The following is a 57,671-nucleotide window of genomic DNA, read 5'->3' on the forward strand; positions in this document are numbered from 1 at the left end:
TGAATTGTTGCTGCCTCATAGCGATTTTGCAAAATAGTCAAAATCCGATCGCCACGCTTCAGACCCTGCTCATTAAAAAATTGCTGAATAGCGCCAATATGTAGTGCCCACTCCTTGTAGGTATATCGTCTACTCCCATCAACGATTGCTAACTTTTCAGGCTCACGCTCAACAGCCTGTAAAAAAGTTCGACCTAGGTCAAGCATGCTCTCCTCCGTCTTTGTGCGCTCTGGCTGAAGCAACTTCTAATACAGCTTCGACAATCCCAACGTATCCAGTGCAACGACATAAATTACCGGACAAGCCCTCGCGCACTTCTTTCTCAGTTGGATCGGGATTCTTTTTGAGTAAATCCTCTGCAGATAGTAAAAATCCTGACGTACAAAATCCACATTGCAGCGCATGGTGTTTTTTAAAGGCATTTTGTAAGTCAGACATTTCCCCTGACTTTACAAGCCCCTCTACAGTATTCACTTTAGCGCCATCGACCTGGTATGCAAACATGAGACAAGAGCGAATAATTTGTCCATCAAGTTCTACCGTGCATGCCCCGCATACGCCATGCTCACAACCTACATGTGTGCCAGTTGCCCCTAAATCATGGCGAATAAAGTCTAGTAATGTAGTGCGTGATTCACAACTTTCTTCACGCTCTACACCGTTTAAAATGAGCCTTACCAAGTGGTTCTTCATCTTATTTCATCGCTTTTAAAATCTATCGCCTGTTGACATGCGCGCTTGCCAAGCGAACGCATCAAATGTCGACGCAATCCTGAAGTGGCAGTGGGATCTTCTCTTACCTCAGTTTCAGTAGCTAAATTATCAATAAACTGATTGGCCTCATCTAGAGAATTGGCAACACATTTATATACCTTCACAACATCATCAATCCCACCAAATCCTATAGTCCAGTGATCGCCCTCCTTAATAACTGCAACAGCTACAACCGCATAATCGCCATGACGATATCCGTATTCAGTAAATCCAAATCCAGCATTAGGTCTACGAATAGGGAAATCGACTGCTTCGATAAATTCATTTGACTGACGATCAGTCTGAAGAGCGCCCAAGAAAAAATCTCTGGCTTGTACTACCCGCCTCTTTTTCTTGCTGACTAGAGTTACGGAACCCCCTAATACAGCCAACCCAAGAACCAATTCAGAGCTAGGGTCGCCATGTGCTATCGATCCACATACTGTTCCACGATTTCGAATAGGCGCGTGGGCTATCCACGGAAACATCATACTTAACAGCGGTTGAACCGTTTGTAGTTCACTCCAATGCTCCAACTCAGATTGTCTTACACCAGCCCCAACCCGAAGCATGTCGCCTGAAACACCAAATTTTTTAAGCTCTTCGACCTTGTTAATATCAATTAAATGGTCAGGGCTAGCCACCCTCATGGCCAATACAGGGACAAGGGTTTGCCCACCAGCAATAATGCGAGCATCCTCTCCATATTTATCGAGCAAATCCAAAATATTCGATTGAGAGTGGGCTTGGTGCATCACGAACGGAGCAGATTTCATTTGCTTACTCCCAATAAGGCAAAGAGCCTGCCAATGAGGGATTTAAATAAACCCTCCTGCTTTGCTCCGGCCTCTTTTGCAAGCGCTCTAAATAGCTGATCCAAAACCAATCGAATAGCACCCTCTAGTAACCTGCTGCCAATCGCTGCTAGCTTCCCCGATACCTGCGCCTGGTAGTCATAGCTTAGAACAGTTACTCCATTGTCTTTTTTAAGACTAACTTGGCCCATTCCGAGTGCCATTCCTAATGGGCCCCTACCTTCTCCACCCAAGGTAAAGCTATCGGGACTTTGAACATTCGTTAAAACAACCTTAGCTTCAAATCGGGCTTTAGCAATACCAATGCGTACAACTGCTACGCAGTCAAACTGAATACCATCAGTTATAGTTTTTTTATGAATGGATTCGCAGCCCGGTATGACATTCTTTAATCTTTCTGGATCAAGCAAAACAGCAAAGATCTCTTCTTGCAGAACATGCAATCTAACCTCGCCTTGAGCTTTCAAAGGATAGTCAGTATTTGCTGTCATCGACGACACTTGGCTCGAGGATTTATCAAGTTTTAAAGAGCCTTTTTCGACAAGCAGTGCATGAATTCGACTCGGAGTCGCAGGCAAAATAATATTCTCAATATCTAACGCATCTGCAATGGCGTTTGCAATACAAACGGGGGTACTCATACTATTTCCCTCTCCAATTCCTTTGGCACCCAAAGGTGTAAATGGGCTTGGAGATTCTTGATGATAAATTTTTGGGACACCAATATCGCTAGCAGTTGGCAAACGGTAATCTGCAAAAGTCCCTGAGAGAAAATTACCATCGCTGCTATAGACAAACTCTTCAAAAAGAGCTGCCCCTACAGCCTGTGCATATGCCCCATAAATCTGACCATTTGCTAAGGCAGGGTTTAATATTTTTCCCGCATCATGAACGGTAATGTACTGATCGATTTTGGCAGAACAGGTTTCAGGATCTATTTCAATGCCGCAAGCATCAAGAGCAAAACCATATGCAGCAGAAGTATTGATTCGATCACCCTCATCAGGCGCCTCTAGAACAGCAGCACTCCAAAACTGCGTTTCCTGAAGCGCCAGAATCGCTTCGCTCCCAAGAGCCTCTTGAATTAATCCAGGAGACCAGTGAAAATTTCCACATACTCTGGAGAAAGGAATTCCTCTCTCATCACCCCCAACTACAGATATATTTCCGTTTGCAAAAATTAACTGATCTGGCTTCACCTTAAGCACATGAGCGGCATAATCCGCAATCCTAGCCTTGAGCTTTTCAGCTGCCAGAAATACTGTTCCTGCGACAGCACCCGCAAATCGACTTGAGTAATTTCCAGCAGCAATTGACCATGCATCTTTTGCAGTGTCAAAATCTACATTCACCTGGATTTGGGATGGCAAGACACCAAAAACATCTGCCAATAATTGACTAATAACTGTTTGATGCCCTTGTCCAGCTGGAGCTGATGCAATATTGGCGGCAATATTTCCGGAAGGGTCCACGCTAACAGTCGCAGAAGTAATGGCGCCATTTTTAGGGCCAGCTTTTGCTCTTTGTTCTTTTGTCAGAACGGTAGTGATGTAACCCATATTAGAAACCGAAGGCTCAACAATCGACGCAATACCAATACCGTAATAACGACCTTCTTTCTTTGCCTGCTCTCTACGATCTAGTATTTTTTTAAACTCTGGTGAACCCTCAAGAGTTTTTAAGGCTTTCTGGTAATCCCCCGAGTCCAGTAATGCCCCAGCGGCTGCTCGGTAAGGGAATTGCTCTTTTTGAACATAATTTAATGCAGCTATTTCTTGATGCGTTTTTCCTAATGATTTTGCGATTTTATGAATCAAGCGTTCAAGTGCGTAATAAACCTGAGGGCCGCCAAATCCCCTCACTAATCCGGTAGGAGTTTTATTAATAAGCACAACACGATTACGAATTTTTAAATTCTGAATTTGGTAAGGACCAGTCACACATCCATGCATACGATAGAGTGTTGCTGGCTCAGGTGCTCTTAAATATGCGCCGCAATCTTCAATTTGATCGTAGTCCAAAGCCAGAATTTTTCCCTCGCCATCCACAGCAGCACGCAAATGAGTGTGCCGAGATGTGGCAGAGGTAGCTGCCTGAAGATGCTCTAAGCGATCCTCAATAAATTTCACAGGAGCGCCTGCCTTACGCGACGCCAAACAACTCATGATGATGTATGGCAGTACCGACTGCTTAACGCCGAAGCTACCACCTGAATCAGGCGCAACATGATGACGTAATTTTGTTCCTGGGACCTTCAAGGCGGCTGCCATAACTACATGCAATGAAAATGGACCCATAAAATTCGACGTGACTTCATAAGACAAATCAGCCATTCGCCATTGAGCAACCACTCCACCAGTTTCTAAGGGCGTGCAAGAATTCCGAGGGTAACGAATATCAACCTCAACAATATTGGCAGCTTTTTGAAATGCGCTATCGGGATCGCCATATTGATATGCCCTATCTAAAACGCAATTACTGCCAATGTCTTTATGCAAAACAATTGATGCATCTGTTAATGCAATATCTACATCGACCACAGCGGGAAGGGGCTGAATATCTAACGCCACCCTTTCAACACCATCTTCTGCCAAAGCCCTTGATTCAGCGATGACAACAGCTATAGGCTCTCCAACATAGCGCACATACTCATTAGCCAATACCCACTGACGCATGGGAGTTTTAACGGCAACTACCAATGGATTTGACCAGGCCTGCACATCCTCGATCGTCAGAATTGCCCTGACACCCTTAAGCTGCAATGCTGACCCAATATCTACAGAAAGAATTTTTCCATGAGCAATCGGTGATCGAACCACAGCTGCGTATAGAGTTCCAACTGGCAATGGAAGATCATCTAAGTATCGACCTTCTCCTGTCAGTAGAGCGGTATCTTCTACGCGCTCACATGCCTTGCCTAAATAGTTTGAACTTGTTTTCAATGACTTCTTTTCAGCTAAATTGAGAAAAATTGATGCTGAAAGAAGCTTAATGATCGACCAGTGAGGATGCTTACCCTAAAGTCCGATGAGTTACCTTAGAGTCCGATTATGTATATCAGGAAAACCCTAAGAGTCTAGCTTAGGAGCCTTTTCTACTTGCTGACGATAGAGGCTGGGGGTAACCCCTTGATGCTGCTTAAAAAAACGAGTGAAATGACTTGGGGCAGAAAAGCCAAGTTCAGTGCCAATATGTATCAGGTTCTCTCCTTTGTCAGCTAGGGCATCAAAGGCAAACTCCATTCTAAGGACATTCGCAAATACAACCGGTGAAAGCCCGGTACAGCGCCTAAAGAGCTCAAAAAAGTGTGAGCGGGAAAGATCAACGCTTTGCGCAACCATGGCAATATCACTAAACCCCTGCGGGGATGTCCTCATGATGTGAATTGCTTTCCTTATTCTAGGATCCATAAAAGCCAGTGAATTTCCGGAGTTACGCAAATCACTTGGAGTTAAAAGATCGGCATTATCCATGAAGCTCAATACGAGTTCAAGCAAGATAGACTCAAGATAATCATGGGTAATTTGATCGGCCCACCAAAGCTCCATTGAAATCTTTTCTAATACTTGCTTTTGATGAACGCCCAACCCAGATAAATTGTTCATAAAAAATCGGGGATGACTGCTTGCTAAGAATTTTTTACTGAAAGATGCTAGCCACTTAGGCTCAAGGTACAGAGCAAGCAGAATAGGGTTTTCACCATTAACTGGTAAGTGAAGATAAGAATGCTCTTCCCAAGCATTGATAAGCACTGCATTGTCATCCGTTAAAGGGCATAACTGCCCTCTTACTTGAAAAGCAATGTCCGGTCCAGCCACCTTACATAAGATGTGGCAGTGGTGATGTGCATGGGTTACCAAGGGCGCATCCATCTCTAGAAGAGCCACTCTACCAAAATCACCATGAAGAAGTCGGATTACCTTAGACATGCTTTAAATCATCTCACAAACTTATTCTTTTGATAAGTATTTATATTGCACTGTAAAAAAAGCCCCGATATTTCAGGGCTTTTAATATTTACAGTCTATTTGGTCTCTATTTTTTCTTTACAGGCGGCAAATCAGTGCAATGGCCAAGGGCAGCCTCTGCGGCCAAGCCAACAGATTCTCCCAGGGTTGGATGCGGATGAATCGTTTTACCAATATCTACAGCATCAGCACCCATCTCTATAGCAAGGCAGACTTCGCCAATTAAATCACCGGCATGCGTACCAACAATACCACCACCAATAATACGTTTGCTAGTAGCATCAAAAATGAGTTTGGTGAAGCCCTCATCTCGACCATTAGCAATCGCTCTACCGCTGGCCGCCCAAGGAAATAAACCTTTTTCATAGACTATTCCCTTAGCCTTGCACTGCTCTTCAGTCAAACCTGCCCAAGCCACTTCAGGGTCAGTGTATGCCACTGATGGAATTTGCTTCGCATCAAAGTAGGATTTTTCACCAGCAGCAACCTCAGCAGCAACGTGACCCTCATGCACCGCCTTATGAGCCAGCATAGGTTGGCCAACAATATCGCCAATCGCAAAGATATTATGGACATTGGTACGCATTTGATTATCAACAGGAACAAAGCCGCGCTCATCTACAACAACACCTGCAGCGGATGCGTCAATCTTCTTGCCATTTGGAGTGCGCCCAACTGCAACTAATACCAAGTCGTAAGTCTGCGGTCCCGAGGGAGCACTCTCACCTTCAAAACTAACCTGAATACCGTCAGCCTTCACTTCAGCTTTTGATGCGCGAGTCTTGAGCATGATGTTTTCAAAACGGCCAGCATTAAACTTCTCCCAGACCTTCTCTAAATCACGATCCGCACCTGCCATAAGGCCATCCATCATTTCAGCAATATCAATACAGGAGCCTAGAGTACTATATACAGTGGCCATCTCCAAACCAATAATGCCGCCACCGATGACCAACATGCGCTTTGGAATAGTCTTGAGTAACAAGGCGCCAGTGCTATCTACGATACGAGGATCTTCTGGCAAGAATGGAAGTTTTACTGGCTGGCTTCCCGCTGCAATGATTGCCTTCTGAAACCGAACCACTTCTTTTTGTCCTGTTAAATCTTGACCATCACCCTTGGTTAACTCGACTTCTACATGATTTGCATCCAAGAATCGGCCTAATCCACGCACCACGTTCACTTTGCGTGCTTTGGCCATGCCAGCTAATCCGCCCGTTAATTTGGCAATGACTGAATTTTTGTAGCCACGTAATTGATCAATTTCAATCTTGGGAGCGCCATAGCTAATACCATGCTTAGACATTGTTTTCACTTCATCCATCACTGCAGTTGTATGCAGCAAGGCTTTCGAAGGAATACAGCCCACGTTTAAGCAAACACCACCTAAAGTTGAATAGCGCTCTATCAAAATAGTACTCATACCCAAATCTGCACTTCGGAAGGCGGCACTGTAGCCTCCTGGACCGGCACCCAATACGAGCACTTCACACTCATGATCCACTTTGCCACTGTATTGACCAGCAACAGGAGCGCTCATTACAGGCGCTGCTGCTATTGGTGTAGGAGTTGGAGCTGGTGAGGCTGCAGACACAGCAGCTTGAGGAGTAGATCCTGCCCCCACTTCAATTTCAGCTACCGCACTACCTTTACCAACCTTATCGCCAGCTTTTACAGAAATACTCAGAACCGTTCCAGCCGCATCAGCTGGAACTTCCATGGTGGCTTTGTCAGATTCTAGAACGAGCAGTGGTTGTTCTTTTTCAATCACATCGCCCACTTTGATGAGTACTTCAATAACCGGTACATCCGAATAATCACCAATATCTGGTACGAGAATAATTTGCTTAGTCATATTCTCTCCTTACAGTGCTGCGCGACGGAAGTCAGACATCAGCTGAGCGATATAGACATTAAAACGTGTAGCCAAAGCACCATCAATCACACGATGATCGGCACTTAATGACAATGGGCAAATTAAGCGTGGCACAAATTGCTTACCATCCCAAACTGGTTTCATGGCAGCTTTACTGACCCCTAAAATTGCTACCTCTGGCGCATTCACAATAGGTGAGAAATAAGTACCGCCAATACCACCTAAGGAAGAAATAGTGAAACTAGCGCCCTGCATTTGCTCGGGCTTCAGTTTTCCATCTCGCGCTAGCGCAGCTAACTCCGAAGTTTCACGAGCAAGCTCAAAGATACCTTTTTTATCTGCATCACGAATCACTGGCACCACTAAACCATTTGGCGTATCTGCGGCAAAGGCAATATTGAAATACTTTTTCAATACCAAGTCGTCTCCATCAATAGAGCTATTGAACTCTGGGAATTTTTTGAGCGCAGCTACAGCAGCCTTCATTAAGAAAGCTAGCATCGTGATTTTGAGACCCTGCTTTTCATTCTCTTTATTGGTCAGCACTCTAAATGCTTCGAGATCAGTAATGTCCGCATCCTCGTGATAAGTCACCGCAGGAATCATGACCCAGTTACGACCTAGGTTCGCAGCAGTTAGCTTCTTAATACGATTTAATGGCTGACGCTCCGTATCACCAAATTTAGAGAAATCCACTTTTGGCCAAGGAATGAGATTTAAGCCACCTAGGCTTCCAGTAGATGCATTAGATCCACCGCCAGCACCACCGCTCATTGCAGCCTTAACAAAAGCCTGAACATCCTCTTGGGTAATTCTGCCTTTAGGGCCAGAACCTTTAACTAGATGAACTGTGACACCGAGTTCACGAGCAAATTTACGGACTGAAGGACTTGCGTGACTGGCTGTTGGATCTACTTCAACTGGTGAATTGCTAACAGGAGGAGGTGCTGGAGCACGCACAATTGGTGGCTCTACTTTAGGGGCTAGTGCCGCAGCAGGTTCGGTTTTAACTGGTGCGGGAGCGGGAGCGGTTTGTGCAGCAGCTGGAGCTGCGACTGCGCCACTCTCTTCAAGCACCAGAACGATGGCACCCTCTGAAATAGAGTCACCCACTTTAACCTTGACCTCTTTCACAAGACCGGAGTGTGAAGATGGAACGTCCATGGTTGCTTTATCTGATTCAAGAACAACAATAGACTGCTCTTTCTCAACACGATCACCGGCTTTTACCAATACTTCGATGACGGGCACATCTTTGTAATCCCCAATATCTGGGACTTTAATATCAATTAGTTGGCTCATAGTATCTGTCTCTGATCAAACCGTCATTGGGTTTGGTTTAGTGGTATCGATGCCGTACTTCTTAATCGCTTCAGCTAGCATTTGGCGATCCAATTGGCCAGCGTCAACCAAAGAGCGCAAGGCTGTGAGAACGACCCAACGACGATCTACTTCAAAGAAATCGCGTAATTTTTCACGAGTATCGGAACGTCCAAAACCATCTGTTCCAAGTACCTCAAAGCGACGGCCTAAATGCTGAATGGCTGGACGAATTTGCTCGGCAAATAAACGCACGTAATCAGTAGCAGCGATGATTGGACCCGCAGTATTTTTGAGGCACTGCTCTACATGAGATAAAGCAGGTGCAGCAGTTGGATTTAGAAGGTTATTACGATGAACCGTATTCCAATTACGACCTAGCTCAGTAAAGCTTGGGCAACCCCACAAATCAGAAGCGACACCCCAATCTGTATGCAAGATTTCAGCAGCCTCAATCACTTCACGGAAAATCGTACCTGAACCTAAGAGCTGTACGCGCAATTTCGCATTAGCATCGCCAACCGACTTGAGCTTATACATGCCCTTAATAATGTCTTGCTCTGCACCCTTTGGCATAGCTGGATGAGCATAATTCTCATTCATCAAAGTGATGTAGTAATAGACATCCTCTTGTTCAGCCAGCATGCGGCGCATACCATCTTGAATTACTACGGCTACCTCAAAAGAGAATGAAGGGTCGTAGCTAATGCAGTTAGGAATTGAGGCGCTCCATACTTGACTGTGACCATCCTCGTGCTGAAGACCTTCACCATTTAAAGTAGTTCTACCGGCAGTACCGCCCAATAAGAATCCTCGGCTACGCATATCACCAGCAGCCCAACATAGGTCACCGATGCGCTGGAAACCGAACATGGAATAGAAGATATAGAAAGGTAACATCGGTACGCCATGGGTTGAGTATGAAGTAGCAGCAGCGATCCAGTCGCACATACCACCCGCTTCATTAATGCCCTCTTGCAAAATCTGGCCAGTCTTATCCTCTTTATAGAACATCAATTGGTCATGGTCTTCTGGGGTGTAAAGCTGACCTAGCTGATTCCAAATACCTAATTGACGGAACATGCCTTCCATACCAAAAGTGCGTGACTCATCTGGAACAATGGGAACAACCCGCTTACCTAACACCTTGTCGCGCACAATCGTATTGAGTATGCGAACAAAAGCCATCGTTGTAGAAATCTCACGGCCATCGGTAGTTGCTTCTAGTAATGGTGCAAATACCTCAAGCGCAGGGACAGGCAAGCTCTCAGCCTTCATCCGACGTTGTGGCAAGTAGCCGCCCAACTCTTGACGGCGAGCTTTCATGTACTCAAGCTCTGGACTTCCTTCAGCAAATTTTACTAAAGGCATTTCATCTAGCTGCTCATCTTTTACAGGAATCTCAAAACGATCGCGGAAGCGACGCACGTCATCCGCATTCATCTTCTTCGCTTGGTGCGCAATATTCATCGCCTCACCAGAGCCACCCATACCGTAACCTTTAATCGTGTGGGCCAAAATAACGGTTGGCTGATCCTTGTGATTTACGGCTGAATGAAAAGCTGCAAATACTTTATGGGGATCGTGGCCACCGCGATTGAGTTGCCAAATCTCGTCATCACTCCAGTCGCTGACCAATGCCTTTAATTCAGGAGTATTGAAAACGATTTCGCGCACGTAGGCACCACTCTTGGCTTTCATTGTCTGGTATTCACCATCGACGATCTGACCAAGACGCTGCATCAAGATGCCTTTTTTGTCGCGAGCGAACAAGGCATCCCAATGACCTCCCCAAACTACCTTAATTACATTCCAACCAGCGCCACGGAACTCCCCTTCGAGCTCTTGAATAATTTTGCCGTTGCCGCGCACTGGACCATCAAGACGTTGCAAGTTGCAGTTCACTACGAAAATCAGGTTGTCTAATTTCTCACGGCCTGCCATACCAATAGCGCCGAGTGATTCTGGTTCATCAGTTTCACCATCGCCGAGGAAGGCCCAAACTTTTCTACCTTCCGCTTGAATAAATCCACGATCCTGCATATAGCGCATAAAGCGCGCTTGATAAATAGCCATAATGGGGCCAAGACCCATCGATACTGTTGGGAATTGCCAGAAATCGGGCATCAACCAAGGATGTGGATAACTAGAAATACCTTTGCCGCCTACTTCTTGACGGAAGTTATTCAGCTGTTCATCTGACAAACGACCAAGCATGTAGGCTCTGGCATACACGCCTGGGGCGGAATGTCCTTGAACAAATATGAGATCGCCACCATGCTCCGGAGATGGGGCATGCCAGAAATGGTTAAAGCCAACGTCATATAGCGTTGCCGCTGACTGGAAAGAAGAAATATGGCCGCCAACGTTGGTATCTTTATTAGCGCGTAACACCATAGCCATCGCATTCCAACGCGTGTAGGAACGGATGCGGTGTTCGACATTTTGATCGCCTGGTAGACGTGCCTGTTGCTCTACAGGGATTGTGTTGATGTAGGGGGTTTCTGCATGAAAGGCTTGATTTACTCCATTGACTCGAGCATGAGAAATTTGCTGATCAATTAAATAGGCAGCACGCTCTGGACCCTCATTCCGAATAACACCATCAAGAGCCTGCAACCACTCTTGGGTTTCACCTGGATCCGCATCTTGTTTTCCTGCGCTACCCAAAATTTGTTCTGGAACCGCTGCCATAAACTGCCTCCATTAATTACATCGATCTTATTGATTCACTCTATAGGCAATATTCTAGGAAGGTCTATGGGTGTAAACAAGCAATTTTCCACATAATGATAATATTTCTCACTATATGATATTTTGTTGCATCGCACTCAAGTGAGAAAAAAGGTAGCTTGGCTAAGAATGCCTATCTGTAGGGCAAAATAAGCCAATTACATGAAAAAAATAGCATTTTCAATCTGGCAACTAAAGCCTGTGCAATGGCTCCGTCGAATACGGGGATTTAAGCTTGTCTACACGCCATTAATAGCCATTGTGCTGTTTACGGTTGTTATGGGAGTCATTATGGGCACCCTACAACTACAAGAAAAGAGCCAGCAAGAAGCTGCACTATTTAGAGAGCTCTCTTTTGCAAAGCAACGCATCCAATTACGTTTTGCAAACAATACGGATGTGTTGCAATCTATTGGACGGGATTATGTCAGCGCTGGAGATTCCGCAAAGTTAAAAGAGAACGTGATTATTCAAGCAGAAAATCTTTTGCAAAGTAATCATGAAATAGCGCAAATTGCCTGGATCAATGAATCTGATCAGCGCCTGTGGAAAATTCCTTCGGATAACTTAAAAACGGACTGGTTCAATAAAGCAAATAATGCGATACCAATAAACCAAGCTCTGAAAAAAACGCTCGAACTCAGCACTGCAACAAATAGACCTGCATTTAGTCAGTTCATTACTATTGAAGTTCCAAGTGACGAAGTAGTGTCAAAAGAAATCCGCAACGTGTTTTGGCAAGCTGTTCCACAGATGTCTGGCAGTGAAATTAAAGGCATGGTGGCTGTGCTCTATACAACACAGGGTCTACTTGAAATGATCCCTGGCGAGCTCAAGAGCCAGTATCGATTTACTTTAATTACAGATGAGGAAAAGATACTAGCAATCTCATCTGATAAAAATACACCAAAACGTGCATTTAGCAATCAAACTAGTTTGGATATTGGGGTTCTCAGTCCAAACCTGAGTCTGCGCATTGACACCTACCCGCCAGCCACGAATTTAACTTTTAGGATGTTAATAGGCGTAGTGTTGGGTTTGAGTGCATTTGTGATTTGGAGTTTATGGTCCGTTCTTAAACAAATGCAAGTTAGGCAAGAGGCCGAAGCTAATCTTCGGGCAGAAACCAATTTCCGTAGTGCGATGGAAAATTCCACTCCAGTGGGAATCCGTGCGCACGACATGAATCGAGTGATTACTTATGTGAATCCGGCATTTTGCGAGATGACTGGGTGGTCTGCAGAAGAGCTCATCGGACTGAGCCCCCCTTTTGCCTTCTGGCCCGAAGGGCAGAAAAATGAGCTGACTGACAAAATGAATAAGGCGCTCAAAATTGCGCTGAGCGATGAAAGGAAAATTGGGATTGAGGGCTCCATTCTCCACAGAGATGGATCAGTCATTCAGACGCGTACATTTATTGCCCCTCTAGTAAATGAAAAGGGTCAGCAAACTGGCTGGGTAACTTCATTAATTGATATCTCAGAACCTAAAAAAATTCGAGAAGAATTAGCGGCATCACAAGAGCGATTTGTTGCCGTTCTGGAAGGGCTTGATGCAGCCGTATCAGTGGTGTCGAATGAGAATGGTGAACTATTATTCGCAAATCGCTTCTATCGTGAGCGCTTTGGTAATACCGCCAAGGGTCATTTTGAATTAGCGGGTAGCGATATCAATGAAAATATCATGCAAAGTCTGCCTAATAACTCTAGTGATAAGACAGCTGAAGTCATTACACCGCCACCACCCTACCACGAAACTGAATCAGAAGAAATTCAATTACTAGATGAGGCATCGGGCATATCAAAATGGTATGAAGTTCGCAGACGTAATGTCCCATGGGTGGATGGTCACTTGGCACAATTATTAATTGCCACAGATATTACGCTTCGCGTCGAAGCGGATGACTTGGCTAGACAACAAGAAGAGCGGATGCAATTTACTAGCCGCTTAACAACGATGGGTGAAATGGCCTCTTCTTTAGCCCATGAATTAAATCAACCGCTTGCAGCAATTTCGAACTATTGCATGGGTGTAGTAAAGCGCTTACAGGGTCATCTTGACCCTGCCTTACAAAAAGACATTCTTCCGGCGCTAGAAAAGGCATCCGATCAGGCTCATCGCGCTGGCACGATCATTCAGCGTATTAAAGGCTTTGTAAAACGGAGTGAACCGCAAAGAAAGTCTTGCGATATCGCTGAAATTATTCATGATGCTGTTGGGTTGGTGGAAATTGAAGCCCATCGCCATCGCTTGAGCATTAGCACTGAAATTGCTGAAAAACTCCCTGCGGTCGACTTGGATCCAGTCTTAATTCTGCAGGTCTTGGTTAATCTCCTGAAAAACTCTTTGGATAGCCTGAGGGAGGTTTACCCCCTTTCCTCGCGCTGGTCGGCTCCTCCTGTGCAGATTTCAGCAGATTTAGACACCAGCACCTTCCCCGCCATGTTGCGCATTCAGGTGAAGGATGCGGGTGGCGGAATTGCAAAATCAGTGATTGAACGCATGTTTGAGCCCTTTTTCAGCACCAAAAGTGATGGTATGGGCATGGGTCTGAACATTTGCAGATCTGTGATTGAATCCCATCAGGGTCGTCTTTGGGCAACAAATCTGATGGATGCCGAACATACAAAGTTGTCTGGCTGCACCTTTACAATACTATTACCCCTAGAGTCTCCGGGCTCTCAGGATAGTATTTAATTGACGTATTTTTTTAGGTTTATCTGCGAGAGCTAATATGAATATCAGTGCTGCCACCAAACCCAATCAAGCTGAAGTAGTTTATGTTGTAGATGACGACGAGGCAGTTCGCGACTCCCTTACTTGGCTGCTTGAAAGTAATGGCTATGTAGTTCGCTGCCATGCAAGTGCTGAACGTTTCTTGCAGTCACTCCAAAGCACCGATAAATCAACCATCTCTTGCGCCATCCTAGATGTCCGCATGTCTGGTATGTCTGGCCTTGAATTACAAGAGCGCCTCATTAGTGAAAACCTACCCATGCCAGTTGCTTTCATTACTGGTCACGGAGATGTATCGATGGCAGTTTCCACCATGAAGCGTGGAGCGGTGGACTTTATCGAAAAACCATTTAAAGAAAATGATCTCTGTGGCTTAGTAGATCGAATGCTTGGAAAAGCTCGGATTGATTACTCCCAAGCCAGTCAGCGTAAGGTAACCCAGAGCCTCTTGAGCAAACTCACTGGGCGTGAGCGCCAAGTGCTTGAACGTATCGTAGCCGGTCGATTGAATAAACAAATCGCAGATGATCTAAGTATCTCAATCAAAACTGTCGAGGCTCATCGCGCGAACATCATGGAAAAGCTCAACGTCAATACTGTTGCTGATCTTCTGCGTCTTGCTCTCTCTGATCCACAACCCAATTAATTTTTATGCCTGCACAGTTACTTGATGGCGTTGCGCTATCCAAAAAATTACGTACTGAAATTGCTGCACGTGGTGCAATCGTTACCGCTAAAGGTGTTAGACCAGGTTTAGCAGTGATTGTTGTTGGCGAAAATCCCGCCAGCCAGGTTTATGTCAGAAACAAAGTAAAAGCATGTGAAGATGTTGGCTTCCATTCTGTGCTTGAGCGCTACTCCGTCGAGCTAGGCGAAGAAGAATTGTTAGCTCGTATTGCTACTCTTAATGCTGATCCAGCAATTCACGGAATCTTGGTTCAACTACCGCTTCCTGAACATATTGCAGCCGAGCGCGTTCTTGAAGCCATTGCACCAGCAAAAGATGTGGATGGGTTTCACGTAGCTAATGCTGGCGCCTTAATGGTGGGCCAACCAGAATTCAAGCCATGCACCCCTTATGGCTGCATGAAAATACTGGAGAGTATTGAATATCCCATCCGTGGTGCACGTGCGGTGATCGTGGGTGCTTCCAATATAGTTGGCAAACCAATGGCGATGCTCTTGTTGCAAGCAGGTGCAACAGTCACAATTTGCAATAGCAAGACTCGTGACTTGGCGCATCATACTAAGGATGCTGATATTTTGGTGGTTGCTACCGGCAAGCCAAAAATGATTACCGGCGATATGGTCAAAAATGGCGCTGTAGTCATTGATGTGGGCATTAATCGCATGCCCGATGGAAAACTCTGTGGCGACGTCGATTTTGATGCCGTTCAATATGTTGCCGGCTGGATCACTCCTGTACCAGGTGGAGTAGGCCCCATGACCATCACTATGCTCCTAATGAACACTCTAGAGGCAGCGGAAAAAGCAGCAAAACTGACCTAATAGACCTCTTCACACGAGGCCGTTTTAGCACCTGATTAGCAAAAGTTGCTGTCGTCCATTAAGCTATAGGGATGACTAAACCAACGACATCAAAGCCCTCTCCCGAGCTCCAACAAAATCCACTCATTGCATTCGGAAGAGGCATTTGCGCCTATTCTGAGGTTAAGCCATCCGACATTGCCCCAGCAATCGACTTCCTTCTGCAGCGGGCGCAATCTGCGGTAGATCATGCAGTGAACCTGGCCACTCCAGCAAACTGGAATGATTTGGTAGAGCCTCTCGAGGATGCCACTGAATCGTTAAGTAGATCTTGGGGGGTGATTTCTCATCTCAATAGTGTTGCCGATACTCCTGAACTTAGAGCAGCGTATGGGGAGATGATGCCTAAAGTTACGGCCTTCTTTTCAAGCTTGGGACAAAATCTCGCGCTTTATGAAAAGTTTAAGGCCCTGAGTCAAGGTAGTGACTTTTCAAAACTCAATTCGGCCCAGAAGAAAGTGATTGAAAACTCATTAAGAGACTTCCGTCTTGGTGGCGCAGAGCTGAGTGATGCTGATAAACCCCGCTTTGCGAAGATACAAGATGAGCAAGCCTTGTTAGGAAAGGCTTTCTCCGATCATGTGTTAGATGCCACCGATGGATTTATTCATCTCATTACAGATCAGGTTGATTTAGCTGGCTTACCTGAGGATGCCATTGCCGCTGCAGCCGATCTTGCTCAGCAGAAGAATCTTCAAGGCTGGGCATTTTCACTACACTTCCCTTCTTATTACCCAGTAATGCAGTATTCCGAGAACCGATCCCTGCGTCGCCTAATGTATGAGGCCTACGTAACTCGAGCTTCTGAGCTAGGCCCTCAATACTCTAAAGGCAAACTCGATTGGGATAATACGCAAAACATGCTTGAGCAGTTAAAGCTACGTGATGAAGAAGCACGTATGCTGGGTTTTAAAAACTTTGCTGCCCTGAGCTTAGCCCCAAAAATGGCAAGTAGTGCTGAGGAAGTCGATACCTTCTTAACGAATTTTGCTCAAAAGGCAAAACCTTTTGCACTAAAGGATTGGCAAGAACTTTCTTTATTTGCCAAGACTGAGCTATCCATTCATGATGGATTAGAACCTTGGGATATTGCCTATGCTTCTGAGAGATTGAAGCAAGAGCGCTATTCCTTCTCTGAGAATGAGTTGAAACAATACTTTCCTTTGCCCAAAGTGTTGGAGGGCTTATTTGGCGTAATTCAAACTTTGTTTGGTGTGAAGATTCAAAAGGCTGATCTGCCAACTTGGCACGCAGATGTGCAGTCCTTCTCCGTCAAAAATGCGGCTGATAATATGGTGGCCTATTTTTACCTTGATCCCTATGCAAGGTCAGGTAAACGTGGTGGAGCTTGGATGGATGATGCACGTGGTCGACGTGAATTACCCAATGGAGAAATCCAGATACCAGTAGCATATCTAGTCTGTAACTTTGCTCCACCTGTAAAAGTAAATGGCGTATTACGCCAACCGACAATCACTCATGATGATGTGATCACACTCTTTCATGAGAGTGGTCATGGCCTGCATCACCTTTTAACGCAAGTCAGTGCATTAGGCGTATCGGGTATCAATGGTGTTGAGTGGGATGCAGTAGAGCTACCAAGCCAGTTTATGGAAAACTTCTGCTGGGAATGGGAGGTCTTGGAAAAAATGACAGCGCATGCTGAAACTGGAAAGCCACTGCCTCGCGAATTATTTGAAAAAATACTGGCTGCCAAGAATTTTCAAAATGGCTATATGACATTGCGCCAAGTTGTGATGTCGCTAACTGATTGGCGCCTACATGCTAGTTTTGATCCAAAAAACTCTCAAGGTCACGCCGTGCTAGATCTGTCTAGAAATATTGCAGATCAATTTAATGTCATACCGCAACCACCCATCTCTCGATGGATAAATACCTTTAGCCATATTTTTGCTGGTGGCTATGCTGCTGGTTATTACAGCTATAAATGGGCTGAAGTTCTTTCTGCTGATGTCTACTCTGCTTTTGAAGAAGCGGCAAAACTAACTGGTAGCGTCCTTGATGAAAAAACAGGTATACGCTATCGCCAAGAGATTCTGGAGGTGGGTGGTAGCCGCCCTGCTGCCGAATCATTTAAGGCATTCAGGGGTCGCGAGCCTAGTATCGATGCCCTACTTCGTCACGGCGGCCTCGTGACTCAATGAAGGCGATGATCTAAGCTTTAATTTCTGCGATGACTGGGGCATGATCCGAAGGCTGCTCCCAGGTGCGCGGCTCTTTATCGATGATGCTGGAGTTGCACTTTTCTTTCAGGGCATCGCTCAGAAGAATATGGTCGATTCGCATACCGGCGTTTCTTCTAAAGCCCATCATGCGGTAATCCCACCAGCTAAAAGATTTAGGCGCTTGCTCAAACATTCGGAAAGAGTCTGTTAAGCCCAATTCCACAAGCTGCTGGAAGGCTTTACGTTCTTCTGGGGAAACTAGGTTTTGGCCGATCCATTTTGAGGGATCATGTACGTCGATATCACTTGGTGCGATATTGAAATCACCCAAAAGGGCTAAGCGGCTATTTTGAGTTAATTCTTCTCTTAACCAATTTTCGAGCGCTTTGAGCCAGCCTAGTTTATAAACAAACTTGTCACTATCGGGCGATTGTCCATTAGGAAAGTATGCTGATACTAGCCGAATCGGCTGCATTCCCTTGAAGCATACTGTAGCCGCTAAGATGCGTTGTTGCTCATCTGCATTTGCTGGAATATTTCTCACTGGCTTTAGAAAAGTAGTGTCATGATCAGTAGCAATAGGCGCCAATGCTGCCTTTCGAGCAATAATAGCCACGCCGTTATAGGTTTTTTGCCCAGCAGCAATACTGATATATCCTGCCTCTTCGAGCTCTTGATGCGGATACTTATCATCAGTTAGCTTGAGCTCCTGAAGACAGAGCGCATCAATAGGTGTTTTTGCCCGCTCATGATCTTGCAACCATTTGAGCACTTGGGGCAAGCGTACCTTGAGGGAATTCACATTCCAGGCAGCTATTCTGATTGAATCAGTCATTGATTCCCAACTCCTGCAACTTCCGAGTAATTGTATTGCGACCGATACCCAGTCTTTGAGCTGCTTCTACACGTCTGCCACGCGTAACTTCTAGTGCGGCTTGCAATACTGCCTTTTCAAATTTAGAGCACAACACGTCATATACTTCCGAATCTCCATCCTGCAACATTTTGACCGCAAGGCGACCTAAACCGCCCTCCCAATCGACAGAACCAGCCTTAACAGCAAGCTGCACATTAGGACTAGACTCGCCCTGCAATAGAGCTGGCTGTTCAACAGCTTCTGCCAAAATATCAGCAGGTAAATCACTCACTCCAATGACATTAGATGGCGTCATGACTGTTAACCAGTGGCAGAGATTTTCTAATTGACGCACATTGCCAGGGAATGGCATGACACTCATTTCTTTTAAAACCTCATCCGAAAGATTTTTAGCTTCAACTCCCAAGGACTTTGCACAAGACAACATAAAATGGCGTGCCAAAACCGGGATATCCTCTGCGCGCTCACGCAATGCAGGCATGCGCAAGCGAATGACATTTAAGCGGTGCAATAAATCTTCCCGAAAAGCGCCTGCAGCAACTCGGGCTTCTAAGTTCTGATGGGTTGATGCAATGATGCGTACATTTGCCTTAATCGGATCTTGACCACCAACACGGTAAAAATGACCATCCGTTAGCGCGCGCAATAAACGTGTTTGTAGGTCGAATGGAATTTCACCAATCTCATCTAAGAATAAGGTGCCACCATCAGCCTGCTCAAAACGGCCACGACGTAAAGTCAAAGCTCCAGGGAAAGCGCCGCGCTCGTGACCAAATAACTCTGACTCTAATAAATCCTTGGGTACTGCTGCAGTACTAAAGGCAACAAATGGACCTTTAGCGCGTGGACTATGCTTGTGCAATGCTTGTGCTACCAACTCTTTGCCGGTACCTGACTCGCCTGTAATTAATACTGTTGAATGCGACTGAGCTAGACGCCCGATCGCTCTGAAAACCTCCTGCACTGCCGGAGCTTGACCAATAATTTCAGTGGAGTCTTGTCTCCAACCATTCATCTCTTTATTACCAGATTGATTGCGCTCGCTCTGCTCCATAGCACGACGAATCAACTCAACTGCTTTATCAATATCAAATGGCTTAGTCAGATATTCGAATGCGCCACCTTGAAATGATGAGACCGCAGAGTCTAAATCAGAATAGGCGGTCATGATAATGACTGGAAGTAGCGGATGGGTTTCTTTTACATTCTGCAACAGATCCAAACCATTGCCGCGTGGCATACGAATATCTGAAATCAATACCTGTGGCGCATCTTTTTCCAATGCATCAAGTACATCATTAGGATTAGAAAAACTCTTATGAGGAATATTCTCGCGAGTAAGCGCTTTTTCTAGGACCCAACGAATAGATTGATCATCATCCACGATCCAAACGGGTTTCATATAACTTTCTCCTGCCTACGGTAAGGAATTTGAATTTGGAAATCAGTCCGTCCAGGACGGCTGTTGCAAGCGATAAAACCTTGATGCTGCTGCACAAAAGTTTGAGCTAAGGTGAGGCCAAGGCCACTGCCCCCATCCCTGCCAGATACCAATGGAAAGAAAATACGCTCGCGAATTTCATCCGGAATACCAGGTCCGTTATCAATTACGTGCAAATCCATTGCCATTTTGTATCGTTGTTTAGAAATAGTCACCGAGCGAGCTACTCTGGTCTTTAATTCAATTTGAGCCGTACCTTGAGCAATTTCTTCAGTCAGCGCTTGGGCTGCATTGTGAGCAATATTTAAGACGGCCTGAATCAACTGCTCACGATCACCCAAAACCTCAGGAAGACTAGTGTCATAGTTACGAATGATTCTGAGTCCTTTAGGAAACTCAGCCAATACAAGACTGCGCACTCGCTCTAAGGCCTCATGAACATTGAATGACTCCATAGCATGCGCCTTACGATGCGGCGCGAGCAGTCGATCAACCAAGTTTTGTAGACGATCAGATTCTTTAATAATGACTTGGGTATATTCACGCAAGCCCTTTTCTGGTAGCTCGAACTCGAGCAATTGAGCGGCACCACGAATGCCACCCAAAGGGTTTTTGATTTCATGCGCTAAGTTACGCATTAACTGTTTATTTGCTTCAACTTGCTGTGTTACGCGCTCATCACGCTCACTACGTAACTGTTGATCTATTGGGAACCACTCCATCATGATAAGGCTTGGATCTTCAAGGCTAGCTACCACCACATGCGCAGGAATAGATTCTTGATGGATGCTACCGGGCAATGAATGCAGCATCATTTCTTGTCGTTTCGCAGAAAAGTGTCCCGCCTTAACCTCTTCAATCATGTGATTAAGAGACTCATTGGAACCAAACAAGTCGTGCACAGACTGACCCTCAAGTGATTTACGAGAGAGGTCCAGCGCAGACTCTGCTGCAGGATTCACATAAACCAATTGTTGGTTATCAGCCTCAAACACCACAATGGCATTAGGCAACTGATCAAGCAATGTCGGAAAAAAAGGAGCAGCCGAAGCTGCCCCTTTGAACGAATTGCGCAACAGACCTGCGCTCAACATTTTTCCTTCGCTTACAGGGAGTAGTACATATCGAATTCGATCGGATGAGTTGTCATACGGAAACGTGTGACATCTTCCATCTTCAAAGCGATATATGCGTCGATCATAGAGTCTGTAAAGACACCGCCACGAGTCAAGAACTCACGGTCTTTGTTCAAAGCTTCTAATGCCTCTTCCAAGCTTGCACAAACGGTTGGGATCTTTGCATCTTCTTCTGGCGGCAAGTCATACAAGTTCTTGTCAGCAGCTTCACCTGGATGAATCTTATTCTGAACACCATCTAAACCAGCCATCATCAATGCTGAGAAGCAGAGGTATGGGTTAGCCAATGGATCAGGGAAGCGAGTTTCGATACGACGACCCTTAGGGCTTGAAACGTGTGGAATACGAATCGAAGCAGAACGGTTGCGCGCAGAGTAAGCCAACTTTACTGGAGCCTCAAATCCTGGAACTAAACGCTTGTATGAGTTTGTACCTGGGTTAGTGATCGCATTCAATGCCTTAGCGTGCTTAATAATGCCGCCGATGTAGAACAAGGCAAACTCTGACAAACCTGCGTAGCCGTTACCAGCAAACAAGTTCTCGCCGTTCTTCCAAATGGATTGGTGAACGTGCATACCAGAACCATTGTCACCAACGATAGGCTTAGGCATAAATGTTGCTGTCTTGCCGTATGCATGAGCCACGTTTTGAACAACGTATTTCTGCCAAATAGTCCAGTCAGCACGTTGAACTAATGTGCTGAACTTAGTGCCCAATTCATTTTGACCTTGACCAGCAACTTCATGGTGATGCACTTCAACTGGAATACCTAAGGATTCGAGGATTAAACACATTTCAGAACGCATGTCATGGAATGTATCTACTGGAGCAACTGGGAAGTAACCGCCCTTTTTGCCTGGACGATGTCCAGTGTTGCCGCCTTCGATTTCAGCAGCTGAAGACCATGGTGCCTCTTCAGAATCTACCTTAACGAAACAACCTTGCATATCAGCACCCCAACGGACGCCATCAAAAATAAAGAATTCTGGCTCTGGACCAAAGTACGCTGTATCTCCCAAACCAGTGCTCTTCAAATAGGACTCAGCACGCTTAGCAATCGAACGTGGGTCACGGTCGTAACCTTTACCATCTGAAGGCTCGATCACATCACATGTGATCACCAATGTTGGCTCTTCATAGAATGGGTCGATATAGCAAGCAGTCGGATCTGGCATCAACAACATATCAGATGCCTCAATACCTTTCCAACCAGCAATAGATGAGCCGTCAAACGCGTGACCGCTCTCAAACTTGTCTTCGTCAAAATGGGAAATAGGTACCGTTGTGTGCTGCTCTTTACCCTTTGTATCTACAAAGCGGAAATCAACGAAAGTACATTCCTTCTCTTTAACCAACTTCATCACATCAGCGACGGTCTTCGTCATGCAAATCTCCTCTATTAACTGAATTCGGAATACAAACCTAAGGTGTACACCCTTGTTTATTCCAGGCATCAAATATGCCCTTGGGATGTATCTAATTTACTGAAGCAAACAAACGGGAATAGTCATTATTGCACTAATTAAGTGCTGAAAAACCCCTTAAAACCCTAAAAATCACTATATTTGCACCAAAGTAGTGCTTAATCAGATTTCGAAATATCATGAACGTCATAACCCAAAGCCTCAGTGCCAGTTCGCAAAGCGATCCAGGCGTTATCTAGAAGCTTGGCATTACCCTTAATGCCTAATTCAATATGCCGCTCGGCATAAACACCCCCTCTGGAAGTATCTCCAACCGATGGGAGACTAAAGACCTTTACCCCCGGAAAAGAGGCCTCAATACGCTCCATTAAGGGCGTTAGGACAGACTCTATGCCCTTGGGAACGATGAAACTTTGTTCTGCCCAGTTCTCGCGATGAAATAAATTCTGATAATACGTATCCAAGCACCACGCCATCATAGGCGCAGCCATGACAGGAAAGCCAGGCACAAAATAGTGCTCATGGATAGAAAAACCAGGGATCTGGTTATAGGGATTCGGAATGATATCGCTCCCAATGGGGAACTCCCCCATCTTGAAGCGATGCTGGTTTTCTGGAGTGCTCAGATCGGCCTTTAATGGGTCGCCCTCTGCCATGGTCTGAATACGTCCGGCAATAAGCTCTTGTGCAGTCGCGTGGAGTTGCGTTTGCGTACCCAAGGCTAAAGCAGCGCATTGTCTCGTGTGGTCATCAGGCGTGGCTCCAATACCACCAGTACTAAAAACTACATCACCACTAGTGAAGCTGTCTTTCAAGGTAGCAGTAATTTGCTTGGGATCATCTGCAACATATTTAGCCCAAGATAGGCTGAGGCCGCGCTCATTTAAAAGCTCAATCAATTTACTGAGATGTTTGTCTTGACGACGGCCGGACAAAATTTCATCGCCAATCACAATTAAACCGAAACGACGCGAATTGAATTCGGAGTCCTCGAGAATCGGCTTATTCAATACCTCAGCCATGGTTTGGTAACTCCGTATCAATAACACGCGCTTCTATATTGAGGGATTGAGTCAACTCATTACTGCGCAATTCTTTTAGAGCCTCAAGCAAATAATGTGTAAACCAAAGCGCAGCAAAGACAAATATTAAAGAATAGATCCAGAGCGCAACAAAGCTAACAATAGGAAATAAGACAAGAGCTAAAACAGAGGTTGCCCAGAAAAAGGTAGGTACTGCTCCCAACATCCCAGAAATAACTCCCATGGCCAATAGTGGCCAACGGTGTTGATGCAACAGGATATCGCGCTCCTCTGCAGTAGCATGCAAAGCCAATACATCGTAAGACATCAAACGCATGGTTAACCAGCCCCAAAGTAATGGGGGTAAGACGGCAACCAATGGTGGTATCCACCATACTGGCAAAGTGAGCATCACTAAAACTAGGCAGATCAAAGCTGACCAAAGGGTATAGATAAAGCTGCCAAATAAGCTGCCGCCCTTTTTCTTCGCAATGTCTTTATAAGCATATTGCCGCGTGACCACCTTAACGATAGTTGGCACAGTTGTTAAGGCGATGAATACCAATAAACTGATTGAGATTAGAGGAATCAGTAACATTACAAAGAAGAGTGGCGCGATCCATGCACGAGCACTCTCGAAGCCGGCCCAGATCAAACCATCCGCAATCCAGCTAGTAAATATGGATGCCGTCAGAAAAGTACTCAGCATCTCTAATGCTGGCGTCCAAGTTAGCCAAATTAAGGCGCCCCATAAGACGGAGACGATCATAAATGGCCGCAAGCTCAGCCATAGCATTTTCGGATGCATTGCACCAACTAAAGCCAAGCCAAAAGATTTAAAAACTTGCTGCATGCTATCCATAGATTTCCATTGCTACCATGTGAACTTCTAGCTTCTATTTTGCTTTGGGAAAGATTTCTCGAAGGGAATGTATTAGACCCTGCCACTGATGCTGCAATACATTAGGCGACAACACTAGGTCTCTAACGCCAGTGGGATGAACCTCTTTTGAAAAGATTGCGGTATTGAACATCATGTCCCACCAAGGAAACAAGACTCCAAAGTTACAACCACCTAAAACGCCTGGCTTACCTTTGGCCTCATGACCATACCCTACCGCATGATGCATTCGGTGATACATCGGGGAAATTAACAAATACTTAAACGGTCCAAGATGAATCTTTAAATTAGCATGTTGCCAGCTTTGAATTAACTGGCTCAACACCACTAATAGAATAAATTGACTAGGTGACACCCCAAACAATAGGGCAAAGAAAGAAAAGACTAATGCATGCATGATGTCATCGACGATATGGTTGCGATCATCAGACCAAGCAGTCATCACCGTTTGACTATGATGCAAGGCATGCAATTGCCACCACCAATTAAAAACATGGGAGGCGCGGTGATATACGTACTCCACAAAATCAAGCAATATGAAGTAGATACAAAAACTCACCAACGGTATCGATGTCACTGACGGCCACCAAGACTCCACATTCAATCTATCAAAACGAAAGTCATGTAAGACAGAATCAATCTGAAAGAAAAATCCTGATAAGGCGATGAAAATCAGACCGTGAAAAATACCTAGACGATGAAATAGGGTATAAAAAATATCTGCCTTGGAGCTCTTTGTAAATCGTTCTTGCATCTCTGCGGGAGAAAATCTCTCCCAGGCTCTGAGAATCACAGCAATCAGGAAAATCTGAATACACCCAAATAAAAACCAGTCGATACCATCAAATACATCCTCGGCCATCGCCATCAGATCGAAGTGATACAAAATTGGTCCAGCCACATAGGTAAACAAGAATTCTTGAACGCTAGCGTAGGCTGAAGCGATGGCAGCTATCAAAGGGTTTGAGTCCATATACTCAATTGTGTCTCATTTATCACGTTTTGGCAGGGTTGCAAAACAAAACCCCCGAGCCTTTAAGTTCAGTATGAGTTGCTCTAAAACTGCCGGAGCCCAGGGATCCTTGCGTGACCAAATACCCAAATGAGCCATAGTAATATCGCCATCCTGCAGCTGGCTACTAGCCTTATCCAAAAGCGTTTTGTTGGGATGCGTCTGCGAACTCAGTTCATCACCCAAAAATCCCGCAGGACTCCAGCCAAAATGTTGATAAGCGCATTGATCGCCCATCCTGACCGAACGGGGCGATGTCTTACCGCCAGGGGCACGCCAGATTTTTTCAATGCTGGCGCCTGTTAACTCTTTAAAGCGCTCATCCACTCGTCGGATTTCTCGACAATAAGTTGCTTCGTTGTAAAGAGTGCTCACTCCCGCCTTGGGACCAAATTGTGGCTTTGCAAAGATCTCTCCACTTGGACCATCCTTTACAAAGTACACATGGTCATAGGTGTGGCTACCAAAGTGATGGCCTTCACGAACCCGATCTTGCCAATACGATTTCCAAGAGTCATCCAAAGAAAAATCGCCGCGGCTAGTTTTTTCATTCGCCAGAAAAAAAGTAGCTTTCACATTTTGACGATTCAAAATATCGGCGATAGTTTGTGCTACAGACATATTGCCGGTATCAAAAGTTAGGTAAACCGTTTTTTTACAATTCGCCTCTTGTGTAAAGCCAAGCGAAGAGCATGAAGCCAGAATAATGAATACTGTCAGTCGAGCGAGAGTGGCATTGAAATACATCTAATCGGGCTATTCCCAGCTAGCATGCGGTGTGAAGAAAACGCCATGGGGTGATCTACCAACAGGGATTACCGAGACTAACTTCATCGTAGGTATATCAATTACCCCCACCTTTTTAGAGAAGCGGAGAGTGACCCACAGGGTTTTTCCGTCAGGCGTAATTTCCATATCATCTGGACCGGCCGGCAGCCCGGTAATATCGCCCACCTTTTCCAAGGTCTGCATATTAATCATGCTGATAGTTGACGCAATACGGTTACTGACGAACACATGCTTTTTATCACCCAAGGGGCGGAAGTTGTGAGCGCCCTTGCCAGTAACGATTCGTTTGACCTCTTTACGGGTTTTCCAATCAATGACTTGAACATAGTCTTCACCAGTAATACCAATCAATAGGTATTGATCACCAGGCGTCATCCAAACTCCTGCTGGCACTTTACCAGTGGTGATTTTCCAAATGACAGTCTGGGTATCCAAATCAATTGCCGCCAGTTCATTTGAGTCTTGTAAGGTAATGAATGCAATCTTGCTATCTGCTGTAAATGCGACATGACTTGGCGTCTTACCAAGCTTAATTGTTTTAGCCAATTTGAGATCTGCGCCCTGCGCATGGTAAACATCCACCCTATCCAAGCGATTACCGTTTGCAACAAACCACTTATGATTGGGCGAATAACCAATTTGGTACGGATCAATAATGTTCGGTATCTTGCCAGTTAACTCACCAGTAGTGGGATTCATCAGCACCACATCATTGCCTGCAGCATTCGCAATCAGCAAAGTCTTTTGATCTTGGGTCATCATCAAGTGATGAGGCTCTTTTCCAACCGGTACTGTCTTGATCACTTTGCGACTTGGCATATCGATCAGACTGACAGTAGCCTCACCAGAGTTCAAGACAACTGCTAACTTGGGCTCGGATGAGTTCGAGCCTTGAGCATAAGCAGCGTTCAAGAGCCCAGTCAGGGCATAGATAGCCAAGATTGAAATACTGCCAAATTTGGCTTTACGAATGTAAGTGTGCATGTCTCACATTGTAAGCAAATGATTCATCTGACGCAGGTCTTTAACCAGAATCACTTGACCTATCGCAAGCTAGCTAGGACCTTTTCTAGGCGCTTTAAGGACATTGGGCTTGGGGTCTTTAATTCTTGGGCATATAAAGCCACCCTCAATTCCTCGAGTTGCCAGCGAAAATCTGCTAAAGCCTGATCCTCGTTAATGTCATATGCTACAGAGCCATGGCTGGCCTGAACGAGTTTTTGCCATGGCCTAGCAACCGACTCCCAGTCTTTTTGGCACTGTGAATCCCGGCCAGGGTTAGCGCGCAATTTATCAATACGCATGGCAATGGCTTTGAGATAACGAGGGAAATGCACTAACTGAGCGTAAGGCGTATCTGAAACAAATTTAGCAAAGATCAAACCCTGGATTTGGTTCTGAATATCCACATGGGCAGTTGCTGAGGCAGCCTTTGCCTGGGATAACTTCTTTTGTAGATCTGCATAAGCCTGCAATGCCGCCAGGGCATGTTTTGAAATCTCCTGCGCAATCAGAGCCAAACGGGGCTTACCTGCCTGCAAACGCTCTGCAAACTGCTCGGCATTCACGGGCAATGGATCATTCATAAATGCCCGCTCCAAGGCGAGATTCAGAATTTGCTCAATTAAGCCATCAACAGACCCAATATTAATAAAGAGCAATCCAAGCTCCCGAATTCCAGGGAGCTGTTTCTGTAGTGCCTTGAGCGTATCTTTATTCGATAAGGCAAATAGTCTACGTAATCCTTGCCAATGATGTTTGCGAGCTTCTAGCAAATCATCAAACACTTCAAGATCGCACGCCTCGGTTCGATCCACTAAAGCGGGGTAGCCAAATAAAGTGCGATTGCCTTTCTGAATTTCTAGAGTCTCGGGCAGTTCACCAAAGTCCCAGCTTCGATAACCGCCCTGCTCTACCGTTTTTACTGTAGATGCATTGACGCTTTGATTGGTTTTGCCAATAGGAGCCAAGTTATTTATCGGGACACTACTCCCGAGCTCATCATGGACTGCTTGCTGCGCTATGGCTTGGAAGGCTGTTCGGGCAGTCTCTCCATATTCAGCGCGTAATCGAGATAAATTACGCTCTAACTCCAGCTGACGACCGTGCTCATCCACTAGGCGGAAATTCATTGAAGCATGCAAAGGTAAGGATTCGGGCCTGAAATCAGTACGCTTAATTTCTAAGCCACGTTCTTTACGAATATCAGTAATGAGGCTATCTAAAAAGTCACCTACCCCAAACTGTTTGCCTGATAGCATCCGCTCTAAAAACGATTTTGCATACTCGGGCAGTGGGACGCAGTAGCGACGTAGTTTCTGAGGAAGTGATTTAAGTAATAAACCAATTTTTTCTTCACACATGCCTGGAACCAGCCAATCACATCGACGACCATCAACCTGATTCAATAGAGTCAAAGGCACCACCAGCGTTACTCCATCTTTGGGACTGCCAGGTTCGAAGTGATAAGTCAAACTCAATTCGCTGCCACCGACCATCATCTTTTTAGGATAACGATCTACCGTAATTCCAGCTGCCTCGTGGCGCATTAAGTCTGCTTTGGCTAGGCGCAAAAGACTATCGGGCACTTCCTCAATAACGCCTTTACCCGCTGATGTCTTTAACAACCAGGCTTTCATACTCTCCCTACTCAAAACATCCTGAGGAATACGCGAATCATAAAAAGCAAAAAGGAGGTCATCATCTACCAACACATCGGGACGTCGTGAACGATGCTCTAAAGCTTCAATCTCTTTAATCAGTCTGCGGTTATGCCAAAAGAATTCAAAAATCCCGGGATATTTTTTTCTAGCATCGGCCTCGGTCTCCCGCATCAATGCAGGGCTATCCATACGGCCAAACATCTCTTCTTGAACTAAGGCCTGGGTAATGAATAAATTACGAGCATCTTTTGGATTGTGAGGTTCATAACGGACGCGACGACCGTGATAAATCGGGAGTCCATACAAAGTGCCACGCTCAAAGACCATCACCTCTCCTTGACGGTGATCCCAAAAAGGCTCGCTCAAAGATTTAATCAGGCGATGGGCTGCAACCTTCTCAACCCACCCTGGCTCGATTTTGGCAATCGTGCGCGCATACATGCGATTGGTTTCTTGTAGTTCACCAGCCAAAATCCAGGCACCGGCCTTTTTGCCAATCGTTGAGCCTGGCCAAATAAAGGGACGGATACCGCGTGCGCCCATATAGCTACCAGTCTTGCTGCCACGCTCCTGAGATTTTTCATCTTCCTCTTTTTTAGCTACATAACCCAAGAGGCCAGTTAAGAGCGAGAGGTGAACTTGTTCATAAGTAGCGGCGGATGGATTTTCTTTCCAGCCCTTTTCAGCCAACATCGTATGCAGTTGACCATGAACATCGCGCCATTCACGCAGACGTCTTGGTGATAAAAACTTACTACGGCATAGATTCTCTAATTGTCGATTGCTGTGCTTGTGCTTCAGGGCATCTTGATGCCAATCCCAAAGCTTGACGAAGCTGAGAAACTCGGAACGCTCATCCGCAAACAGGAGATGCGCTTGGTCAGCGGCTGCAGCCTGATCCATTGGTCGATCACGTGGATCCTGGGTAGCTAAAGCGGAGGCAATGATGGTGACCTCACGCAATGCGTTGTGCTCCTTGGCCGCTAACAGCATACGACCAATCCGAGGATCTAATGGCAGATCTGCTAACTGTTTGCCAATAGGAGTGAGCTTGAATCTGCTGTTGCTATCCGTATCACTACTGAGGGTGACATCGTCATAGACGATAGCGCCCAACTCATCTAGAAGCTGGACACCGTCGGCAATCGCGCGACCCAAAGGTTTATCAATAAATGGAAACTCTTGAATACGGGGCAATCTTAGAGAGCTCATGCGAAGCAATACCGCCGCTAATGAGCTACGCAGAATTTCTGGATCAGTAAATTTGGGGCGACTTAAATAATCTTGCTCGCTGTAGAGACGAATACAAATACCATCTGATACGCGACCGCAACGACCCGCCCTCTGATTGGCAGCTGCCTGCGAAATTGGCTCGATCTGAAGTTGCTCTACCTTGTTGCGATAGGAATAGCGTTTGACGCGAGCCAAGCCGCTATCAACCACATAACGAATATTGGGAACTGTTAATGAGGTCTCGGCAACGTTAGTCGTCAAAATAATACGGCGGCCATTGCCGGGGTTAAATACGCGCTCTTGCTCAGCAACCGATTGTCTAGCAAAAAGACTCAAAATCTCCGGATGAAAGCGTTGCTGCAGAACATGATCTTTTCTAAGAGCTTCAGCACAATCCCGAATTTCCCGCTCGCCGGGCAGGAAGACGAGCACATCGCCTGCACCTGATACACCTTCGCGCCATACCTTTGCAATTGATTCTGTTACAGCGTCAGATAGCTCTTTGGCCTCTTTAGACTCTTTTTTTCCATCAGGCTTAACATCAAGCTCCAGTGGCTCATAACGTTGCTCAACCGGGAAAAGTCGCCCGCTTACCTCAATTACCGGAGCAGACTTGCCATTTAAGGCGAAATGATCCGAAAAACGCTTTGCATCAATGGTGGCTGAGGTAATGATCAACTTCAGGTCTGGACGCTTGGGTAGGAGCTGTCGCAGGTAGCCTAATAGAAAATCAATATTGAGGCTGCGTTCATGAGCTTCATCAATAATGAGAGTGTCGTAGGTGCGCAGCTGAGGATCTCGCTGCGTTTCTGCCAGCAAGATGCCATCGGTCATCAACTTGATTGAAGCACCCTGGCTGGTCTTGTCAGCAAAGCGCACTTGATAGCCGACGTCTTGACCAATTGGAGTGCCCAACTCCTGAGCGATACGCTTTGCAGTAGCTGTAGCAGCAATCCGGCGCGGTTGCGTGTGCCCAATGAGACGACCGCCATTTATAGTGCCCCTGCCGAGATCTAAACAGATTTTGGGTAATTGGGTTGTTTTGCCTGATCCAGTCTCTCCACAAACAATCACAACCTGATGTGAGCTCAAGGCATCCTTGATGGTTTGACGTTGGCTTGATACCGGCAACTCCTCCGGAAAGCGAATCTCCAGCCTTCGAAGGGTGTTGGAAGCAGGCACAGTCTCAGGGCTCGCTTTGGGTTTTTGTTGGTTTATGGGCTCTTGCACCCTATAATTTTCTCACTATGCCAACAAATGCACCGAATCCCGGCTCAAATGCCGAAGAATCCAGCTCTAACTTTCCTTTTGTAGGATGGCTGCGTGATGTTGCGCCCTATATCCATAGCTTCCGTGAGAAGACATTTGTCATTGCCTTTGCTGGTGAGCTGGCCCAAGAAATTGGCCTAGAAAATCTGATTGAAGATATCGCCATGCTGCACGCCATGGGCATGCGTATTGTTTTGGTTCACGGCATCCGCCCTCAAATTGAAGAGCAGTTAATGCTTCGTAATATTAAGAGTCAATTTGGCCAAAGCGCAATGCATAGTTACCGGATTACCGATGCAGCCGCCCTAGAATGCGTTAAAGAAGCTGCCGGTGAATTGCGCCTAGATATCGAGGCAGCATTTAGTCGGGGATTGCCGAATACTCCGATGGCAGGCTCAAGAATCTCTGTTATCTCAGGTAACTTTATTACAGCAATGCCGGTAGGCGTAGTGGAGGGAATTGACTATATTCATACTGGCTTGGTGCGTAAGGTGGACTCTACGTCCATTAAGCTCTCTCTGGATAGCAACAAGATCGTACTGCTCTCACCATTAGGATTCTCGCCAACTGGGCAAGCATTTAATCTCGCTTTTGAGGATGTAGCAGCATCTACTGCTGCAGCACTCAAAGCAGATAAATTGATTTTCTTAAGTCCTTATGCAGGCTTGAAAGATGAGGAAGATGACTTCATCACCGAACTCTCAATGCCTCAGCTTCAAGAATACGTAGCTCAGCATCCAGAACTCGATCTAGGCATGAAGAGTTTGTTAAATATTTCTGGCAGAGCAATTCGTGCTGGCGTGAGTCGGGTGCACTTCTTACCTTGCAATCAAGATGGTGCGCTGCTAGAAGAGCTCTTTACCCATGATGGTATTGGCATGATGCTAGCCTCATCTGATATCGAGAATTTGCGTGAAGCCAATCAAGATGACGTTGGTGGCATTCTGCAGCTCACCAGCCCACTTGAAGAAGAGGGTATTCTGGCTGCCCGAGGTCAAGATGTCATCGAACGTGATATTCAGCGCTTCTCTGTGATTGAGCATGACCGCGTTCTCTTTGGATGTGCAGCCCTCTTCCCATTCCCCAATGGCGTAGGTGAACTCGCTTGCCTCGCAGTCGATCCCGATGTCCAAGGCTCAGGCGATGGAGAACGTTTGCTCAAGCGCGTTGAAATGAGAGCTAAACGGGAAGGCATTAAGAAACTGTTCGTCTTGACGACTAGAACAGAACATTGGTTTTTGAAGCGCGGCTTTAAACGCGCCTCAGTAGATGATCTCCCGGAAGAAAGAAAGCAAATTTACAACTGGGATCGCAAATCTATGGTTTTGACCAAAGATCTCTAACAAGCTCTTTATTTCATATTTTCTCTTTAGTACATCGTATTTGAAAGGCAACACAAATGGCACGCATGGTTCAATGCATCAAACTTAACAAAGAAGCTGAAGGCATGGACTTCGCTCCACTACCAGGTGATCTCGGCAAGAAAGTTTGGAATCAAGTCTCTAAGGAGGCTTGGGCCGCTTGGTTGAAGCACCAGACCATGCTCATTAATGAGAATCGCCTGAATATGGCTGACCCTCGTGCTCGTCAGTACCTCCTCAAGCAGGTTGAAAAATACTTCTTTGAAGGTGGTGCAGATATGGCCCAGGGTTATGTACCGCCAACTGAATAAGAATTTTTGAATATCGCTTGACGAGTCAAATTCAGAAGCATAGGATGAAGTCGTAGTCAGTCAGTTTTCGTGATCGGCTGCATTGGCGAAAGCCACTACTCGTGAGCATATCTATATGCTTATGGGCATCGGGAACTAAAACTCTTCTCTTTGCCTGCGCCATGAATCATCATGGCAAACAAACCCGATGGATCAGCCTAGCTGCCCGTCGGGTTTTTTTACTTAGAAAGTAATTCTGCTTACGCCGGAGGCATTGCTTACCAGCAAAATATTGGCTTTCTCTTTTGCAAATAGCCCAACAGTGATTACGCCAGCGATTTGATTAATTTGGGCTTCAAGAGCGATGGGGTTAGCGATCTTTAAACCCGCGATATCCAAAATCCATCCGCCGTTATCTGTCACAAAAGGCTGACTGGGTGTTTGACCTAAATCTGCACGCGTCTCTTTATTAGTTCTGAGTGTTACTGTGCCGCCCAGCTTGATCAGTTCCTGAGTAACAATTCCTTTAGATAGTGGAATGATTTCCACAGGCAATGCAAAGTTACCCAATATCGGAACCTGTTTTGAGGCATCACAGATACAGATAAATTGTTTGGCCATGGAGGCAATAATTTTTTCGCGGGTCAAAGCACCGCCGCCACCTTTAATCATGTAACCAGCAGGATCAATTTCATCAGCGCCGTCCACATAGGCAGGAAGATGGTCCACCTCATTGGGGTCCAAGACCTTAAAACCGTGTTTTAACAAGCGTTCAGTCGTGGCATTAGAACTAGATACTGTTCCCAAGAAATGCGCCCGATGAGGTGCTAAGGCATCAATGAAGAAGTTGGCGGTAGAGCCTGTGCCAACACCTAAGATCTGACCTGCGGGCAGCTTTAATACCTCATCCCGAGCGGCTTCACCTACCAATTGTTTTAGTTGATCTTGATTCATGATCTTGCCCGATATCCTTATCTGAACTGGAACAGCCTTATTTATCCATCTATCATATGATATTCAATCTATTTAACCGATTAATTTATCGAGAGTATTGCAAATAACCATGACTTCATCTGCAAGTGCCCTAAGCCAACTCAAACAACTCACTACCGTCGTGGCCGATACTGGCGACTTTGAGCGCATGCGGGAATACCAACCGCAAGACGCTACCACCAACCCCTCTCTGATCTTGAAGGCTGCCCAGCAAGCCAACTACCAGGCACTGGTAAAACAGGTCAAATCAGCGCACCCTGGCATAAGACCAGTCGATTTAGTCGACCATATCTTGGTAGCTTTTGGTCTGGAGATTTTGAAGATCGTCCCAGGTAGAGTTTCGACAGAGGTCGATGCGCGCCTCTCTTTTGACACTCAGGCGACGGTTCAGAAGGCTAAGCATCTCATCTCTCTGTATGAATCGCACGGGATTGATCGCAAGCGCATCTTGATTAAGCTAGCTGGTACATGGGAAGGAATTGAAGCAGCCAAAGCTTTAGAGGCAGAAGGTATTCACTGCAATATGACGCTACTTTTTTCTTTAATACAAGCTGCAGCCTGCGGTGCAGTGAATGCAAAATTGATTTCTCCATTTGTAGGGCGAATTACTGATTGGTATAAGGCCAAACTTGCTAGCAATTGGAGTGATGAAAAAAATACTGGGGCAAATGATCCTGGCGTTACATCAGTCAAACGTATCTTCCACTATTACAAGCACTTTGGGATCAGCACCGAAATCATGGGGGCTAGTTTTCGCAATACTAGTCAAATATTAGAGTTAGCCGGGTGTGATTTACTCACCATTAGTCCAGAGTTATTGGGCGATCTTCAAAAAAGTACGGAGGTCGTAGAGAGAAAACTCATTCCAAGTAATGCAGCTAGCGCGCTTGCTAGCGAAAATATCCTAGCACTTAAGCTAGATGAGTCGAACTTTAGATTGCAACTGAATAATGATGCAATGGCCACTGAAAAGTTAGCTGAAGGCATCAGGAATTTCTGCATCGATACTGAGAAACTAGAAGCGCTCTTAAGCAACTAATTCTGTAAATTGCCAGATTGAGGAGTCAAGATGATTATTCATTGCCCGCATTGCAATAAAGGGAACCGTGTTCCTGCTGAAAAACTCAATCAAACGCCTGTCTGCGGAGCTTGTCAACAAGAGCTCCTATCGCTCCCGATTAATGCCACAGCAGCTAACTTTAGCGAACTCGTCACTCAATCTACGCTGCCAGTGATAGTCGATTTCTGGGCACCATGGTGCGGACCATGCAAGATGTTTGGGCCAACCTTTCAGGCAAGCGCCAGCACTCATGCAAATCAAGTTTTATTTGTGAAAGTGAATACTGAGGCAGAACAACTACTCGGATCGCAATGGAATATCCGCTCAATTCCAACACTAGCGGGATTTAAGGGCGGTAAAGAAGTACACCGCATTAGTGGTGCTCTGCCGCCAGCCGAACTAGAGCAATTTGTGAAGCAGTTGACTATTTAGGCTCTGTAGATAAACGCTGCCTTAGTGCCTCATACAAGCAGACGCCACTTGCAACGGATACGTTCAGACTCTCTACTACACCCTTCATCGGAATACGCACCAACTCATCACAAGTCTCGCGGGTTAAGCGGCGCATGCCCTCACCCTCTGCACCCATAACAATACCGATGGGGCCGGTCAGGTCTAAATCGTAAATCGATTTTTCAGCTTCATCATCGGTACCGATTAGCCAGACACCCGCTTCTTGCATTTCTTTCATGCTTCGAACCAGGTTAGTAACCGTAATCACAGGCATTACCTCAGAAGCACCGCTAGATACTTTACTCACAGTGGCATTAATTGAGGCTGAACGATCTTTGGGGATCACTACGGCATCCACACCAGCGCCATCAGCCACGCGCAAACATGCGCCAAAGTTATGAGGGTCGGTTACACCATCCAAGACCAAGAACATCGCCTTACTTTGATTGCTTTCTGCATCTTCAACTACCTCAGTAATGGTCCGAGCAATGGCCATCTTCTCTGCTAGAGCCACTACACCTTGATGGCGATCATGGCCTGCGAGCTTGTGAAGACGCTCGGCATCGGCGGCATGTAATCTTTCCCCTAGAATTTCTTCAGCTTGCTTCAAAAAATCACCCATACGGCGATCTCGTCGACTAGGATCAAAATAAACAGACTTCAGACTTGCGGCGTCTACTCGTAAGCGCGCTTGAACAGCATGAAAACCAACTAATATTTGCTTCATCTTTACTTATCTCGATCTAATATTGATACTTATTTACGACGTGCTTTAGTGCTGCGCACAGGTGGTTTGGTACCAGCAGGCTTGCCAGAAGGTCTTGTGGGCTTCCCAGACTTCGCCACTTTACTTGCGGTACGACCAGCTTGATTCTTAGATTGATTGACGCCAAGGTTAGCAGCAGATTTGGCGGCATTCACATTCACACCAGAATGCTTTTGCGGCTCTTTGCTGCCAGGGCGCCCTTTTTTAGGGGAAGCTTTTTTATTGGGTCTACCAGTATCGCTAGCCAATACAATTTGACGGCGATTAGTGGTGCCTCCAGGCTCCAAGCCAACAGATTTGACCAGGCTAAATTCAATCTTGCGCGCATCTAGATCCACTCGACTGACTAAAACATGCACACGATCACCTAAGCGGTATCGAATGCCAGTTCTCTCACCACGTAACTCTTGACGGGCTTCATCGTACTGGAAATAATCACCACCCAATTCAGTTACATGGATCATGCCCTCAACAAAGAGATTTTCCAATTGAATGAACAAACCAAATGTAGCAACCCCAGTAACTGTGCCAGCATATTCTTGACCCAAATGATCGCGCATGTAATAACACTTAAGCCATGCCTCTACATCACGAGATGCCTCATCTGCACGGCGCTCATTTGATGAGCAATGCACACCCAGTTGACCCCAAATAGGCATGGCTGCATTAGCGCCCTTAGGTAATTTAGGTAAACGCGTGCCATTAGCTGCAGCCTCTTTTGCATCGCTATGAGACTTCTTAGCATTCACAGCATTTTCGCGACCCTTACCTTTGCGTGGCAAAGTAAGATTTAAGGGAACCGTTGGCGGCAATACTGGCGTGTAAGGCTTCTTAGTAAGGATTGCCTTAATGACGCGATGGGTTAGCAGATCAGGATAGCGACGAATCGGGCTTGTGAAATGAGAGTAAGCAGGATACGCAAGCCCAAAGTGCCCTTCGTTATCAGGCTGGTACATCGCCTGCTGCATAGAACGCAAAACAACTGACTGAAGCATGTTTGCATCAGGACGCTCTTTGATTTCACGCATGAGCTTGGCATAGTCTTTTGGTTTCGGCTTTTCACCGCCGCCCAATGACAAGCCCGAGGTACGTAAAACTTGGCGTAAAGTGACCAACTTCTCTTCTGAAGGCTCGCCGTGAACCCGGTACAGACTAAGATGCTTATTCTTATCAATGAAATCTGCTGCGCAGACGTTTGCTGTCAACATACACTCTTCGATCAAGCGATGTGCGTCATTGCGAAGACGAGGTTCAATACGCAAAATCTTACCCAACTCATTACTAATAATTTGGGTTTCGGTTGTCTCAAACTCGATAGCACCACGTTTTTGACGTGCGTCTAGCAAAATTTTGTAAAGTGAGTAGAGATTAGTCAGTAGCGGTCTTAACTGCGCAAAGCGTGTCGCTTCAGGACCTTTGCTATTAGAAAGAATCTCCCAGACCGTATCGTATGTAAAGCGCTGCGCAGAATGCATCACTGCAGGATAGAACTGGTAAGCCAAGACTACTCCGCTTTGATCCACTACCGAATCACACACCATGCACAAACGATCTACATTGGGATTCAATGAGCAAAGACCATTGGAGATCTTTTCCGGCAGCATAGGTATTACCCGCCTTGGAAAATACACCGAGGTCGCACGCAGGAGTCCTTCATCATCCAGAGGATGTCCTGGCTTTACATAATGAGATACATCGGCGATAGCAACAATCAGGCGCCAAGCCTTGCTCTTGCCGTACATCACCGGCTCGCAATACACCGCATCATCAAAGTCACGAGCATCAGCACCATCAATAGTGACTAGAGGAACATCGCGCAAATCCACGCGACCTTCGAGATCAGATTGCTGAACGGTATCGGGTAAGGCATCCGCTTCCTTTTTTGCGGCTGCTGAAAATTCGTGGGGCACGCCGTATTTACGCACAGCGATTTCGATTTCCATACCAGGATCATCAATTTCACCTAGCACCTCAACAACGCGACCAACGGCTTGACGGTAACTATCCGGATAGTCAATGATCTCAACACTGACGACCTGACCTAATTTGGCATTACCCTGGCCTTTTGGTGGAATCAAAATATCATGGCCAATGCGCTTGTCTTCGGGCGCAACAATCAAAACACCATTCTCATTCAAGAGACGCCCGATGACTACTTTATTGGCGTGCAAAATGACATCAACGATCTGACCTTCTGGGCGACCGCGCCGATCTGTTCCTAATACTCTGACATTGACCCTATCCCCATGCATGACGCGGGACATTTCTCTTTCAGAAAGAAAAATATCTTCACCACCGTCATCTGGAATAACAAATCCAAATCCATCTCGGTGACCTTGGACTGTACCTAAGCGGTCAGCCTCTCGTGGTACCAAGTTTTTTGCTTTACGCATTTAATTCCTTCGGCAATACATGCCATATATTTCAATGAAAACTCTGAATTAGCTTACTGTATCAAACCATCAAGTCTGAAGGATGAAAGGCGAAAACAAATTAAGAGGTGGGCCAGAAGGCGCATACCTTTATAATAACGGCATGCCCAGGTGGCGAAATTGGTAGACGCACCAGCTTCAGGTGCTGGCGATCGTAAGGTTGTGGGGGTTCGAGTCCCTTCCTGGGCACCAAACAAGGCTTAACGGCGCTCTGCGCCTGAAAATACAAGGCCATTATGGAGAAAACTGGCCATTTCTATATATAAATACTTACAGACTATATGGGGACGTCTTTCTTCAATACAAGCCCTATTTTGCTTCACGCATCGAGCATTCGCTAATACGTCATATTAATCACTCCATAATTTGCCTGCAGTCGCCCAATCTGATTTCTTGACGTCTTGATAAATAACATCTACTGATTCAGCACTGCATCCCATGATTTTGACTGCTGCTTCCGTAATTGCCTTAGCGTATTCGCGCTTGACCTCATCGCTACGACCCTCAAATAATTGAACTTGAATTAATGGCACAGATATCTCCTATTCACTATTGATTTAATAATCCTAGATAAGCTGGCCACTCCATCTGACCTTCCTCATCACCATCACTGCATAATTGCTCATAAGTCATCCTGCAAATTACCGGGTCGGGAGTGATCAAGCCCTCTACCCCACCTGCCAATAGCTGAATTTTGCAGGCCTTATCTAATACATCCATCAAATAAAATGCCTGCTGAATACTGACTCCACAGATAATGCTGCCGTGGTTTTCTAACAATAAAGCCTTTTTATCTCCAAGAGCCGATATGAGCGCCACTTGCTCAGACGCTGATAAAGCAAGACCTTGATAGCGATGCCTTTCAATATCACCATAGAAGCGTAAGGCATGCTGTGATATCGGCAATAAACCTGACTTTTGTGCAGAGATAGCAATAACGGAATCAACATGCAAATGCAGTACAAATGCTGCATCTGGTCTAGCCGCATGTACCGCTCCATGAATAGCAAAACCAGATTGGTTGACTGGTCCTTGGCCTGAGATGATATCTCCTTGAAGATTCACCTTAACTAAATTTTCTGGTAATACCTCATCAAAGCGCAAACCAAATTGATTGATTAGATAAGCGCCCTCTTCGCCTGGAATAGAAGCTGAAATATGGGTATAAATACCATCATCCCACCCCTTTATCGCAGCAAGACGATAGGCTGCAGCTAAATTGCTTCGAACCTCTTCCTCAGTCTCATTGCGATGCTTGAACTTCTTTTCACCAAGGACTTTATGAGAATGTAAACTCTTCGAATGCTTTGGGTTAGATTCATCAGTCATGAAAAAAATTCCCGCTGTTGTGCTGGCCTCATATCGATCAACTAGAGACCCATAGAACGATGCAAAATCTTAGGCTTCATTTCATCCCAAAGACCTTCAAACTCTTCGACTCTATCCTCTGATAACTCAATAGGCTCAAAGAGTCCGCTAAAGAAGATTGTCTTTTTGGGAGCCAGGATCTTTTCAAACTCTGTTAGCCCAACAGGCTTATCGTCAATATCTCGAGTTAATTGGGCAGAACACACAATTGCCTGTGCGTCATCCTGATCAATGACTGCAAACTCAATGAGTTGTTGAGACTTCTCCAGAACCACTAATGTACCGCGTGCATAACAAACCGCCTCATGCTCTTGCACGATATAAGCTAAAAATTGATTCTCTTCATCCCCATTCATACGCAAGTCGTCAATAAAAAAGAGGTATTGACTCCCCTCTCCATTGACCAAGGTAAAGACCTTAGGAATCACTCCATGCTCTAGGGCAAGATTACGGTAATAAGAAGAAAGTTCAACAGCGAGGTTTTCGGCGAAAAGATGCATAAAGTAGATCTGTAAGTAAAGCGCTTATAAAGTGAGTTGAGCTTTTAAGAAGGCCATCGTGCGATCCCACGCTAAATCTGCAGCTGCAGAGTTGTATTGCAATGGTGGCAAGCCTCTAGCGTCTGACTTTGGATTAGCAAAAGCATGCTTAGCGTCATAGCGCTGGAAATCATAGGTCACTCCAGCAGCTTTTAACTTTTCTTCTAGTTGATCTACGCCAGAGATGGAGAAAAATTCATCATGCAGAGCCCAATGGGCCAACATCGGCTTTTTAATGGCCTGCGCATCAACGTACTCTAATGGAGGATAGCCATACCAAACTACCGTTGCATCGCATTCTGGAACAAGGCCAGCTGATAGAACTGTGAGTGCCCCGCCCATGCAAAAACCAGTAACAGCAACTTTAGTGCTACCTATTCCTTTGAGATACTGAACAGCGCCACGAATATCCTGACTGGCAGCATCACCAAAATTCAGGTCATTCATGAGGTGCTCTGCTTCATTTGCTTCCAAGGCGAGCTTGCCACGATACAGATCTGGAACTAAGGCGCGGTATCCTGCTTTTGCTAAACGATTAGCAACATTTTTAATCTCATCATCAAGACCCCACCACTCTTGAATCACCACCACACCAGGAGCATTTGTCGGGTTGGCAGGCTCAGTTAAATAAGCCTCTACTGAAGTACCATCTGGTCTCTTATATGAAATCATCACGATCTTTCTTTTCAAATATATTAGATTTACTGCGCTTGCTTATCAGTATGAATATAGCCCACCAACCAGAAGGTAAGCAAGCCACATGCTGCCGCCCCATAACCAACTAGGTTGTAGTGCTCCATTTTTCCATCTGCACTAATTGTCACCACCATGCCAGCAAGCACTGAGGCAAGCCCCGACGCCAACATTTGCACTGAGCCCATCAAGCTCATAAAGGTACCCCGAATTTTGGCATCCACCACCTGACTCACGATTGCCATCGCCGGAATCATGCGCCCTGAAACTAAGACAAAAAATGCCGTGGAGTTAATCAATACTACCCATAGCGGTACCGGCATTAAATTAGTGGTCACTAGTAATGGAACTAAGCTGATCACTGCGAGCGTCCTAAATACTTTGACCTTGCCGTAACGATCAGACATCTGCCCAATCAGGCGAGAGCTCAACAGCGTAGCAAGGCCGCCACAAAGATAGATCAAAGAAATATAGGAGTTTTCAACACCGACATTCGAGGTGAGATAGAGTGCAATATACGGAATGACAGAAAATCCCGTCAACATGATCAACGCCATAAAAAAGAATGCGCGTAGATGTTGGTGGGCAAGCAAGATATTCCAGATCTGGCTGAGGCGACTTCCCTCGTGAATGTGCTGTAGGTGGCCAGAGATCTTGGGGATATTGCGATAACCCAAATACAAAATGAGGCTGGATATCAAAGCAATAAAAAAGAATGGCGCTCGCCAACCTAAATACGGAATATTGTGAGCCAACAATAGACTAAGAGGAACTCCCGCTACAGTTGATACCGAAAAAGCAGACATTACCGTACCCAAAGCCTTGCCTCTCCGCTCAAACGGAATGGAGTCCGCAACAATCGTTTGCACCAGCGCACTCAGAATACCGCCAAATGCACCTGCAAATGCCCGAGCAATAAAAAGGGAGTGGTAATCCGGCGCCAAACCACAGACTAAGGTAGCGATAATGAAACATGCATATAAACTAAGCAGTAGTACTCGCCTCTCAAAGCGATCTACAAAGTAAGTGGCAAAGACACCAGCAAGAGCCGCGGCAAAAGTATAGGAAGAAAGTAATAGACCGAACTCATGGGTATTGATATTGAGCTCGCGAATAAATTCGGGGCCCAAAGGCATCATGATCATGAAGTCCAGGATGTGGGTGAACTGAATTCCGGCCAAGGAGAATAAGAAAAAGTGTTCCTTCTTTTTGCCGCCTGGCATGTGATCCTCGGTCAATGGTTTCTTAATATGAAATTAGGGATACTGCATTATCAACCTAGGGGATGGAAACCTAGCCTTGCTGAATTGAGAGCACCGCCCAGTAAAAGTGGATCCTGATAGTCAACGTCGGCAATAAATTAGCATAAGGTGTATCATTAGGGTTAACCCTTAAAGGAGCTCACCATGGCACATTCAAACTCAGTACAGTTTCAACAGGCATCCGCTTTCAGTTTTAAGCCTTTTTTAGCGATTAAAGACTTTTTCGTATTGCTGGCAGTTGCTTTTAGCGAAGCTAAAGTGATGGAACAGAAATCACGTAGAACTAGTGGAAATTGGTAATTTATTGCTGATTTAGCTCTGTTTTAGGCCATTTTTGGTCATTTTTGATGAATTAAGCCTCCGTATTTTGGAGGCTTTTTCTTTATCAATAGCGCCCCTAGCGCAATATATAGTAGCCATAAACACAGCGTGACCCAGCCCGAGACGGGTTGTGGGTATCCTGAATAACGCCGTCAATGACAGCCGTAAGATGCTTAGAAACCTTCACAATTAATCTGCCCGATGGCAGCTCATTCGCTAGTAAATGGACTTTACAGCCAGCACCAACCTGCATCGTCGGCACCCAATCAAACCCATGACCCAGGATGTAGTCATGAAATACATTGCGATGATTGCCATTGCGCGGTGAAGCTCCCTGAGCATTGAGCCGTCTAGCTAACTTATCGTTTCTTTGATCGGCATAGGCTGCATTGGCAGCACGAAGATCTTCGTAAACTTGTATATAAGGCAGTTGGGCAGCAATGGCAATCGCCCGAACAACGCAGTCACCTGCCCCACCTTTAAAGCCTGCAAGCTCCCTACCCCCGTCATTGACTGCAAAGCCTAGCTCTTGGCCACGACTACTAGATGGCTTGGTGAAGAAGTTTAAAAAGCTCAGCATTGAATGGGTGGGAATTGATGGAAGTTGTGACCAAAAAGAAAAAATGGACTTGCCTTTCGGCAAATCCATTCTAAATGCTGCTCACTTGAGATTACTTTGCTTGCGCCTGCTTGACCTTCAAACGCCAAGCATGCAACAAGGGTTCGGTGTACCCGTTTGGCTGCTCAAGACCCTTAAAAATCAGATCACTTGCAGCTTGAAATGCGTATGAATCCTTATAGTTTGGCATCATTGGCTTGTATAAAGGATCGTCAGCATTTTGCGTGTCAACAATAGCAGCCATACGTTGCATCGCTTCCTCTACTTCAGCCTTAGTTACATACTTATGTAGCAACCAGTTGGCAATATGCTGACTAGAAATACGCAATGTTGCGCGATCTTCCATTAAGCCTACGTTATAGATATCAGGCACCTTGGAGCAACCAACACCCTGGTCAATCCAGCGAACTACATAACCCAAAATACCTTGGCAATTATTATTCAGAGATTCGCGAATCTCCTCTTTAGTCCAATCAGGATAAAGCGCAATAGGCACAGTCAAGAGCTCATCGGTTAAGGCCTCATACTCTGCTGCAGTATCTTGCTTCTCCATATCCTCTTGGATCTTTGCTACATCGACTTGGTGATAGTGCATTGCATGCAAAGTTGCAGCGGTAGGTGATGGCACCCAAGCTGTGTTTGCTCCTGCCTGAGGGTGTGCAGCTTTCTGCTCTACCATTTCCTTCATGAGATCTGGCGCAGGCCACATGCCTTTACCAATTTGTGCGCGACCACGTAAGCCGCAATCTAAGCCTGCTAATACGTTACGGCGCTCATAAGCTCCAAACCATTTAGCAATCTTCATCCTACCTTTACGAACCATGGCGCCGCCATACATGCCGGTATGCATCTCATCACCAGTACGGTCTAAGAATCCAGTATTAATGAAGGCAACACGAGCACCAGCCGCAGCAATAGCAGCTTTAATATTGACGCTCATACGGCGCTCTTCATCCATGATGCCTAATTTGACAGTGTTCTCAGGTAAGCCGAGTAATTTCTCAACCCGACCGAATAGTTCGCTAGCAAATGCTACTTCTTCTGCGCTATGCATTTTTGGCTTAACAATATAGACAGAGCCCTTCCGTGTATTACCAATAGCCTGAGTCGCTGGGCGATTGATGTCATACAAAGCAATCAAGACTGTCACGACTGCATCTAAGATACCTTCGTAGATTTCCTTGCCATCGCCAGTGATGATGGCTGGGTTGGTCATCAGGTGTCCAACGTTACGGAGAAACAAGAGCGATCGGCCATGCAAAGTGACAACACCATCTTTAGCATTAACAGCGCCAATGCCTGCGGTGTATTGACGGTCTGCGTTGAGTTTGCGGGTAAACGTCTTGCCACCTTTGCTGACTTCTTCAACCAAGGTGCCTTTGAGAATGCCTAACCAATTCTCATAAGCAAGAACCTTATCGTCGCCATCCACTACTGCTACTGAGTCCTCTAGGTCCAAAATAGTAGAGAGCGCAGCTTCAAGTACCACATCATTTACTCCCGCTAAATCAGCGGCCCCAATGGTTTTGGTCTTATCAATTTGAATATCAATATGAATACCATGATTGCGCAATAAAACAGATGATGGTGCAGAGGCATCGCCTTGGTAACCAACAAACTGCTTCTCATCAACTAAACCCGTTGTGCTTCCGTCTTTTAATTTCACGGACAGTTTTTTGTCTACGACGCTATAAGCAAGGACATCACCATAGGAGGCCTTAGCCAAAGGTGCTGCTTGATCTAAAAACTGACGTGCGTAGGCAACTACCTTGGCGCCACGAATTGGGTTATAGGATCCCGCTTTAGTAGCGCCATCTTCCTCAGAAATAACATCTGTGCCGTACAAAGCATCATACAAAGAACCCCAACGCGCATTTGCGGCATTTAAGGCATAGCGTGCATTGAGCACAGGAACAACCAGTTGAGGACCGGCTTGAAGAGCTAATTCGTCATCCACATTTTGAGTAGTAGCCAAAACTTTGGCAGGCACATCGTCGATATAACCAATTTCTTTTAAATACTTGCGATAAGCAGGCATATCTTTGATCGGACCAGGGTTGGCTTGATGCCATTTATCCAAATCTAATTGCAAGCGATCACGCTTAGCTAGTAAAGCTTCATTTTTTGGACTCAGATCTTTCACGATCTCGTCAAAACCCTTCCAAAAATCTGCGCTTTTAATACCTGTGCCAGGCAAAACTTGATCTTCAATAAAACGGTAAAGCGGTGTAGCTACTTGAAGGCTATTACATTGTGTACGTGCTGTCATTTCTGAATCCCAAAGCAAATGTGTAAATTAAATATAAAAAGTTAAAAAAGAAGTATTTTATTAACCTTTGAATGGATGTTGCAGAAGAATCGTTTCATCACGCTCTGGTCCTGTTGAGACCATGGCGATCGGCTTTCCTGCAACTTCTTCGATACGACGCAGGAACTTCTGTGCCTCTATTGGGAGTTTGTCCCATTCACGAATACCAAAAGTAGTTCCCTTCCAGCCTGGGAAATCCTCATAAATTGGTTCGCAACGCGCAACCGCTTCTGCGCCACGCGGCAATACATCTAATTTTTGACCGTCAAGGGTGTAACCCACGCAAAGACGAATCGTCTCAAAGCCATCCAATACGTCAAGCTTAGTAATGCACAAGCCAGATAAGCCGTTAATCTGAATAGAACGCTTTAGTGCGGCGGCATCCAACCAACCAGTGCGACGCGGACGGCCAGTAACAGAACCAAACTCCTTACCCACTTCAGCCAAACGAATCCCAACTGGATCTTGTTTGGCTGGGTTATCAAAGTCGTATAACTCACTTGGAAACGGGCCGGCGCCAACACGCGTGCAATAAGCCTTGGTGATACCCAAGATATATTGCAGTGAATCTGGGCCTACGCCAGATCCAGCTGCGGCATTACCAGCCACACAATTACTGGAAGTTACGTACGGATAGGTGCCATGATCAATATCAAGCAAGGTGCCTTGCGCACCCTCGAATAATAAGTTTTGACCAGCCTGCTCTGCTGCGCATAAAGCACTAGAGACATCCACCACCATCGGCTTGATGCGCTCCGCATAAGACATGGCCTCTTCTAAAGTCTTTTGGAAATCGACTGGCTCAGCCCCATAGTAATTTGTGAGCATGAAGTTGTGATATTCCAAGTTCTCACGCAATTGCGCAGCAAACTTTTCTGGATAAAACAAATCTTGGACACGTAAGGCGCGTCTGGCTACCTTATCTTCATAAGCCGGTCCGATACCACGACCAGTTGTCCCAATCTTGGCATTGCCACGCTTTTTCTCACGGGCATGATCAATCGCTACGTGATAAGGCAAGATTAAGGTTGTCGCTTCAGAAATCTTTAAGCGGGACTGAACATCTAGTCCAGCAGCTTCTAGCTCAGCAATTTCTTTAAAGAGTGCCTCTGGAGAAAGCACAACTCCATTGCCAATGTAGCAAATCACATTCTTGTGCATGATGCCAGAAGGAATCAGACGCAAAATCGTTTTTTTATCGCCAATAATCAGCGTATGACCAGCGTTATGTCCACCCTGAAAACGTACGACTGCTTGCGCATGGTCAGTCAACCAATCCACTACTTTGCCTTTGCCCTCATCACCCCACTGGGTGCCAATGACAACGACGTTACGACCATGAGCTTGTTGCTTTGAAGACATAATGAAATCCAAAAGGTAATTACAGAATTAGTGTGTTGTTAATAAAGCTTTTACTTCTTTTTTACTACCCATGAGCTATCTTGCTTTACCAACTCACGATCGCAATGATATTCAGCGGTTTCTACATCATCACCGCCAAGCGCTTGAATGACCACTTCACCGGCATTGCGCAACTCGCTAATCTTGCTAGCCAGGCTGGAATCCAAAGTCCAAGGCGCTACGATAGCGGGCTTTTTTTGCGCTACAGGGGCAAGGTTAGCCAGAGTCAATAAATCCATAGAAAAGCCAGTCGCAGGACGGGAGCGTCCAAATGCTTGACCGACATGATCGTATCTACCACCTCTAGCAATTGGTTGTGGCAACTGATCAACATAAGCTGCAAACATCACACCGCTGTGATATTGATATCCACGCAAATCCGCCAGATCGATACTGAGCTCAACATTTCCTGGAAGTGCATCAGTGGCTGCAGCTAAATTTTCTAATTGCGCCAAAGCCTCATCAATCAATTGATGTTTAGGCAAAGACTTTCTAGCACCAGCTAAAACTTGCCCACAAGGACCATTTAATTCAGTCAGAGCCATTAAGGCTTGCGCAGATTTTGCTGGTAGTCCTTTAGCCCAGATGGCCAAACGTGGTCGATCCTTACTTTGGAGCAAGCTATACAGAGCCTCAACATCGCCCTTCTCTTTAACTTGTCCATCCAGAATTCCTTCCAGCACACCCGCATGCGAAAGATCAAGATATACCTTATTCAGCCCAGCTAGACGTAAGGTTTGTAGCAATAAAGTAATCGCCTCGAAATCGGCTTCCGAAGTAGCGCATCCATAAATCTCTGCGCCAATTTGTAATTCTTCGCGAGCGGAACTGCCTACTGGTGTGCGCGCATGAGCAACAGATCCTGCATAGCAGAGCCGTGTTACACCTTTACGATTGAGTAAATGCGCATCAATACGAGCAACTTGCGGGGTCATATCTGCACGTAGACCTAATGTACGGCCAGACAACTGATCAACCAATTTAAATGTCTGTAAATTAAGATCTGAACCAGTACCAGTGAGCAAAGAGTCCAGGAACTCCAATATAGGAGGGGCAACTAACTCATAGCCATAGGACTGATACAAATCCAGAATAGCGCGACGCAGAGTCTCCACCTTGCGAGCCTCGGCTGGCAAAACATCAGCAATATCTTCAGGAAGTAACCAGCGATTCATGATTTGAAATATTCACTCTTAATTTTTTTTGTGCATGAATTTAAAGAATTCGCCGTTAGGCTCAAGCACCATGACGTCCTTCTTATCTTTAAAGGAGCTTCGGTAGGCCTGAAGACTTTGATAGAACTGTGCAAACTGAGGATCACGTCCAAATGCATCGGCATACAAAGCAGTAGCTGTGGCATCACCAGATCCCTTAATTTTTTGGGCTTCACGATAGGCTTCAGCCAAAATCGTGTCACGCTGACGCTCTGCATTGGCTCGAATCTTGTCTGACTCTGCAGCACCTGTGGAGCGTAGCTCGTTAGCGACGCGTTTACGCTCTGCTTCCATCCGCCTATAAACGGAGTCACTGATTTCTGCCAATAGATCTACTCGCTTGAGGCGAACGTCAACGATTTCGACGCCAATGTCAGAAGCATCGTCAGCTACTTTTGTACGAATACCCTGCATCACTTGCTCACGTTGATCTGAAATGATCTCTCTGACCGTGCGCTTAGTAAATTCTTCATTCAAGGCAGAGCGCACTAACTGAGTTAAGCGATCTTGTGCCAAACGTTCATCACCTTTAAAGCTAACAAAGAACTTACGGGGATCAACAATACGCCACTTCACATAAGAATCTACCAAAAGATTTTTCTTCTCAGAGGTAATAAAGCGCTCTGCTTCCGGAGTGTCAATTGTCAAAATACGACGATCAAAGAAGCGTACGTTTTCAAAGGGCGCTGGGAACTTCACTTGCAGACCAGGCTGCTCAATCACGCGCACGATTTGCCCAAAAGAAAACACCACAGCAAAGTTACGCTGATCGACCACAAAAATACTTGAAGTCAGAACATAGAACAGGCCAATCAGGCCAGCAATGGCGGCTAAGAGACGATTTGCATTCATTATCTTGCATCCCCTCTATCACGGTTTCTCAAGCCGTCGCGTTTATCGGAAGCGCCAATGCCTGAGGTGTTGCTGGGGCTGGGGCTAGCTGTATTGTTGCTAAATGGGGCCGCTGGATTACCTGTTGCACCACCCACTGTCACAGATCCAGTAGGCGTTGAAGTTGGCGCCTGACCGGAAGCAACTTGTGCGCTTTCTGCGCTTACCTGGGCGATGATTTTATCTAGAGGCAAGTACAGCATGCTGTTGCTCTTAGTAGTGTCTACTAATACCTTAGACACGTTGTTGTACATCTCGCGCATGCTATCGATGTACATCCGATCGCGTGTCACACCTGGCGCTTTTGCGTACTCAGTCAGCACTTGCTTAAAGCGGTTTGCATCACCCTCTGCGGTGGCAACCACTCTAGACTTATAACCTTCGGCCTCTTGAATGAGTCGGTCGGCTGTACCCTTGGCGCGTGGAATGATGTCGTTCGCATAAGCTTGACCTTCACTCTTGAGTCGCTCCTGATCTTGTCCAGCCTTAACAGCATCATCGAATGCTGCCTGCACTTGCTCAGGCGGTTGAACGTTTTGAACAGTCACGCTCGTCACGTAAATACCAGTTTTATAGCTATCTAGAATCTTCTGTATTGAGGCAGCTAAGTCAATCGCAATCTTTTCACGGCCTTCATACAAAACAGTATCCATCTTGCTACGCGCCACAATTTCACGTACTGCAGTTTCTGCAGCTTGCACCACAGTGGTGTCGGGATCGCGATTGTTAAACAAATAATCAGTTGGATCTTTTAAGCGGTACTGCACTGCGAAACGCACATCAATAATATTTTCGTCTTCCGTGAGCATGGAAGTATCTTTTTGATTGGTTGCTTTAATCAAAATAGAACGGCCAACCTCGACAGAACGCACACCGGAGACGTTAACGATTTGCTCGGTCTGAACAGGCCAAGGCATGCGCCAGTTAATACCAGGGCCTGCAGTGTAAGCATACTTACCAAAAGTGGTAACCACGCCCGACTGACCTTCTTGAATGATGTAAAAACCACTAAAGATCCACAGCAGTACCACACCGCCTGCAGCCATGATTACCGTGACTTTGGATCCAAAGGGATTGGTGAAATTAAAGTTAGGCGCATTAAAGCCGCCGCCACCGTTACCACCATTACCGCGCTGTGATGGCGGAGGAATATCAGTACTACTCGGCTTATTGCCTGGCGCACTGGATGTTGAGCCTGGCTTTTTCTTGCCGCCAAAAATACCGCTCAGGCGATCATTAAAGTCGCGCCATAACTCATCCAAATCTGGAGGACCATCTGGCCTCGCAGGCTGATTTTGTGGTTGAGCTTCAACAGGCTTATCTGACCCCGGCTTAGCAGGATCTACTTTTGGAGCCTGATCAGAGCCTTGACCTTCTTTGGCATCTTTAGATCCATTACCAGGTTGACTGTTACCCCAGCCTGGATCATTGACCGAAAATAGTTCGAGAAATTTACGCATCGTTTGGTGAGTACTTACGGTTAGGAATCGGATTAAATTCGGAAGTTTCTGGTCGTTCTGGTAAAGGAGCTAAAAACTCGTCTGGGTCCATTTGAACTTTGGCGCGATTCTGCTCGACCCTTATTCTATCAGTCATTTGAGAGCATTCAGCAAGGGCTGATCGCAATAAATCAAGGCCTAGGCCCGTCTTGGCGGAGAGGAAAACCTGGCTAGGAATTCCCTCGGCATCGCGCACTATGACCGCCCCTTCCGTAAAAGTCTGGGGCATCTGATCAATCTTGTTCATGACCTCAATTCGGGGGATATCATCAGCCCCGATTTCCCGTAAAACAGCTTCTACTTCAGCCTTTTGCTCCCTTGCGACTGGGCTACAGGCGTCAATCACGTGCAAAATCAGATCAGCATGAATGGTTTCATCCAAGGTTGCCCTGAATGCCTCCACCAGCTGGTGCGGTAACTCTCGGATAAATCCCACTGTATCGGAAACCACAATTGAACCCACACCGTCTAAATGGACTTTACGGGAGGTTGTGTCTAGGGTTGCAAATAACTGATCTGCCGCATAAGTCCCTGCTTTTGTAAGGGAATTAAACAAAGTGGATTTACCAGCGTTGGTGTAACCCACCAGCGAAACTGAAAAAATGTCCCTTCGATTACGAGCTCTTCTTTGCGTTCTCTGCTGGCGCTGAAGCTTCTCAAGCTCGACCTCTAAACGTTTAGCCTTAGTTGCCAGCATCCGCCGATCTAACTCCATCTGGGTTTCACCAGGACCGCCCCGCACACCAATACCACCGCGTTGACGCTCTAGGTGACTCCAGGCACGCACCAATCGAGACATGCGGTAGCGAACCTGGGCTAACTCGACCTGCGTTTTACCGATATGACTTTGCGCTCTTTGGCTAAAGATGTCCAAAATCAGACCGGTTCGGTCCATCACATGAAAGCCAATATGGCGCTCTAAATTACGTTGCTGGGTTGGGGAAAGTGGATGGTTAAAGATCACCAATTCTGCACCATGCTCTTCCATCGCTTTTTTAACTTCATTCGCCTTGCCTGAACCAATAAACAAAGCGGGATCCGTTTTACCCTTGCGGGCAATCACACTGGTGATAGGTATGGAGCCGGCACTTTGCGCAAGCAGGCTGAGCTCTGCCATGCTGTCCGCAAAATCTTCACGGCCTGTGTCGACACCAACCAGAACGGCACGCGCCGCATCTACACCCGTTTTAAACAGAGCTAACTTCTTCCGTGCGGAACTCCACTGCGCGAGCAGGAACAATGGTAGAAATTGCGTGTTTGTAGACCATCTGAGTTACGGTATTGCGCAAGAGGACTACGTATTGATCGAACGATTCAATATTGCCCTGCAGCTTAATGCCATTAACAAGATAAATGGAGACAGGAACGTGCTCTTTGCGCAAGGCATTGAGGAAAGGATCCTGTAGTAATTGGATTTTGCTGTTGTTCATACTGCTCCTTAATGGTTTTTCTTTGCTGCTATTTTGGGAGTCTTGCTTTTTTATCTATTGATCTATTGCTAGGTGATGCTAAAACGGCTGTATGTCTCCAACATAAGGGGGCTGATACTTAAAAAAACAAGCCCCTCACTTAGAACACAATTAAAACTGTAGCTCTATTTTTACCTTTTTACTTCTTTTTACCTTTTTTAGCCTTGTCCGCATCAACATAAGGGTTTTTAGCGGTATTCATCTGAATACGCAAAGGGGTGCCCCGCAACTTGAAGACCTCTCTAAAGCGACCTTCTAGGTAGCGCTTATAGCTATCGGTTACACCACTCAAGGAGGTTCCGTGAATCACCACAATGGGGGGATTCATACCGCCCTGGTGGGCATAGCGTAATTTTGGACGACCCATACCGACACGCTTAGGCTGTTGGTGCTCAATAGCCTCCTGCAAAATGCGAGTCAGTTTCGGGGTTGGCAATTTCGCCATCGCTGCGGCATAAGCTAGATCAACATCTTTAAATAGCTCTTTGAGGCCGGTACCCTTTTTAGCAGAGATCGGGTGTACGTTTGCAAAATCGAGGAAACGTAATTTTTGAGCAATCTCTAAACGCGCGCGTTCTTTGACGTAAGTGTCCAGACCATCCCACTTATTCACGGCCACGACTAATGCACGTCCTGCCTCGACAATAAATCCAGCGATATGGGCGTCTTGCTCAGAAATATCCTGTTGAGCATCGAGCATCAGAATAACCACGTTGCAATCTGCAATCGCTTGTAATGTTTTAACAACTGAAAATTTCTCAATCGCTTCAAATACTTTTCCACGACGACGCAAACCTGCAGTATCTACGAGGATATAAGGCTTACCATTGCGTTCAAACGGCACTTCAATGGCATCACGGGTAGTGCCTGGCATATCAAATGCGATCACACGCTCTTCACCGATCAATTTATTGATCAGGGTGGATTTACCAACGTTAGGACGGCCCACCACCGCAATCTTCATGGGACGATTGGGATCGTTTTCTTGCTCTTCTGGTTCTGGCTCTGGAATACCTAGAGAATCTAAAGCGTCATCAATCAAACCACGAACACCATCACCGTGCGCTGATGAGATCGGGAATGGCTCGCCTAAACCCAGTTCATGAAAGTCTGCGGTGACCACGCCAGACTGCATACCTTCAGTTTTGTTCACCGCCAAGATGATCGGCCTACCAGTCTTGCGCAAGAAATCGGCAATCACGCGATCTTGTGAAGCCATACCTAAACGGCCATCCACCAAGAAAATCACAATGTCGGATTCAGCAACAGCTTGTTTGGTTTGCTTTGCCATCTCGGCAACAATACCGGTCTTGGCTACAGGCTCAAAACCACCGGTGTCTACGCAAATAAATGCGCGTTCGCCAATGCGGCCTTTGCCGTAGTGACGGTCGCGGGTCAGACCTGAGAAGTCAGCAACCAAAGCATCGCGTGAACGCGTTAAGCGATTAAAGAGAGTCGATTTACCAACGTTAGGACGACCGACAATAGTAATTACTGGATTCATTTTGGACTGTACGCCGCTAGTTTTCCACCTTGAGACTGAACCAAGATGAGGCCATTCACCGCAATCGGTGCGGCTGTGATGGGACTACTGTCATGACGAATGCGTGCCAGCATTTCACCGTTTGCTTGTGAGAGTGCATGCACATAACCTTGTGCATCGCCAAGGAGTAAAACCTTGCCAACCGCCATTGGCTCGCCGACATCTCTAAATGTCAGTTGCGTATTTTCCCAAAATTGTGAACCGTCCTTTACGGCAAAGGCGGTAACATGCGATTTCTCATTTGAGGAGAAAACCAAATCCGGACTTTGCGCTGTGCCAGTATAGCTTGAGTAATCTTTGAACCACAGTAAATTACCGGTACGCGCTTGGCCACAACCTATACGGCCCTGATAAGAGACTGCGCAAATGATTTCGCCTTCCATGCTCGGCTTAGCTGTCACATCATTGAGACGCTCAATTTCAGAAAATCCCTTTGGAAATGAAACCGGGGTTTCCCAAACTAGACCGCCATTCGCAATCGCAATCATGCCAAAGCGACCACCAGAAAACCCAGTCACAATCACTTCATTACCAATGGCGAGCATTCCGTAACCAACGCGCAATGACAGAGCGGATTGTTGGCGCTGATAAGTCCACTTGCGCACACCGGTCTGAGCATCAAAACCAATAAAGCGATTATCTAAAGCTCGAATAATGACTATGCCGCCAGCAACCACCGGCTCTGATAGAACCTCGCTACCAACGCTCACATTCCAAATAGCCTTGCCAGTATCGTCGTAGGCATAGACCGTTCCTTTGGTAGTGACTACTGCCGTAGTACGACCATCCGACCCAGGCCCAATCGATAGGCGATCTGGTACAGATACTTCCCATACTTTTTGACCAGTGCGTAAATCAATCTTGGCGAGATTGCCGCGATGAGAGGCAGCATAAACGGCATCACCCGCCACTGCAGGATGAAAATTAAATGGCTCAGATGAACCTACGCTGGCTGTCCATACAGGAGCAAAGTCAAATTGATTGCTAACGGGAACTAGCTCCGCAGGCTTGCGAACACGCGAGCCGCCTGAACAAGCTACTAGGGCTGCTACCACAGAGCCTAGTACTAAAGCTGTACTTGCTAGTTTTGCTACGCGTTTGCAATCCATCATCACTGAGCTACTCCTCCGACGGCATCCAATTTAACCTTTAAGAGACGACGCGCCTCTTCAGGGAATTCTTTTGCATCATTTAACTGCTTCCAAGCAGCCTCATAACTCTTGCGTGCATCCGCCGTATTCTTTTGTGCCAAATACCAATCGCCGCGGCGCTCTGACCATAAAGGCTCAAAGCCTGAAACCGGTTTTTCTTTCAATATTGCATCCGCTTCTGCAAAATCTTTTTCAGTACCAAGCTCAATTAATTGTGCAGTTAGGCGTAATTTAGCTAAGGCTAAATATCCTTGATCAGAGGCATTCTTCGTAGCCCAGCGCAAATAATCCATCGCTTTTGCTAAGTCACCCGCATCAGAGGCAATCTTGGCAGCCACTAAACTAGACATTGCCGCATAGGGAGTACTAGAGAACTGTTTTTGTAAATCATCAGCGGCACGTAAAGTTTGATCTTTATCACCCTTGTTAATCGCAGTAACCATAGTCTCGTATAACTGGGATGCCGCTGCAGCTTGGCTAGTCCGCCACCATTGATATCCGTTATAGCCTGCATAGGCAAATAAGGCAGCTGTCACCACACCAGTGATCAGGTTGCGATACTTTTGCCAAAACGCTTTAAGTTGATCTAATTGTTCTTGTTCTTCTAGGTCTAAAGGCATGTCAATCCAAGCAAATAAATACAGTATTAATCATCAATGGCTTCATTCTATTCGGTGGCGCCTACTATGGCGTCAATTACCGCCTCTACAACGCTGTCGAGGGCAACTGCCTTCTGTTCACCAGTACTACGCAAATCTTTGAGTTGAGCCTCATTCTTAGCCAACTCATCTGGGCCAATGATGACAGCATAGGCTGCCCCACTCGCATCCGCCTTCTTCATTTGCGACTTAAAGCTAGCAGCCTGACCATCGGGAGGGCAAAACAGGATGACATCGATGCCCGCATTTCGGAGGCGCTCAGCAATGATCATGGCGGAAGTTAAAGTCTCACCCCCTTGATGAATAACAAAAGCATCGCATTGAGCCTGTGCTTCTGGCAAAGACCCAGAAACCTTCATGAGCTCTAAGACGCGCTCCATTCCCATTGCCCAACCGCAGGCTGGAGCAGCTTTGCCACCCATACGTTCAATCAAGGGATCATAGCGACCGCCGCCAGCAATCGTGCCTTGAGCCCCTAGTTCTTCGGTAATCCACTCGAAAACAGTCAGGTTGTAATAATCCAAACCACGTACCAAGCGGGGATTGATTTTGCAAGGAATGTTGTTGGCCTTGAGTAATGCTTGCACCGCCTCAAAATGCTTGAGCGATTCTTCACCTAAGAAATCCAATAACTTGGGTGCGCCTTCAATCAACTCTTGCATTGCTGGATTCTTAGAGTCCAAGATGCGCAATGGGTTCGTTAATAAACGGCGCTGAGAATCTTCATCGAGCTGATCTTTGTTTTTCTCAAAGTACGTTACCAAGGCGGCGCGATGCTCGGCACGCTCAGGTGCTTGACCTAAAGAATTAATCTCCAGACGCACACCCTTCAAACCAAGCTCGTCCCACAAACGTTGACCCATCAAAATGATTTCCGCATCGATATCTGGACCAGCAAAGCCTAAGGCTTCAATACCAAATTGATGAAACTGACGATAGCGACCACGCTGAGGGCGCTCATGACGGAACATCGGTCCGGTATACCAAAGACGCTTTGGTCCTTCATACAAAAGATTGTTTTCAATCACGGAGCGAACTAAAGCAGCAGTCCCTTCTGGACGCAATGTGAGCTGTTCACCATTCAGTCGGTCTTCAAACGAATACATCTCTTTTTCAACAATGTCGGTTACCTCACCAATACCGCGCTGAAATACTGCAGTAGCCTCAACAATCGGGGTGCGGAGGAATTCATATCCATAGGCACGGGTGAGGTCACGCAGAACATGTTCTAAATGTGTCCACTGCGCAGCATCGGCTGGCAAGAGATCATTCATGCCGCGTACGCCATTGATTTTTTGAATCTTTTGCGCTTTAGTTGGGTTTGCCTGGTCAGTCATGAGGTGCTTTGGTGGATTTCTTTTTATTGTTATTTCGGCGCGTAATTTTGCTTCACGTACTCATCGACAATGACCTGAAACTCTTGAGCAATATTATCGCCACGCAAGGTTTTGACTTTGACGCCATCTACGAATACAGGTGCAGCTGGAGTTTCGCCAGTGCCTGGCAATGAGATACCAATATTGGCATGCTTACTCTCACCGGGGCCATTGACAATACAACCCATCACAGCGACATTCATTGCCTCAACACCCGGGTGGGTTTTTTTCCACACCGGCATTTGCTGACGTAGGTAGGATTGAATATTGGCGGCCAATTCTTGAAAGGTGGTGCTCGTTG

Annotated in this window: 48 protein-coding genes and 1 tRNA gene (2 of these 49 cut by a window edge); 10 read left to right on the forward strand and 39 right to left on the reverse strand. The window is 46.1% G+C overall.

Going from position 1 to position 57,671, the window contains the following annotated elements:
- From ICV89_RS05870 to aceE, 8 genes are all read right to left on the reverse strand, one after another.
- Positions 1-206: the start of an AMP-binding protein gene (locus ICV89_RS05870; protein WP_215307322.1), read on the reverse strand. It extends 1,330 nt beyond the left edge of the window; the window shows 206 of its 1,536 coding nt (coding positions 1-206); its start codon is at positions 204-206; its stop codon lies beyond the left edge, outside the window.
- A complete protein-coding gene (locus tag ICV89_RS05875; protein WP_215307324.1) occupies positions 199-693 on the reverse strand; it encodes a (2Fe-2S)-binding protein in 495 nt (164 codons plus the stop codon). The genes ICV89_RS05870 and ICV89_RS05875 overlap by 8 nt, the downstream gene beginning before the upstream one ends.
- Positions 690-1,529 (reverse strand): xanthine dehydrogenase family protein subunit M, encoded by an 840-nt coding sequence (locus ICV89_RS05880; RefSeq protein ID WP_215307326.1) that lies wholly within the window; start codon positions 1,527-1,529, stop codon positions 690-692. Before ICV89_RS05880 ends, ICV89_RS05875 begins: the two co-directional genes overlap by 4 nt.
- Entirely contained in the window at positions 1,526-4,510 is a 2,985-nt protein-coding gene (locus ICV89_RS05885; RefSeq protein WP_216861251.1) for a molybdopterin cofactor-binding domain-containing protein, read from the reverse strand. The genes ICV89_RS05880 and ICV89_RS05885 overlap by 4 nt, the downstream gene beginning before the upstream one ends.
- 126 nt (positions 4,511-4,636) lie before the next feature.
- Positions 4,637-5,497: a helix-turn-helix transcriptional regulator gene (locus ICV89_RS05890; protein ID WP_215307328.1), complete on the reverse strand. Its 861-nt coding sequence runs from the start codon at positions 5,495-5,497 to the stop codon at positions 4,637-4,639.
- 106 nt (positions 5,498-5,603) lie between these two features.
- Complete coding sequence (gene lpdA / locus ICV89_RS05895) at positions 5,604-7,391, reverse strand: dihydrolipoyl dehydrogenase (protein ID WP_215307330.1); 1,788 nt, start codon at positions 7,389-7,391, stop codon at positions 5,604-5,606.
- A 9-nt stretch (positions 7,392-7,400) separates the two neighbouring features.
- Positions 7,401-8,714 (reverse strand): dihydrolipoyllysine-residue acetyltransferase, encoded by a 1,314-nt coding sequence (aceF, locus tag ICV89_RS05900; protein ID WP_215307332.1) that lies wholly within the window; start codon positions 8,712-8,714, stop codon positions 7,401-7,403.
- Positions 8,715-8,729: 15 nt separating this feature from the next.
- Positions 8,730-11,426 carry a pyruvate dehydrogenase (acetyl-transferring), homodimeric type gene (gene aceE, locus ICV89_RS05905; protein WP_215307334.1) on the reverse strand — a complete coding sequence of 899 codons (2,697 nt, stop codon included), beginning with the start codon at positions 11,424-11,426 and terminating at the stop codon, positions 8,730-8,732.
- Positions 11,427-11,627: 201 nt separating this feature from the next.
- On the opposite strand from aceE, the gene ICV89_RS05910 reads away from it, so the two are divergent.
- The 4 genes from ICV89_RS05910 to ICV89_RS05925 all read left to right on the forward strand — a co-directional run bounded on the left by ICV89_RS05910 (position 11,628) and on the right by ICV89_RS05925 (position 17,914).
- Positions 11,628-14,162 (forward strand): PAS domain S-box protein, encoded by a 2,535-nt coding sequence (locus ICV89_RS05910; RefSeq protein ID WP_215307336.1) that lies wholly within the window; start codon positions 11,628-11,630, stop codon positions 14,160-14,162.
- Positions 14,163-14,199: 37 nt separating this feature from the next.
- The gene (locus ICV89_RS05915) at positions 14,200-14,847 is read left to right on the forward strand and encodes a response regulator transcription factor (protein ID WP_215304203.1); all 648 of its coding nucleotides are present in this window, start codon (positions 14,200-14,202) and stop codon (positions 14,845-14,847) included.
- 5 nt (positions 14,848-14,852) lie between these two features.
- Complete coding sequence (folD, locus tag ICV89_RS05920) at positions 14,853-15,710, forward strand: bifunctional methylenetetrahydrofolate dehydrogenase/methenyltetrahydrofolate cyclohydrolase FolD (RefSeq protein WP_215307338.1); 858 nt, start codon at positions 14,853-14,855, stop codon at positions 15,708-15,710.
- Positions 15,711-15,781: 71 nt separating this feature from the next.
- The gene (locus ICV89_RS05925) at positions 15,782-17,914 is read left to right on the forward strand and encodes a M3 family metallopeptidase (protein WP_215307340.1); all 2,133 of its coding nucleotides are present in this window, start codon (positions 15,782-15,784) and stop codon (positions 17,912-17,914) included.
- A 10-nt stretch (positions 17,915-17,924) separates the two neighbouring features.
- Here ICV89_RS05925 and xth read toward each other — a convergent pair whose 3' ends face one another.
- The 10 genes from xth to hrpA all read right to left on the reverse strand — a co-directional run bounded on the left by xth (position 17,925) and on the right by hrpA (position 31,615).
- A complete protein-coding gene (gene xth / locus ICV89_RS05930) occupies positions 17,925-18,770 on the reverse strand; it encodes an exodeoxyribonuclease III (RefSeq protein WP_215307342.1) in 846 nt (281 codons plus the stop codon).
- Positions 18,763-20,214, reverse strand: coding sequence for a nitrogen regulation protein NR(I) (gene ntrC, locus ICV89_RS05935; protein ID WP_215307344.1), 1,452 nt, complete (start codon positions 20,212-20,214; stop codon positions 18,763-18,765). Before ntrC ends, xth begins: the two co-directional genes overlap by 8 nt.
- Entirely contained in the window at positions 20,211-21,347 is a 1,137-nt protein-coding gene (gene glnL, locus ICV89_RS05940) for a nitrogen regulation protein NR(II) (protein ID WP_215307346.1), read from the reverse strand. Before glnL ends, ntrC begins: the two co-directional genes overlap by 4 nt.
- An 11-nt stretch (positions 21,348-21,358) precedes the next feature.
- Complete coding sequence (glnA, locus tag ICV89_RS05945) at positions 21,359-22,774, reverse strand: type I glutamate--ammonia ligase (RefSeq protein ID WP_215307348.1); 1,416 nt, start codon at positions 22,772-22,774, stop codon at positions 21,359-21,361.
- A 197-nt stretch (positions 22,775-22,971) separates the two neighbouring features.
- Positions 22,972-23,835 carry a molybdopterin-binding protein gene (locus ICV89_RS05950; RefSeq protein ID WP_215307350.1) on the reverse strand — a complete coding sequence of 288 codons (864 nt, stop codon included), beginning with the start codon at positions 23,833-23,835 and terminating at the stop codon, positions 22,972-22,974.
- Complete coding sequence (locus ICV89_RS05955; RefSeq protein ID WP_251370790.1) at positions 23,828-24,688, reverse strand: EI24 domain-containing protein; 861 nt, start codon at positions 24,686-24,688, stop codon at positions 23,828-23,830. The genes ICV89_RS05950 and ICV89_RS05955 overlap by 8 nt, the downstream gene beginning before the upstream one ends.
- Before the next feature lie 43 nt (positions 24,689-24,731).
- Positions 24,732-25,709 (reverse strand): sterol desaturase family protein, encoded by a 978-nt coding sequence (locus ICV89_RS05960; protein ID WP_215307354.1) that lies wholly within the window; start codon positions 25,707-25,709, stop codon positions 24,732-24,734.
- A 15-nt stretch (positions 25,710-25,724) separates the two neighbouring features.
- On the reverse strand, positions 25,725-26,495 hold the full coding sequence (locus tag ICV89_RS05965; protein WP_215307356.1) for a polysaccharide deacetylase family protein: 771 nt from the start codon (positions 26,493-26,495) through the stop codon (positions 25,725-25,727).
- Positions 26,496-26,504: 9 nt separating this feature from the next.
- The gene (locus ICV89_RS05970) at positions 26,505-27,521 is read right to left on the reverse strand and encodes a cytochrome D1 domain-containing protein (RefSeq protein ID WP_215307358.1); all 1,017 of its coding nucleotides are present in this window, start codon (positions 27,519-27,521) and stop codon (positions 26,505-26,507) included.
- A 59-nt stretch (positions 27,522-27,580) separates the two neighbouring features.
- Positions 27,581-31,615 carry an ATP-dependent RNA helicase HrpA gene (hrpA, locus tag ICV89_RS05975; RefSeq protein ID WP_215307360.1) on the reverse strand — a complete coding sequence of 1,345 codons (4,035 nt, stop codon included), beginning with the start codon at positions 31,613-31,615 and terminating at the stop codon, positions 27,581-27,583.
- Positions 31,616-31,680: 65 nt separating this feature from the next.
- Between hrpA and argA the strand changes: the two genes are divergently transcribed.
- Positions 31,681-33,045, forward strand: a complete 1,365-nt coding sequence (argA, locus tag ICV89_RS05980; RefSeq protein ID WP_215307362.1) for an amino-acid N-acetyltransferase — start codon at positions 31,681-31,683, stop codon at positions 33,043-33,045.
- Between the two features lie 56 nt (positions 33,046-33,101).
- A complete protein-coding gene (locus ICV89_RS05985) occupies positions 33,102-33,374 on the forward strand; it encodes an oxidative damage protection protein (protein WP_215307364.1) in 273 nt (90 codons plus the stop codon).
- 222 nt (positions 33,375-33,596) lie between these two features.
- Here the strand turns inward: ICV89_RS05985 and rpiA are convergent, their stop codons facing one another.
- Positions 33,597-34,307 (reverse strand): ribose-5-phosphate isomerase RpiA, encoded by a 711-nt coding sequence (gene rpiA, locus ICV89_RS05990; protein WP_215307366.1) that lies wholly within the window; start codon positions 34,305-34,307, stop codon positions 33,597-33,599.
- A 109-nt stretch (positions 34,308-34,416) separates the two neighbouring features.
- On the opposite strand from rpiA, the gene tal reads away from it, so the two are divergent.
- Both tal and trxC read left to right on the forward strand, forming a co-directional pair.
- Complete coding sequence (gene tal, locus ICV89_RS05995; RefSeq protein WP_215307368.1) at positions 34,417-35,385, forward strand: transaldolase; 969 nt, start codon at positions 34,417-34,419, stop codon at positions 35,383-35,385.
- A gap of 30 nt (positions 35,386-35,415) precedes the next feature.
- A complete protein-coding gene (trxC, locus tag ICV89_RS06000) occupies positions 35,416-35,838 on the forward strand; it encodes a thioredoxin TrxC (protein ID WP_215307370.1) in 423 nt (140 codons plus the stop codon).
- Here trxC and rlmB read toward each other — a convergent pair.
- The gene (gene rlmB, locus ICV89_RS06005; protein WP_215307372.1) at positions 35,831-36,586 is read right to left on the reverse strand and encodes a 23S rRNA (guanosine(2251)-2'-O)-methyltransferase RlmB; all 756 of its coding nucleotides are present in this window, start codon (positions 36,584-36,586) and stop codon (positions 35,831-35,833) included. The two genes, trxC and rlmB, sit on opposite strands and share 8 nt — an antisense overlap.
- Before the next feature lie 29 nt (positions 36,587-36,615).
- The gene (gene rnr, locus ICV89_RS06010) at positions 36,616-39,018 is read right to left on the reverse strand and encodes a ribonuclease R (RefSeq protein ID WP_215307373.1); all 2,403 of its coding nucleotides are present in this window, start codon (positions 39,016-39,018) and stop codon (positions 36,616-36,618) included.
- 144 nt (positions 39,019-39,162) lie between these two features.
- Here rnr and ICV89_RS06015 point away from each other — a divergent pair.
- Positions 39,163-39,249 (forward strand) — tRNA-Leu (locus tag ICV89_RS06015).
- A gap of 158 nt (positions 39,250-39,407) precedes the next feature.
- Here ICV89_RS06015 and ICV89_RS06020 read toward each other — a convergent pair.
- The 5 genes from ICV89_RS06020 to ICV89_RS06040 are packed head-to-tail and all read right to left on the reverse strand — an operon-like array spanning position 39,408 to position 42,880.
- Positions 39,408-39,590: a 4-oxalocrotonate tautomerase gene (locus ICV89_RS06020; RefSeq protein WP_215307375.1), complete on the reverse strand. Its 183-nt coding sequence runs from the start codon at positions 39,588-39,590 to the stop codon at positions 39,408-39,410.
- 16 nt (positions 39,591-39,606) lie between these two features.
- Positions 39,607-40,386 carry a class II aldolase/adducin family protein gene (locus tag ICV89_RS06025; protein WP_215307377.1) on the reverse strand — a complete coding sequence of 260 codons (780 nt, stop codon included), beginning with the start codon at positions 40,384-40,386 and terminating at the stop codon, positions 39,607-39,609.
- Positions 40,387-40,427: 41 nt separating this feature from the next.
- Positions 40,428-40,925 (reverse strand): hypothetical protein, encoded by a 498-nt coding sequence (locus tag ICV89_RS06030; protein WP_215307379.1) that lies wholly within the window; start codon positions 40,923-40,925, stop codon positions 40,428-40,430.
- Between the two features lie 24 nt (positions 40,926-40,949).
- Entirely contained in the window at positions 40,950-41,636 is a 687-nt protein-coding gene (locus ICV89_RS06035; protein WP_215307381.1) for a dienelactone hydrolase family protein, read from the reverse strand.
- A 29-nt stretch (positions 41,637-41,665) separates the two neighbouring features.
- On the reverse strand, positions 41,666-42,880 hold the full coding sequence (locus ICV89_RS06040; RefSeq protein WP_215307383.1) for an MFS transporter: 1,215 nt from the start codon (positions 42,878-42,880) through the stop codon (positions 41,666-41,668).
- Between the two features lie 183 nt (positions 42,881-43,063).
- Between ICV89_RS06040 and ICV89_RS06045 the strand changes: the two genes are divergently transcribed.
- Entirely contained in the window at positions 43,064-43,219 is a 156-nt protein-coding gene (locus ICV89_RS06045; protein ID WP_215307385.1) for a hypothetical protein, read from the forward strand.
- A 97-nt stretch (positions 43,220-43,316) separates the two neighbouring features.
- On the opposite strand, the gene ICV89_RS06050 is transcribed toward ICV89_RS06045, so the two are convergent.
- From ICV89_RS06050 to ispG, 13 genes are all read right to left on the reverse strand, one after another.
- Positions 43,317-43,820 carry a hypothetical protein gene (locus ICV89_RS06050; RefSeq protein WP_215307387.1) on the reverse strand — a complete coding sequence of 168 codons (504 nt, stop codon included), beginning with the start codon at positions 43,818-43,820 and terminating at the stop codon, positions 43,317-43,319.
- 91 nt (positions 43,821-43,911) lie between these two features.
- A complete protein-coding gene (locus ICV89_RS06055) occupies positions 43,912-46,128 on the reverse strand; it encodes a malate synthase G (protein ID WP_215307388.1) in 2,217 nt (738 codons plus the stop codon).
- Between the two features lie 60 nt (positions 46,129-46,188).
- The gene (locus tag ICV89_RS06060; protein WP_215307390.1) at positions 46,189-47,529 is read right to left on the reverse strand and encodes an adenylosuccinate synthase; all 1,341 of its coding nucleotides are present in this window, start codon (positions 47,527-47,529) and stop codon (positions 46,189-46,191) included.
- Positions 47,530-47,579: 50 nt separating this feature from the next.
- Positions 47,580-48,743 (reverse strand): ATP phosphoribosyltransferase regulatory subunit, encoded by a 1,164-nt coding sequence (locus ICV89_RS06065; protein WP_215307392.1) that lies wholly within the window; start codon positions 48,741-48,743, stop codon positions 47,580-47,582.
- Positions 48,744-48,761: 18 nt separating this feature from the next.
- Positions 48,762-49,634 (reverse strand): protease modulator HflC, encoded by an 873-nt coding sequence (gene hflC, locus ICV89_RS06070; protein WP_215307394.1) that lies wholly within the window; start codon positions 49,632-49,634, stop codon positions 48,762-48,764.
- Positions 49,634-51,133 (reverse strand): FtsH protease activity modulator HflK, encoded by a 1,500-nt coding sequence (gene hflK / locus ICV89_RS06075; protein WP_215307396.1) that lies wholly within the window; start codon positions 51,131-51,133, stop codon positions 49,634-49,636. Before hflK ends, hflC begins: the two co-directional genes overlap by 1 nt.
- The gene (gene hflX, locus ICV89_RS06080; RefSeq protein WP_215310345.1) at positions 51,126-52,331 is read right to left on the reverse strand and encodes a GTPase HflX; all 1,206 of its coding nucleotides are present in this window, start codon (positions 52,329-52,331) and stop codon (positions 51,126-51,128) included. The genes hflK and hflX overlap by 8 nt, the downstream gene beginning before the upstream one ends.
- 28 nt (positions 52,332-52,359) lie before the next feature.
- Positions 52,360-52,602: an RNA chaperone Hfq gene (hfq, locus tag ICV89_RS06085; protein WP_114653200.1), complete on the reverse strand. Its 243-nt coding sequence runs from the start codon at positions 52,600-52,602 to the stop codon at positions 52,360-52,362.
- A gap of 178 nt (positions 52,603-52,780) precedes the next feature.
- Complete coding sequence (der, locus tag ICV89_RS06090; RefSeq protein ID WP_215307398.1) at positions 52,781-54,145, reverse strand: ribosome biogenesis GTPase Der; 1,365 nt, start codon at positions 54,143-54,145, stop codon at positions 52,781-52,783.
- Complete coding sequence (gene bamB / locus ICV89_RS06095) at positions 54,142-55,296, reverse strand: outer membrane protein assembly factor BamB (protein ID WP_215307400.1); 1,155 nt, start codon at positions 55,294-55,296, stop codon at positions 54,142-54,144. The genes der and bamB overlap by 4 nt, the downstream gene beginning before the upstream one ends.
- Positions 55,296-55,955 carry a tetratricopeptide repeat protein gene (locus tag ICV89_RS06100; protein ID WP_215307402.1) on the reverse strand — a complete coding sequence of 220 codons (660 nt, stop codon included), beginning with the start codon at positions 55,953-55,955 and terminating at the stop codon, positions 55,296-55,298. Before ICV89_RS06100 ends, bamB begins: the two co-directional genes overlap by 1 nt.
- 47 nt (positions 55,956-56,002) lie before the next feature.
- Positions 56,003-57,331 (reverse strand): histidine--tRNA ligase, encoded by a 1,329-nt coding sequence (gene hisS, locus ICV89_RS06105; protein ID WP_215307404.1) that lies wholly within the window; start codon positions 57,329-57,331, stop codon positions 56,003-56,005.
- 29 nt (positions 57,332-57,360) lie between these two features.
- Positions 57,361-57,671: the end of a flavodoxin-dependent (E)-4-hydroxy-3-methylbut-2-enyl-diphosphate synthase gene (gene ispG / locus ICV89_RS06110; RefSeq protein WP_215307406.1), read on the reverse strand. 958 nt of this gene lie beyond the right edge of the window; 311 of the gene's 1,269 nt are visible here — the last part of the coding sequence; its start codon lies beyond the right edge, outside the window — the gene reads right to left on this strand; it ends in the stop codon at positions 57,361-57,363.

The sequence above is a fragment of the Polynucleobacter sp. Adler-ghost genome, from assembly GCF_018688495.1.
In the GTDB taxonomy this organism is placed as follows: domain Bacteria; phylum Pseudomonadota; class Gammaproteobacteria; order Burkholderiales; family Burkholderiaceae; genus Polynucleobacter.

Bases quoted from the DNA above. Each gene is read 5' to 3' on its own strand.
- ICV89_RS05950 (WP_215307350.1), bottom strand. From the start codon at position 23,835: ATGGCTGAGGTATTGAATAAGCCGATTCTCGAGGACTCCGAATTCAAT.
- glnL (WP_215307346.1), bottom strand. From the start codon at position 21,347: ATGTTGAGCGCAGGTCTGTTGCGCAATTCGTTCAAAGGGGCAGCTTCG.
- ICV89_RS05915 (WP_215304203.1), top strand. From the start codon at position 14,200: ATGAATATCAGTGCTGCCACCAAACCCAATCAAGCTGAAGTAGTTTAT.
- der (WP_215307398.1), bottom strand. From the start codon at position 54,145: ATGAATCCAGTAATTACTATTGTCGGTCGTCCTAACGTTGGTAAATCG.
- ICV89_RS05970 (WP_215307358.1), bottom strand. From the start codon at position 27,521: ATGCACACTTACATTCGTAAAGCCAAATTTGGCAGTATTTCAATCTTG.
- ICV89_RS05985 (WP_215307364.1), top strand. From the start codon at position 33,102: ATGGCACGCATGGTTCAATGCATCAAACTTAACAAAGAAGCTGAAGGC.
- ICV89_RS05925 (WP_215307340.1), top strand. From the start codon at position 15,782: ATGACTAAACCAACGACATCAAAGCCCTCTCCCGAGCTCCAACAAAAT.
- lpdA (WP_215307330.1), bottom strand. From the start codon at position 7,391: ATGACTAAGCAAATTATTCTCGTACCAGATATTGGTGATTATTCGGAT.
- ICV89_RS06040 (WP_215307383.1), bottom strand. From the start codon at position 42,880: ATGCCAGGCGGCAAAAAGAAGGAACACTTTTTCTTATTCTCCTTGGCC.
- ICV89_RS05890 (WP_215307328.1), bottom strand. From the start codon at position 5,497: ATGTCTAAGGTAATCCGACTTCTTCATGGTGATTTTGGTAGAGTGGCT.
- hflC (WP_215307394.1), bottom strand. From the start codon at position 49,634: ATGAATGCAAATCGTCTCTTAGCCGCCATTGCTGGCCTGATTGGCCTG.
- ICV89_RS05960 (WP_215307354.1), bottom strand. From the start codon at position 25,709: ATGGACTCAAACCCTTTGATAGCTGCCATCGCTTCAGCCTACGCTAGC.
- ICV89_RS06055 (WP_215307388.1), bottom strand. From the start codon at position 46,128: ATGACAGCACGTACACAATGTAATAGCCTTCAAGTAGCTACACCGCTT.
- ICV89_RS05875 (WP_215307324.1), bottom strand. From the start codon at position 693: ATGAAGAACCACTTGGTAAGGCTCATTTTAAACGGTGTAGAGCGTGAA.
- hisS (WP_215307404.1), bottom strand. From the start codon at position 57,331: ATGACTGACCAGGCAAACCCAACTAAAGCGCAAAAGATTCAAAAAATC.
- ICV89_RS06030 (WP_215307379.1), bottom strand. From the start codon at position 40,925: ATGCATCTTTTCGCCGAAAACCTCGCTGTTGAACTTTCTTCTTATTAC.
- ICV89_RS06060 (WP_215307390.1), bottom strand. From the start codon at position 47,529: ATGTCTTCAAAGCAACAAGCTCATGGTCGTAACGTCGTTGTCATTGGC.
- trxC (WP_215307370.1), top strand. From the start codon at position 35,416: ATGATTATTCATTGCCCGCATTGCAATAAAGGGAACCGTGTTCCTGCT.
- ntrC (WP_215307344.1), bottom strand. From the start codon at position 20,214: ATGAAACCCGTTTGGATCGTGGATGATGATCAATCTATTCGTTGGGTC.
- ICV89_RS06100 (WP_215307402.1), bottom strand. From the start codon at position 55,955: ATGCCTTTAGACCTAGAAGAACAAGAACAATTAGATCAACTTAAAGCG.
- hflK (WP_215307396.1), bottom strand. From the start codon at position 51,133: ATGCGTAAATTTCTCGAACTATTTTCGGTCAATGATCCAGGCTGGGGT.
- ICV89_RS06045 (WP_215307385.1), top strand. From the start codon at position 43,064: ATGGCACATTCAAACTCAGTACAGTTTCAACAGGCATCCGCTTTCAGT.
- ICV89_RS05965 (WP_215307356.1), bottom strand. From the start codon at position 26,495: ATGTATTTCAATGCCACTCTCGCTCGACTGACAGTATTCATTATTCTG.
- ICV89_RS05880 (WP_215307326.1), bottom strand. From the start codon at position 1,529: ATGAAATCTGCTCCGTTCGTGATGCACCAAGCCCACTCTCAATCGAAT.
- ICV89_RS06025 (WP_215307377.1), bottom strand. From the start codon at position 40,386: ATGACTGATGAATCTAACCCAAAGCATTCGAAGAGTTTACATTCTCAT.
- rpiA (WP_215307366.1), bottom strand. From the start codon at position 34,307: ATGAATCAAGATCAACTAAAACAATTGGTAGGTGAAGCCGCTCGGGAT.
- ICV89_RS05955 (WP_251370790.1), bottom strand. From the start codon at position 24,688: ATGCAGCAAGTTTTTAAATCTTTTGGCTTGGCTTTAGTTGGTGCAATG.
- rnr (WP_215307373.1), bottom strand. From the start codon at position 39,018: ATGCGTAAAGCAAAAAACTTGGTACCACGAGAGGCTGACCGCTTAGGT.
- bamB (WP_215307400.1), bottom strand. From the start codon at position 55,296: ATGATGGATTGCAAACGCGTAGCAAAACTAGCAAGTACAGCTTTAGTA.
- rlmB (WP_215307372.1), bottom strand. From the start codon at position 36,586: ATGAAGCAAATATTAGTTGGTTTTCATGCTGTTCAAGCGCGCTTACGA.
- xth (WP_215307342.1), bottom strand. From the start codon at position 18,770: ATGACTGATTCAATCAGAATAGCTGCCTGGAATGTGAATTCCCTCAAG.
- folD (WP_215307338.1), top strand. From the start codon at position 14,853: ATGCCTGCACAGTTACTTGATGGCGTTGCGCTATCCAAAAAATTACGT.
- aceF (WP_215307332.1), bottom strand. From the start codon at position 8,714: ATGAGCCAACTAATTGATATTAAAGTCCCAGATATTGGGGATTACAAA.
- ICV89_RS06065 (WP_215307392.1), bottom strand. From the start codon at position 48,743: ATGAATCGCTGGTTACTTCCTGAAGATATTGCTGATGTTTTGCCAGCC.
- ICV89_RS06050 (WP_215307387.1), bottom strand. From the start codon at position 43,820: ATGCTGAGCTTTTTAAACTTCTTCACCAAGCCATCTAGTAGTCGTGGC.
- ICV89_RS06035 (WP_215307381.1), bottom strand. From the start codon at position 41,636: ATGATTTCATATAAGAGACCAGATGGTACTTCAGTAGAGGCTTATTTA.
- ICV89_RS05910 (WP_215307336.1), top strand. From the start codon at position 11,628: ATGAAAAAAATAGCATTTTCAATCTGGCAACTAAAGCCTGTGCAATGG.
- glnA (WP_215307348.1), bottom strand. From the start codon at position 22,774: ATGACGAAGACCGTCGCTGATGTGATGAAGTTGGTTAAAGAGAAGGAA.
- tal (WP_215307368.1), top strand. From the start codon at position 34,417: ATGACTTCATCTGCAAGTGCCCTAAGCCAACTCAAACAACTCACTACC.
- hfq (WP_114653200.1), bottom strand. From the start codon at position 52,602: ATGAACAACAGCAAAATCCAATTACTACAGGATCCTTTCCTCAATGCC.
- aceE (WP_215307334.1), bottom strand. From the start codon at position 11,426: ATGGCAGCGGTTCCAGAACAAATTTTGGGTAGCGCAGGAAAACAAGAT.
- argA (WP_215307362.1), top strand. From the start codon at position 31,681: ATGCCAACAAATGCACCGAATCCCGGCTCAAATGCCGAAGAATCCAGC.